Below are 57,671 nucleotides of genomic sequence, written 5' to 3'. Positions count from 1 at the left end.
TTTAGATTGCCACGCTTCGTTCGCAATAACAAATAGTAGATACCAGCATGGCCGGGGATTGCTTCTCCGCTAAGCGCGGATCGCAATGAGGTGTTAATTTAAGGGAATCAAAACTCCCTCTCCTTTTGGAGAGGGTTGGGGTGAGGCATAAATGCGTACGCTGATTTTTAAAGCGAAGTAAAGATTGCCACGCTTCGCTCGCAATGACAAATAAAAGCGTGGGTGAGGTTAACAAAAAAAGCCCTGTTGGTTACCAACAGGGCTTTGATATATTTTGATTGTAATAACCGATTATTGGTTTACAAACTTTTTAGCATTGATCTTTCTTTCGTTTTCGTTCAGATAGATTTTACGAATACGGATGCTTTGTGGAGTAACCTCGATGTACTCGTCAGCCTGGATGTATTCCATTGATTCTTCTAACGAAAATTTGATAGCAGGAGCAATACGTACGTTGGTATCACTACCTGATGCACGCATGTTGGTTAACTGCTTGCCTTTAGTTAAGTTAATCACCAAATCATTATCACGGATGTGCTCGCCTAATACCTGTCCTTCGTAAATATCAACTCCCGGATCGATAAAGAAACGGCCACGGTCCTGCAATTTATCAATAGCAAAAGCAGTAGTTTTACCAGTATCCATTGATACCAATACACCATTTAAGCGGCCAGGGATCTGACCTTTCCATGGTTCGTATGCTTTAAAACGGTGTGCCATAATGGCCTCGCCGCCAGTAGCAGTTAATACGTTATTACGTAAACCAATGATACCACGTGCAGGGATATCAAATTCTAAGTGTTGCAAGTCGCCTTTAGGCTCCATCACTAACAGGTCGCCTTTACGTTGTGTTACCAGCTCAATTACTTTACCGGCAACATCACCAGGTACGTCAACAATCAGCGTTTCGACCGGCTCACATTTAACACCGTCAATCTCTTTAACAATAACCTGCGGCTGGCCTACCTGTAATTCGTAACCTTCGCGGCGCATGGTTTCAATTAATACAGATAAGTGAAGGATACCACGGCCATAAACCAGGTATGCATCCGGCGATTCGGTTTCTACAACCCTTAACGCCAGGTTTTTCTCCATCTCTTTGTATAAACGATCGCGCAGGTGGCGTGAGGTAACAAATTTACCTTCTTTACCAAAGAACGGCGAGTTGTTGATCGTGAACAACATGTTCATGGTAGGCTCGTCAATTTTGATGACCTCCAGTTGTTCCGGTTTTTCGAAATCGGCAATAGTATCGCCAATATCAAAACCTTCTATACCTACAACAGCGCAAATATCACCAGATTGTACTTCGGTAGCTTTAACCTTACCTAAGCCTTCAAAAGTGTAAAGCTCTTTAATTCTTGTTTTTTGAATAGTACCGTCGCGTTTAACCAAAGATACCGGCTGGCCTTCTTTAATAGTACCACGGGCAACACGGCCAATAGCGATACGGCCAACAAATGATGAATAGTCAAGCGAGGTGATCTGCATTTGCAAAGTACCTTCGCTGATAGGAGCCGGTGGAATGTTTTCCAGAATGGCATCCATCAATGGAAAAATATTATCAGTCGGAACTTTCCAGTCGGTATTCATCCAACCTTGTTTTGACGAACCGTAAATTACCGGGAAGTCAAGCTGTTCTTCAGTAGCTTCAAGGTTAAAGAAAAGTTCAAATATCTGCTCATAAACCTCTTCAGGACGGCAGTTTTCTTTATCTACCTTATTTACAACCACAATAGGTTTAAGGCCTAAAGCCAATGCCTTTTGTGTTACGAAACGGGTTTGAGGCATAGCGCCTTCAAATGCATCGCAAAGCAGCAATACACCGTCAGCCATTTTAAGTACACGTTCAACCTCGCCACCAAAGTCGGCGTGGCCCGGAGTATCAATAATGTTAATTTTTACGTCTTTGTAACGAACAGAAACGTTTTTAGAAACGATGGTGATACCACGTTCGCGCTCAAGATCGTTGTTGTCCAGTATCAGCTCGCCTGTTTCCTGGTTGTCACGAAAAATGGCACAACTGTGCAGGATTTTGTCAACCAGCGTAGTTTTGCCGTGGTCAACGTGTGCTATGATAGCAATATTGCGGATTTTATTTTGCATGAAAATGCCTCTAAATTTTGCGCAAAGGTAAGCTTAATTTATTGAATTTTAAAGCAATTGCAAGTAATTGCAACGTCACATTACCAGCCTGTAAATATTGTGTTAAACAATTATCAATCAATTGCTTTTAATCCGTCAATTGCCTGTTTTAAAAATCCGGGTATTATAGTGTCGTATGTTGCTCCAAGTATTGATGGTTTATTCAAAAGGCGCAGCAGTTCATGGTAGTGCGCTTCGCCATGTGCTGTTATTACCTCATTTTTACGCGTAGCTGTAAGTAAATTATTTTTTAAAGCCGCAGGCTCCGCTTCGGGGTGAAATTGTGTACCTATAAAGTAAGGCGAAAAGCGGATAGCCATCATGGCTGGTTCTGCTTCAGAAATGGCCGTGCCCTGTTCAATGGCTAATAATTGTGCACCCATTTTTTCAAAAACTTTTTCATCCGGATTAATTACCTGCCAGCTTCGCGAGTCGAGTACGTAGAACGGGTCGTTCAGGCCGTTGAAAACGGTATCGGCATTTCCGTTATTAACAAAGGTTGCCGGCACAATGCCATAAACGGGTTTTTTACGCAGGCATACTGTTCCTAAATTATATTGCCTGCACATCAGTTGAAAAGAGTGACAAATAAAAAGCGCATACTTTTTACGGGTAGCAGATGAGCGGTTATGCCTATCCAGCGATTCTATAAGTTCAAAATAACGTTTGTCCCATTCCTCATGTGCCGTAAATGGGTTTCCCGGCCCGCCGCTGCATATATAAATATCGAACTTATCGCCGGGTAAAGCTGTGTTTTTCCTTACATCAAATACCTGCCAGTCCATATCTGCCCCATGCAGGCTTTTACAGTCTGTAAGCAGCTTTTCAAAAGCACTTATTGCGGTATTTGAAATACCGTTGTAAAGATCTAATACGGCAACCTTTATAGGCTGCTTTTTGTTAATCATATATTGCTTAATAAAGCGATCAGGAACCCTGATAGGGTTTCTAATTGCGAAAGATATTAAAACATTAATTAAGCTGAAATTATATTTTATATTTAGCGAACCAAAATAAACGCATATAACCTATTGATGAAAAAAGCAATCATCTCAACGCTTCAAAAACTATTAGGATTCGAAAATTACCTGTACTATTTTTCACGGTTTAAGGCCTTTATGCTCAAATATGATAAGTATGAGCGTGGTTTTCTGCAATTTTTAGATCTTATCCCACCCGGTACCACCTTGTTAGATATAGGCGCAAATATTGGCATTACCACGGTGCCTATGGCTAAAAAGTTTCCATCATTAACACTTCATTCTTTTGAGCCGGTGCCGCCCAATATCAATGCCCTTAAGCGTATTATTAAACACTACAAGCTTAAAAATGTAGTGTTGCACGAGATTGGTTTGGCTGATGCGCCCGGCGAATTAAAAATGGTGATACCGGTTATTAACGGTGTTAAAATGCAGGGGCTTTGTCATGTGTTTAATGAGGCAACCGATGACCCTAATGAGGGTGAGATAATCTCAGTGCCGGTAAAAAGGCTTGACGACCTTGCTGAACTGCAGGTAGTACAAAAAATTGCGGGTATTAAAATAGATGTAGAAAACTTTGAATACTATGTACTTAAGGGTGCGCAGCAGCTGTTAACCAAGCATAAGCCGGTAATTTATTGCGAGTTGTGGGCCAACGAAATGCGTCAGGTAGTAATGGACTATCTTAAAGAAATAGGTTATATTGCAAAAGTTTATGAAAACAACAAATTAGTTGATTTTATAAACCAGGAAGAATCAAACTTTATTTTTATAAACGAATGATTCGTCGGGAATGTTCCCAACGAATCATCCGTTTACATAAGAGAATATTTATTTAGATAAATTTATGGAGTAAGCAACCTGTAATGCAATCATACTTACATAATTACCTTGATGGTGCATATTCTCATACCTTAAGCTAACATCAAGTCCTGAATCCAGATCTTCATATCCTAAACCCGGCGCAATGGTTTTAGCGAAATGTGTATTATTACCTATATCTGGCGTGGCATAGCCTAAGCCAAATTCACCTGCAAGATACCATTTAGGGACGAAAAAACCTCTTACGCCAAGTTTTAATGGTACAAATTGAAAATTGGGCTGTTTAATTTCCGTACGATTTACGGTTCTTTTCTTACCCGGTAAATCAAAGTATCCGGTAGTTAAAGTTATTCCTACAAATTCATTAGGATAGTAAATCCCGGCTAATTGTGCACCAAAACCTGCTGTGTAATACTTTTTACCTGGGTTAAGATCGTATAATCCGTTTGCTCCTACCTCCAAATGCCAGGTATTTTCTTTTTTAGTTGCAACAGAAAATTGAGCTTTAGCCGTGTTAAGCTTAAAGCAGAACGCAATAATTGTTAATGAGAATAAATATTTTTTCATTGTAATGGGGTCTAATAGTTTTTTTTGCAAATTAGTTAATATTGGCCCCTTCTTTTTTGAATTATATCAACATAAAGCGTTGATTATTATCACTTTTTCTTAAATTCGTGCAATGAGTATTGCCGGAATTTTCCCCATTGATGAGTGGATCTTTGACAGCGGATCTGCACTTAATGCCTTGGCAGAAGAAGACTATAATCGCCTGATGATTAATAGTAGTTTGCACACTTATAAAAAGGGCGAAATAATATTTAGAGAAGGAACTGTGCCGTCCGGGATTTTTCTTGTACACGCTGGAAAAGTAAAAAAGTACAAGACCGATCATTTGGGCAAACAGCAAATCATATACATTGCTAAAGCAAAAGAACTGATAGGCTATCATGCTGTTCTGTCAGAGGAGCGGTACCCGGATTCGGCAGCTGCGATTGAAAACTGCATGATTTATTTTATACCTGCAGTTGATTTTATGTTCATCATAAAAAAATGCCCGCTTTTCGCCTTAAGACTAATTAAAATATTAAGCCACGATATTAAGGTATTATCAAACAGTATTTCGGTATTGGGCCAGCGAACAGCAACAGAACGATTGGCTATAGCTTTAATAGTACTGCGCGAAAAGTATAAAGAGGAGGATGAGGACTTTAAAAAAATCTATTTAACCATCTCCAGAAGCGACCTTGCCTATATAACAGGGATCGCTAAAGAAAATGTGGTAAGGATATTGAAGGACTTTAAACAAGAAGGGCTGATAGAAACAGACGGCCATAAAATTAAAATAACAGACATTAAATTATTAATCAAACGCGCTAATTACCGGTAGTCTTCCACATAAGGCACCATATAACCTTGTTCTCATTGCATCGCAGATACTACTTCGCTGATTAAGATAGTCAATCATCCAGGGCATAGCTTTATCCCCAACATTCATACAGAATGAGGTGGTAACTCGCTGACAGGTATATTATTTAATGCCTGTGTAATAATATATACCTGCCGTAAGCGTATTAAAATATAATCATACCTTTGTATCCATGATCCAGACAGTAATTATCGTTTTACTTTTTGCAGCAGCACTGTTTTATGTAGGCCGAATGATCTACAAAAGCTTTACGGCTAAAAAGGGTTGCGGTAGCAATTGTAAGTGCGGCGTGGATTTTTCTAATATAAAACCCAACTAATCAGCCTTTTACTTCTTTAATAATTTCCTTTTTTATAAGGTTTATCATAACTTCATTTCAAACTTTTTAAATTAGTTTAAAGTTTAACCAATTTAATGGCTAACAAACAGATATTTCAGGCAGATACACCAAAAAGATGGAACCGGTTTAAATGGTTAAGTCGTATACTTGTTATCATTTTAGCAAGTGCGGTGGTAGCTGCTGCCATAACAATTACTTCTAAACAATACCCAAGCCTTCCAAATTTAGATCCTGCCCCAAAAAAGTTAAGTAACCAGGAGATAGACCAGTTAAAAAAATCTAAGAAGTTTAAGGATTTCAAAATACAGAAAGCAGAAATTGAAGCGCTGGCCCGTGCCAGGAAATTGCATCAACTGAAACACCCCAACAATAAAGACCGGCTTAACGCTGCCTTTTACCGCGCATGGGAGCCACAGGCTTACACTTCACTGGTTGATTACATTGGCCGTGTAGATATGATCGTAAGCGAGGGCTTTTCTATCTCACCCAATGCCGATACCGTTAAAGCAGCTATGGATACAGGCTTGCTTAATCTTAATAAAAAGTACCACAAGCCGATAGTTGTCTCTATTACCAACTACATCAATTTTAACGCTACACAGGGTGCGTTTGACAGTAAAGATGTTGTACGAATTGTTAAGAACAAGGCTGCGCGAACCACCTTTATCAACAGCCTTATCGGGCAGCTGACCAAATATCAGTTCAAAGGCATTAACCTTGCTTTTGATGATATTCCAAACCGCAACACTAAAGAATATTTTGCCTTTCAGCAGGAACTTTATAATGCCCTTCATGCAAAAGGTTTTCTGGTAACGCAAAACGTTATACCGGATGATGAGCAATATGACCTGAAATCTTTGCAAAAAGTAAACGACTTCCTTTTTGTAATGGCCATTGACCAGCATAACGAAACCAGTAATGCCGGGGATGTATCGCACCAGCACTGGGTTGAAGAAATACTGGATAGAGTGTGCAGTATAGTGCCCAGCGAAAAGATTATCCTGACTATTGCGGGCGGGGGGTATGACTGGCCTGAGAACAGCATCGGAAAATCAATCGGCTATCAACAAGCGGTAAGTACGGCCAAAGAGCATAGTAAAGAAATTATCTATGATCCGGTTTCTGCCAACCTGCATTTCAACTATCTGGATAAGGACAGCCTTCAGCATACGGTGTATTTTACAGATGCCGCTGCTAATTTTAATATCGTTCGTATGGCCGACGACTGGGCTACAGGCGGCGTTGCTTTATGGCGTTTTGGCTCTGAAGATCCGCGTTTATGGACGTTCTTCCAGAAGAATTTATCTATTGATTCGTTACGTAAAACAGGTATAGATATTAAACATCTGGAAACTGTAGGCTTAAATAATAAGATTGATTACGACGGCACAGGTGAGGTGTTGGATCTGATCACCAGGCCAACCATAGGCCAGATCAAATTATCACTGGATACGAATAGTTATGTAATCACCAATCAAAAATATATTAAGCTGCCTACCAAATACGTGATCAGACGGTATGGTTACAAGCCTAAAAAAGTAGTGCTTACTTTTGATGATGGCCCCGATCCTGATTACACGCCGCGTATTCTGGATATATTAAAAAGAGAACATGTTCCGGCTGCGTTTTTTGTGGTGGGTTCAATGGCCGAAAAGAATATCCCTATTCTTCGCCGGGAGTTTGACGAAGGGTATGAAATTGGTAATCACACGTTTTTTCACCCCGATATTTCTACCATTAGCCTGCAAAGGGTAAGCCTTGAGCTGAATGCCACCCGTAAGCTTATCGAATCTGTTACCGGGAAAAGCACCATTCTGTTCCGGCCGCCATTCAATGCCGATGCCGAGCCAAGTACGCTTGCCGAAGTTATACCGGTAGAAGAAAGCCGTAAGCAGAGCTATATCAACATTGGGGAATCTATTGATCCTTGGGACTGGCAGCCCGGGGTTACTGCTGACAGTATTATTGCCCGTACCATTCGCGAATCAAAACGTGTGGAAGGGTCCATGATCCTGTTGCATGATGCCGGTGGCGATACACGCGAAGAAACGGTAAAAGCATTGCCTGCAATTATTCATTACTTTAAATCGCAGGGTTACACTTTTACCACCATTGCCGACCTGATCGATAAGAAAAAGGATGACCTGATGCCGCCTATTAAAGACGAAGCGAATAGCGGTATTACGGGCAGCCTTTACAATATGTTTATTGTTGGCTATTTCCTGGGCAACTGGTTTATCATGTATCTGTTTCTTACCGCTATTTTCCTGGCAATTGGCCGGATCGTACTTATTGGTATTTTAGCGGTACGCCAGCATATAGAAGATAAAAAGACAATGCAGAAACGGCTGGACAATGCCGTGTTAAGGCCGGTTAGTATTGTTGTGCCTGCTTATAATGAAGAAGTTACGGCAATAAAGACCATTGAAAGCCTGCTAAAGCTTGAATATCCTGAATTGGAGATCATTTTTGTTGATGACGGATCAAAGGACCGTACTTTTGAAGTGGTAGATAATGCTTATGGCAACCACCCGCTGGTACAGGTACTTACCAAGCCTAATGGGGGCAAGGCCTCGGCATTAAACTTTGGCATTACCTATGCCAAGAATGAGTACGTGGTATGTATAGACGCGGATACACAGCTGAAGAATGATGCGATTTATCACCTGATGACCTATTTTACAGATGATGAAATTGGTGCAGTGGCGGGTACGGTAAAGGTAGGTAACGAGACTAACCTGATCACCAGATGGCAGTCGATAGAATACACCACCGCTCAGAATATGGATCGCCGGGCTTTTGATTTACTCAACAGTATTACGGTAGTGCCGGGCGCGATAGGTGCATTCAGAAAATCGGCCATATTTAAAGCCGGTGGTTTTACTTCTGATACCTTAGCCGAAGATTGCGATCTTACCATGCGCATCCTGAAACAAGGTTACATTGTTAGAAACTGCGCCGAATCCATTGCTTACACAGAGGCGCCTGAGTCGTTAGGTATGTTGCTGAAGCAACGCTTCCGCTGGAGTTTTGGTGTGATACAAAGTTTCTGGAAAAACCGCGATGCGCTCTTCAATAAAAAGTATAAATTTTTTGGGATGGTAGGTATGCCTAATATCCTGATCTTCCAAATCATATTGCCATTATTTTCGCCGCTTGCCGACCTGCTAATGATCATTGGCTTATTCAGTGACAAGCCGTGGAAGATACTTACCTATTACCTGGTATTTATCCTGGTAGACTGTGTTGTATCCTTCATTGCATTCTGGATGGAACGAGAGGATTATAAGAAACTGGTTTACATTATTCCGCAGCGTTTTATCTGGCGACAGCTGATGTATTACGTTTTATTTAAATCTATTCGCAAGGCAGTAAAAGGCGAATTAAGCGGATGGGGAGTGTTGAAACGTACGGGTACTGTTAATGTAAAAGAGACCGAAGAGAAGCAGGATGCTGGTAGTTAGATCGTGATTTATTCGCCTCGCCGTTCCCTGGAAAGTGTTATTAAATAAGAGGGTTGCGCTGTGCTTTATAGCATATCCCGCAATTCTCTTAAATGTGAAATTTGCACAGGTACATCTTGGGGTTTGGGCAGGCTGTTAGGGTTAAAATAAATGGCATCCATGCCAAAATTAAGCGCACCATAAATGTCGGCTTCCAGGCTGTCGCCGATCATGACGCTTTCTTTTTTCTGCGCATCGGCCAATTGTAAGGCATGTTCAAAAATAGCTTTGTCAGGTTTATTTACACCAACCAGTTCTGAAATTACAACGTTATCAAAGTATTTAACCAGATCAGTATTGCTTACTTTTATAGTGGTTGCCTCTTTAAAACCGTTTGATATTAAATGCAGTCGGTACTTTCCGCTCAGGTACTGCAGGGTTTCATGCGCTTCGGGAAACAGGTTAAGCTTGGTAGGGCAAATGCGTACATAGTCATCTTCAAATCCGGCAGGTATTATATCAGGGTGCATGCCCAAATCCAGAAAGGTTTGCTTAAAACGCAGCTCACGTAAAGTAGCTTTGGTGATTTTTCCTAAATGGTATTCAGCCCACAGGCGGTGGTTGTTTTGTGTATATGTTTCAATGAAAAGCTCCGATTGCAACCCAAGTTCGCCCAAACCGTATTGCAAAAAAAGTTCTTGCAGGGTTTCTTCAGCGTTTTTATCAAAATCCCAGATGGTATGGTCAAGGTCGAAGAAAATGTGGCGGTATTTCATGTAGCTATATTAAGAAGCAAAGGTGGTCAAATTTTTCAAATCAAAGTCGACTCGCTTTGGTCAGGTGACCATGAATTGATCACAAGCAGAACTTTACCGAGCCTTTAACCGTTTATTAAGTTGATGTAATATTTGCTAAAACCGTTAGCTATTGCGTTCAACAAACCGTATTTTTGATATAATGGATTTCAAACTAAATTCGCATTATTTCCCAACCGGCGATCAGCCGGAAGCCATCAGGCAACTGGTTGAGGGCGTTAACACCGGTGAAAACTATCAAACATTATTAGGGGTAACCGGCTCTGGTAAAACGTTTACTGTGGCCAATGTAATTGCGCAAACGCAAAAACCTACGCTGGTACTTAGCCATAACAAAACACTGGCTGCACAGCTGTATGGCGAGTTTAAGCAGTTCTTCCCTGAAAATGCGGTTAACTACTTTGTATCCTATTACGATTATTACCAGCCCGAGGCATTTATCCCAACCACCAATACTTACATAGAGAAAGACCTACAGATAAATGAAGAGATAGAAAAGCTTCGTCTGCGCACTACTTCGTCTTTAATGTCGGGCCGCAGGGATGTTATCGTGGTGTCGTCTATCTCATGTATCTATGGTATGGGTAACCCCGAAGACTTTTCCAATTCGGTATTTAAATTTGCGGTAGGGACACGCATTAGCCGCAACGCCTTTCTGCACAGGCTGGTGGAGATACTTTATTCGCGCACAACAGCCGAATTTAAACGCGGTACATTCCGTGTTAAGGGCGATACAGTAGATATTTATCCGGCTTATTTGGATTACGCTTACCGTATATCTTTTTTCGGTGATGATATTGAAGAGTTGAGCAGCTTTGATCCGGGCACGGGTAAAACTATAGAGAAAATGACCCACATGGTGCTGTTCCCGGCTAACCTTTACGTTGCCCCACGCGACAGGTTCACGCAATCAATATGGGCCATACAGGAAGAACTGGAAATGCGCAAGCAGCAGTTTATAGATGAAAAACGTTTCCTGGAAGCCAAACGACTGGAAGAAAGGGTTAACTACGATTTGGAAATGATCCGTGAGTTGGGTTATTGCTCGGGTATCGAAAATTATTCACGTTTTTTCGATGGCCGCAAGCCTGGTGCAAGGCCGTTCTGTTTGCTGGATTATTTTCCGGACGATTACCTGATGGTGATCGATGAGAGCCACGTGACCGTTCCACAGATCCGCGCCATGTATGGCGGTGACCGTTCGCGTAAAATATCCCTGGTTGAATATGGTTTTCGCTTGCCTGCGGCTTTAGATAACCGTCCGCTTAACTTCCAGGAATTTGAAAGGCTGGCACCTCAAACCATTTACGTGAGTGCAACGCCCGGCGATTTTGAACTGGAGAAATCTGATGGTGTGGTGGTGGAACAGGTGATTCGCCCTACGGGTCTCCTTGATCCGGTAATTGAAATTCGCCCCGTAATTAACCAGGTGGACGATCTGCTGGACGAGGTGGACAAAACCATTAAAATGGGAGACCGTGTACTGGTAACCACCTTAACTAAACGTATGGCGGAAGAACTTGCCAAATACATGGACAGACTGGGTATCAAATGCCGTTACATTCACTCGGAAGTAAAAACCTTGCAGCGTGTGGAAATATTACGTGGCTTGCGATTAGGTGAGTTTGATGTATTGATCGGTATCAACTTATTACGGGAAGGCTTGGACTTACCCGAGGTATCGTTAGTGGCAATTTTAGATGCGGATAAAGAAGGTTTCCTGCGTTCGGAACGCTCATTGATACAAACCATTGGCCGTGCTGCGCGTAATGACCGCGGCCGTGTGATTATGTATGCTGATACGATTACAGATAGCATGCAGATCACGATTGAGGAAACTAACCGCCGCCGGGAAAAGCAGATTGCTTATAATGAGGAGCACGGCATTGTACCTAAAACGGTTGGTAAATCTAAAGAAGCGATCATTGAGCAAACTTCGGTTGTCGACTTTAAAGGAGGTGTACAGCGCCCTTATATTGAAGAGGAGGATGTGATAGCTAACATAGCGGCCGACCCTATTGTACAATACATGAGCAAAGCCGACCTGAAAAAAGCGATAGACAATACCAAGAAGGATATGCTTGCCGCAGCTAAAGACATGGACTTTTTACAGGCCGCCAAACTGCGCGACGAGATGTTCGCTTTGGAAAAAATGATGGCGGAGAAATAATTGCTTAGAAGCAAGAAACAAGAGTTGAGAGGCCAGAGATAAGAGACCAGAAACAATAATAGATAATTGTCATTGCGATCCGTCGATAGACAGAGAAGCAATCTCTTAGCTTTAATTTATTAGATTGCTTCGTCGAAACTCCTCGCAATGACAAATTTATAAGATTCTTCACTTGCGTTCAGAATGACGATTTTGCATTTACAAAATGAAACCGTTTAGAGCTATTCATATTTTCCGTATCGGCTTAGGCATCAACATGTTGATGCATGGGTTAGTTCGTATCCCAAACCTTAGCGGCTTCGTCAATAAGATGCTGCCCATGTTCGCTGATACCTTTATGCCCGCAGCTTTAACAAGTGCTTTTCTGCATGTGCTGCCTTTTATAGAAGCATTGGTGGGGGTAATGATTTTGATAGGAGGGCAGCTCAGTCGCATAGGTTATATAGTAGGTGGTGTGCTCATTGCTGTTCTTATTTTTGGTACAGATCTTCGGCAGGATTGGGCAACGGCCGGGCAGCAAATGATCTATATCATCGCTTTCGGATTAGCTTTGTATCTGCACGATAAAGAAAACACAGTACCAGTTGCCTGACGATTCAATAGTCACGTAATTGCCATTGCTTTGGCATTAAAAGCTATCGTTGTAACAACCAGACACTTTTTGCGTTTATTAGTATATTTGTAAACTAAAATTTATAAAATGCTTTTGATCCGTTTTCTGATCATTTCCATATGTGTGCTTTATATTGTGCGTAGTTTAGTGCGCATATTTTTGCCTATGCTGTTTCAGGGCATGGTAAATAAAGCGCAGCAGCAATATAATAACCAACAGCAGCAACAATACCGTCAGCAAAAGCCAACTGGCTCTATTAAGGTGGAGTACATGCCGCCTGCAAAAAAATCAAGCGTGCCCGACTCTGAAGGCGAGTTTGTAGACTACGAAGAAGTAAAATAATTAAATGATACCCGAAGAGGTTTTTAAACGCAGGCATTACGGTACCCCGCAGATATTTACACTTATTGTAACTAACAGCGTACTGATTTGCCTTATCGTTCCGTTTTTTGCTACCTGTGGTTACCCCAATATTTATTTCTGGATTTTTGTACTGGGCTTAACTATCTATAATATTTTTACAGTAAGACGCTTCCGCGACGAATTTAATAAAGTGACTATTATTGCCTATATAATTGGTATACTGGTTGATGTAGCCGGCATTTTATTGCTGATACATAAAAACTGTAATCCATCCTCATAAAAACTTATCGTTCCTATTCTCGCTCAAATTTCTATTTTTGGAAATTGAATTAAATTATTTTTTAAACACAGATGGGCAATTGGTTTAAGCGGAATGCTACGCACTTCGCTGTTATCGGAGTATTTATTGTTATATGTTTCCTGTATTTCACGCCGGCATTTCAGGGTAAAACACTGGGGCAAAATGACGTAACCCGCGCACAATCCACTCAGAAAGAGATTATGGATTACCGTGCAAAAGGTGAAACCATTTTATGGACTAACCAGATCCTTGGCGGGATGCCAGCATACCAGATATGGGCGCCTTATTCAAACAACATCACCACGCACATTATCTCTGGCTTAAAAGCCGTTTTTCCAAGCCCTATTGATACGGTATTGCTGCTCTTATTAGGCGCATATCTGCTTTTCTGTGTCTTAAAACTTAACCCGTGGTTGGCTGCTGCGGGTGCTGTAGCAATAACTTTTTCCACCTATAATTTTATATTGCTGGTTGCAGGCCACGCTAACCAGGCTTATGCAATCGCATTCTTTGCACCTATACTGGCAGGTATCATTCTTGCGCTAAGAGGGCGACTGTTTATTGGCACTACGTTAACGGCGCTTTTCCTGGCATTGGAGATCAGGGCTAACCACTTGCAGATGACGTATTACCTGATGATCGCCATTCTGCTTTTAGTGCTTTTTGAACTATACAATGCTTTCAAAAATAAAACGCTTCCGGCTTTTGCTAAATCAATAGCTTACCTGGCAGTAGGTGCTGTACTGGCGCTGGCTGTCAACGCATCTACCTTGTGGAGCACTGCCGAATATGCAAGCGAAAGTATCCGCGGTAAATCAAACCTGACTAAATCTTCTGTTAAAGAACCTGCTAACGGTTTGGACAGGGATTATGCCTACGAGTGGAGTGAAGGTATTGGCGAAACCATGACCATCTTGGTGCCTAACCTTTATGGCGGTAGTTCATCTGGTATTTATTCGCTGGATAAAAATTCAGAAACAGTAAAGGCTTTTACCACAAAAGGTATTCCCGAAGACCAGGCGGTAGGCTATGTACAGCAATTAGGCAGTATTGGCGTATCAACCTATTGGGGAGACAAAACATTCACCGAGGGCCCGTTCTATTTTGGCGCGGTTGTGTGCTTCCTGTTCCTGTTTGGCTTGCTCATCATCAAAAACCGGATTAAATGGTGGTTGCTGGCGGCCATTATTTTAAGCATGCTGCTGTCATACGGGCGCAACCTGCAGTGGTTCTCCGATATCTTCTTTAACTACTTCCCGCTGTACAATAAGTTCCGCGCGGTTGAATCCATCATGGTGATTGCTGCTTTATGCTTCCCGATTATGGCTTACTTAGCTATTAAGGAGATCATCGAAACAACTGACCGTACAGAGATTTTTAAAAAATTAAAGCTAAGCTTCTATATTGTTGGTGGTATTACCCTGGTTTTAGCTGTAATGCCCGATCTGTTCTTTAGCTTTAAATCAAAGCAACATCAACAACTAATTGATTACTTAACCCAGGCGCTTAAAGGCGACAGCGGATTTGCAAATTCAATCATCAATGGCCTGGTGCAAGACCGTATCAGTATGGCGCGGATGGATGCCATTCGTACGCTGATCTTTGTTGCAATTACGTTCGGCATAGTTTGGGCTTTCATTAAGCAAAAAATTAATGTTATGGTGCTTTCAGTGGCTTTGCTTGGCTTAACACTGATTGATATGTGGCAGATCGATAAGCGTTACCTGAAAGACGAAAGCTTTGCTAACAGGTCTGATGTACAAAAACCACAGCCGCGTGAAGTAGACACGTTCATTATGCGTGATACCGATCCTGATTTCCGTGTGATTGACTTAACCCAGCCACTTAAACAGGATGCTATTACACCATACTTCTATAAATCCATAGGTGGGTATTCTGCCGCGCGTATGAAACGCTATGATGAGTTGATTGATAACCAGCTGACCAAAAGCGTTAACCAGGATGTTTTAGACATGCTGAACACCAAATATGTGATCAATACAGATGCTAAAGGCCAAAGCCTGGGGATGCAGGTGAATAACACCGCTTGCGGACATGCATGGTTTGTAAAGAGCGTGAAGTATGTTAACAATGCCGATCAGGAAATGCAGGCCATCAGCAGCTTTGATCCTAAAAATGAGGCCATTGTTGATCAGAAGTTCCGTAAGATGATTGACGAAAAACAGATCAATCAGGACCCTAACGCCAGCATTACACTTACCAGCTACAATCCAGATCACCTGGTTTATCAAAGCGGTTCTACAGCAACAATGGTAGCTGTATTCTCAGAGATATATTATGATAAAGGCTGGAAAATGTTGATTGATGGTAAAGAGCAACCTTATTTCCGTGCCGATTACGTATTACGTGCGGCTCAGATCCCGGTAGGTAACCACAAAATCGAATTTATATTCCACCCGGCATCTTACTACACCGGTGAAGGCATTTCACTCGCAGGGTCAATTATCCTTGTGCTTGCCCTTGGTGGTGTGGTGTATGTAGAAAACAAGAAGAAACCGGTTAAAGCATAACAGCTATAACGCTATAAATAAGCGCTCTGTAAAGGGCGCTTTTTTGTTTTACGGCCATTTGCATATGCTGCAAAACTTGTCGACCTTAGTTCTGTTACGTATTCGTAAAATATTGTGAAGATCAATCATCAACGTAAGCTGTTAGAACTAACACTGGATAAGTACAGGCACGAGCTGGATCTTATTCCGGATGAAATGTTTGATGTTACTCCGCCCAAAGGCGGCTGGTCACTTGCCGAGCTATACTCACATATTTTGCAGGCTGATTATATGTCGCTGATAGCGGTTGAAAAATGTGCGCATAAAACATGCGAGCATACCCGTAAAGGATTAAACCTTATTGGTTATTACGTGTTTTTAACCGGCAAATTTCCACCGGTAAAAACAAAAGCGCCCGCCAGTATTATTGCCAAAAAAATCACCAAAGAAGAAGCCCGTAACTTTATTATTAAAGTGCGCAGCAAGTTAGATGAGTTGTCGGCTGTTTTAAACGCCGCACCTGCTGATTATAAGGTTAAGCACCCGAATTTAGGCATGCTCAATGCCGGCCAGTGGATAAAATTTATCCGTATCCATACAGCGCACCACTTAAAGCAATTGCAAAATATTAAAAGCCAGTTGGGGCTATAAAATATATTGCTCCTTTATTAAACTTTTATCGGCTTTCAATGTCTTACATTGTAGTTGTGGATTATCACTGCAATGTGGATAATTTTCTTTTCCAGAAGTTGTAACATATTGATAATTAATACTGTCTTAACAATCAGATAATTTAGTCAACTTAACTTTGTCATTAATCGATTTAAAATGAGTTTCAATATTGCTTATTTGGTCGTTACATGTTTGCTGCTGTTAGTGGCCCTGCTTTACTTCAGTCCGTATGAACTGAATGTGGAAGACGAAGCAGAGGAAGATTAACAACGATATAGCGAATATGAATTATTATAGCTGGTGAAAACCGGCCTTCTATGATACGCTATATTGAATGGCAAAGCGCGAAGTTGATATTGTGGTAATTTCTGATGTGCATTTGGGCACATACGGCTGCCACGCAAAAGAACTCCTTAAATACCTCAAAAGCATAAAACCCAAAAAACTGGTTTTAAATGGGGATATCATCGATATCTGGCAGTTCAGTAAATCTTACTGGCCCGAAAGCCACATGAAGGTGGTGAGGCGTATTCTTAAATTTGTTACCGATGGTGTGCCGGTATATTACCTTACCGGTAACCATGATGAAATGCTGCGTAAGTTTGCCGATTTCAATCTGGGCACGTTTCAGCTCATGAACAAGCTTGTTTTAGAGCTGGATAATAAAAAAGCGTGGATCTTTCATGGCGATGTATTTGATGTTACCATGCAGCATAGTAAGTGGCTGGCCAAGTTGGGTGCGGTAGGATATGACTCTCTGATTGTGATTAACAGCATGGTTAACTGGTTTTTAACTGCGATTGGGAAACAGAAAATGAGTTTCTCGCAAAAGATCAAAGGCAAGGTAAAAGAGGCCGTTAAGTTTATTAATCACTTTGAACAGACTGCTGCCGACCTGGCAGTAGATAAAAAATACGATTACGTGATCTGCGGGCACATCCACCATGCCGAAATACGCACTATAAAAGCTACAGATAACCCGGGCGAAGTATTATACCTTAACAGCGGCGATTGGGTAGAAAGCCTTACCGCATTAGAATATTACCAGGGTAAGTGGGAAATATTCAAATATCAGCCTGCCGATTTTATGGTTGAGCATGATGATGAAGATAAAACCGACGCTGAAGACCTGGATAATAAGCTGGACGTAAGAAATCTTTTAGAGAAGTTTAAACAAGAAGCCCATTAAAACGCTTTATGGGTAAAAGCATATATTTGCTATTACACTACCCGCGTTTATGAAGATATTGTTTGCAATTCAGGGAACCGGAAACGGCCATATCAGTCGCGCACGCGAAATTGTACCCCTTTTGCAGCAATACGGCGAACTTGATCTGCTGATTAGCGGTACACAGGCCGAAGTAGCATTAGCACAACCCGTAAAGTACCGTTATCATGGTTTTAGCTTTGTGTTTGGCACAAACGGCGGAGTGGATAAATGGGCAACCTATAAGATCATGAACCTGCCGCAGCTTTGGCGCGATATGCATAACCTGCCATTAGCACAATATGATCTTGTGGTAAATGATTTTGAACCTGTAAGCGCATGGGCCTGCCGCATACAAAAAGTGCCTTCTGTATCATTAAGCCATCAATGCTCATTTGTATCACCCAAAACACCAAGGCCTGCCAAATGGAATTATGCCGAATGGCTGTTTAAGTATTATTCGCCTACTACGCACCATATCGGGTTTCATTTTGAGCAGTATGATAGTTTTATACATACACCCGTTATCCGCAGCGAAATCCGCAGCCTGCAACCCCGAAATGACGGGCATTACACGGTTTACCTGCCTGCCTATGATGATAAAACGCTTGTTAAACATTTGAGCAGGGTAAAAGATGTGCAATGGCAGGTATTCTCAAAACGCCAGAAAAATATCCATAAGGAGGCTAATGTGACAATATTGCCGATTGATAATGCAGCCTTCAATAATAGTTTATCCGCATGTGAGGGGCTGCTTACCGGCGGCGGTTTCGAAGGCCCGGCCGAAGCGCTTTACTTAGGTAAGAAGGTAATGATGATACCCATGAAAAACCAGTATGAACAGCAATGCAATGCACTTGCGGCATCAAAACTGGGTGTGCCTGTTGTGCATCAAATCGATAATAAGTTTGAGCAGCACCTGCATAGCTGGATCACCGGCGGTAAAAAGATCGAAGTAAATTTTAAGGACGAAACTGCTGCCATAGTGGAGAACATGGTAAAAATGTATGCCAGGCCACAGGCAATTTTAGCATAAGCAGTTTTTGTAGTAATATTGCTGCGCAGCTGATGCATACATGATCAATATCCTCAGAACATATAATCCCCTTAACATCATATGGTTAGTGCTGTTGATTATTGTTATGCGTTTGGGCTACATCATTAAAGCGCCAGATCATGTTAACTTTATTTTTGTCGAGTCGTTCACACGCTCGCTGGTGCCGGTAAACTACGAGAACCTTTTTTCTACACCCGTAAACATATTTTTAGCGGCGCTGCTGGTTTTTGGGCAGGCCTTGTTAGTCAACTTTATGGTAAATGGCTACAACCTGATGGGGAAGCCAAGCTTTATGCCTGGTGCGCTGTTTATTGTGGCATCCAGCATGTTTACGCCGTTTTTGGTACTAAGCCCGCCGTTAATCTGTAATTTTCTGGTGATATGGATGTTATTCAGGTTGTTCGGGCTTTACAAAGCCGATAACTCAAAAACTATCGCTTATGATTTGGGTATTATGGTAGCCGTAGGCTCGCTCATCTACCTGCCTTTTGTATACATGGTATTGGTGGTCTGGATAGGACTGATGCTTTTTAAACCGTTTGATCTTCGCGATTTTATAGCAAGCATATTTGGTTACATTACTGTTTTTTTCTTTTTGGCTGTTTATTATTATCTGAACGATAAACTTGATCGTTTTTTTGAAATATGGCTGCCGTTAGGTACAAAGTTTCCGGTAAGTATACATATCAGCCAGTACAGTTATTCGGTACTAATTGTAGTACTCGTTATATTCATACTCTCTTTTTTCAAATTAAGGCAGGTTTTCTATAAAAGCTTTATACATGTCCGTAAGTCGTACCAGCTATTAGGGTTGTTGTTTGTTATAGGCGGACTGGCATTTTACGTTAAAGCCGATTTCAGGCTAAGCCACTTTTTGCTGTGCGCAGTACCTGCCAGTATCTTCATGGCTTACTATTTTTTGTATGCTACCAGGCGCTGGCTGTACGAAATTTTGTTTTTAATCCTCATTTCCAGCATTATTTACTTCCAGTTTAACACTTTTTAACTTTTACATTCGTTCAGGTTCAATACGTTGTATTAGTTTTGTAACATGAAGTTTGGTGTAGTCATATTTCCCGGTTCCAATTGCGACGAAGATATCATTTATGTGCTCGAGCATATTTTGGGCCAGCAGGTTGTAAGATTGTGGCACAAAGACCATGATCTGCAAGGTGCAGATTTTATTGTTTTACCAGGTGGTTTCTCCTTTGGTGATTACCTGCGTTCAGGTGCAATTGCGCGCTTTTCGCCTATCATGCAGGAAGTGATCAAATTTGCCGGTAATGGTGGTAAGGTAATGGGTATCTGCAACGGTTTCCAGATATTGGTTGAAGCCGGTTTGTTGCCAGGTGCTTTATTGCATAACAAAAACCGCAAATTTATTTGCCGTAATGTGCATTTAAAAGCAGAAACCACTAACTCGTTGCTAACATCAGGTGCAGATTTACAGCAGGCTTTAAAAATCCCTGTGGCGCACGGCGAAGGCAACTACTTTGCTGACGAAGCTACATTGCAGCGTTTAAATGAGAACGAGCAGATCCTGTTCCGCTATTGCGACGAGTTTGGCAATGTAACTGACGAAGCTAACCCTAACGGATCATTACAAAACATTGCAGGGATCTGTAACGAAGGCCGTAATGTGTTTGGCATGATGCCTCACCCTGAACGTGCAGCGGATACGCTGGTAGGTAACCAGGATGGCTTGGTTATCCTTGAATCTATCGTGTCATTGGCTAATGCCTGATGCCGAACCTGGTCATTGATATTGGTAACACCCAGGCCAAGCTTGCTGTATTTGATGGTGAGCAGTTGTTAAGATTTGAACAGGCTGTTAATGTTACTGATGCCATGGCGGATGAACTGATAAGCCAGTACAATGTAGATAAGGTGATTGTTTCATCTGTAAGAAAAGATGAAGAACTTAACCTTGGCCATATTGATAGTAAAAAGATTTATCGCTTTAACCGGCACATGGTAAAAAATATCAATAACCATTACCGCACTCCGGATACATTAGGTATAGACAGGCTTGCGGCAGTGGCCGGTGCGGCTGCCTGTTACGCCGGGCAAAACAGCCTGATCATAGATGCCGGTACCTGCATAACTTATGACGGTATTGATACGAACAACAATTATTACGGCGGCAGTATATCGCCGGGCTTGCGCATGCGGTTTAAGGCAATGCATGATTACACAGCCGGTTTACCGATGATTGAACCAGTGGTTGAGTTTGATAAAACATTTGGTGATGATACCGCCTCGGCCATGCGCTCGGGCGTTCAAAACGGAATAAAATATGAGGTAACAGGCTTTGTACAGCAATACTTTGCCAATAGCCCATCCCTTAACGTGTTATTAACTGGCGGCGATGCTAATTTTTTGGATACTGTGCTGAAAAGTAGCATCTTTGCGCCCTATATTAAAATTGAGCCATACCTTGTTTTAAAAGGTTTGAACGCAGTGATACAACAGCATAATGATTAAGTTTACCCGGTTTATAATGATATTGTTTTTCGCCCTATCTGTAAAAACAGTGATGGCGCAAAATACGGCTACTACAAGTTCACCTTACTCAAGATACGGACTGGGCCAGCTCAATGACGATCAAAATCCGCAGACCAGCGCCATGGGGGGGATAGGTACGGCCATCAACCGTATCAGCGGTTACAATACCGCAAATTCGCTTAACCCGGCATCATACGGTTTTATCAATCTTACCACAATTGATATCGGTATGTATATCAACAGTGTTAAGCTGAGCCAGGACGGGGTAGGCTCACAATCCAATCTTAATGCCAGGCTAAGCCATATCGCTTTTGCCATCCCGGTAACTTCGCGTTCGGCACTAAGCTTTGGTTTAAAACCATATTCAGAGCTGGGTTATAATTACCAGCAGTCCAAATCAAACTTCGGCACAGGTCTACCATCAGATACCAACCAGGTAAATTATATCTATAATGGTGATGGCGGCCTTTCAAAAGCTTACTTGGGTTACGGTTTTGGTTTAGGTAAGCACATCTATTTCGGTGGTAACGTTTCTTACATCTTCGGTAACCTGCAGGAGTATGCTTCAACAGAAATTCCTAACCTTTACGGTGTTTTAAACTCAAGGGTTGAAAGAAGCAACCAGGTAGGCGGCCTTAACTACGACGTAGGTACGCAAATCGCTTTTGATTTTTCTGAAAGCGAGCACCTTACCTTTGGTTACTCGGCATCGCTTTCAACAAATCTGAATACCAAAAACAAATATATCGTAAGCCAGTACCAGAAAAACTTCAGCACCAGTAATGAGTCTGTAGCTGCCGATACGGTTGTTAACCAGCAATCTGACAACAGCAAGATCAAACTTCCATTAATTAATCACTTTGGTGTAACTTACCAAAAGGATGGTGCTTACCTGATCGGTGCTGACTATACGACAGGAAAATGGTCAAACCTTACTATTGCAGGTGTTAACCAAAGCCTTCAAAATTCTCAAACATTTAATGTTGGTGGCCAGGTTACACCAAACAGTTTGTCTCTTAATAATTATCTGGCGAGGGTTGATTACCGATTAGGTTTTAAATACGAGAAAACTTACATTAATATTAACAGTACCGACATTAAGGCAAAGGCTGTAACCTTTGGTTTAGGCTTGCCGCTAAGCTCCAATTCTGGCAGCTTTTATAAGATCAATTTTTCTGCTGAGATTGGTACCAGGGGTACTTTACAGAACAGCCTGATCAAAGAAAACTATTACAACTTCCATCTTGGTTTCTTACTGAACGATAAATGGTTCAGAAAATACAGGTTCGATTAATTTTCTGACATATGTTTCACAGGCTGAAGTATACGGTTAACACTTTTTGGCCGGTAATGCTTGCCGCCTTGTTGTGCTGTGCTTGTGAAAACGATATGAAAAAGATTCAGGAAATTTCCGCAAAAGAAGTAAGCAGCCCGGTTGAACGTTCATTAGGAGTAGAGGTGCTTTACAGCGATTCTGCCAAGGTGAAGGCAAAACTCATTACACCTTTAATGCTGCATTACAAAGTGTCAAAGCCTTATATGGAAATGCCTAAAGGTGTTAAGATCATTTTTTATGATGTAAACCTGAATGTAACCAGTACAATTACATCAGATTATGCTATTTACCAGGAAGGCGATAAAAAAGTTGAACTGGATAAAAATGTGGTAGCTGTAAATGAAAAAGGCGATGTTTTTAAATCAGAGCAATTGAAATGGGATCAGGCAACCCGTAAGGTAGTATCAGATAAACCTGTTACTATTACTACAAAAGATGGTACGGTGATTAATGGTTCGTCGCTCGTAACTAACGAAAAATTCAGCCCCTGGGATATTCCGCAAACCACAGGAACCTTTCACGTAAACCAAAACATTTCCCAATAAAAATATGTTTTAGCGCACGCAAAAATTTGTGGTGCAGAATTTTAGTAAAAATTGTATCTTGCGCCCTCTTTTAACTAAATAGAAAATTTTAGATAGAATAACAGATATATGGGTATCATGAGTTTTTTGCGGAACCGGATGGGGCTTATCGTAGTCATCGTCATCGGTCTCGCACTTTTTGCATTTGTTGCGAGTGAAGCAGTGCAGTACGGAAGATCATTTTTTGCAGGTGACCGTACCACCGTTGGTGAAATTGCCGGAGAGAAGCTTCAGTATGACGATTTCAATACTAAACTTGATCAGAACACCAAACAGTATCAACAGCAGTTTGGTGGAACGCTGAACAGCCAGATGACCAGTTATGTTCAAAACTTTACCTGGAACCAGTACGTAAGCCAGATCATCTTCAAAAAAGAAGTTGACAAATTAGGTATTGTTGTAGGTGATGATGAAACCAACAAAATGATCCATGGCGGCGACCCTGAAATTGCCCGTAACTTTGCTAATCAGCAAACCGGCCAGTTAGACCGCAACCAGCTTAACCAGTTTTTAACTTCATTACAAAGCGCACCTGCTAATGACCCGATGAAGGCACAGTGGGCAAGCTATGTAGCTACCCGTATAGAAGCTAAAAAAGTAGAGAAATATCTTAACCTTGTACGCAACGGTTTATATGTAAACTCGCTTGAGGCAAAAGACGATTATGAAGCAAAAAACAAACTGGCAAACTTTAAATATGTTGGCCTTGACTATGCTTCTATCCCTGATAATAAGGTTACGTTAACCGATGCCGACTATCAGTCATATTATGACGAGCATAAGTCACAGTTTAAAAACCCTGAAGAAACCAGAAGCTTCCAGTATGTAGCTTTCAATGCTGCCCCTTCAAAAGAAGATAGCGCTGAAGTTAAAAAGCAGGCTGACAAATTAGCCGCTGACTTTAAAGCAAGCAATAATGATTCGCTTTTTGTACAGATCAACGCTGTTGATAATGCTAACAAAGCACCTCTTGTTTACCAGCATAAAGGCCAGCTTGATCCGAAACTTGATTCTGTAATGTTTACTGCACCTAAAGGTTTTGTTTACGGCCCATACCTGTCAAACGGAAGCTATAAGGTCTCTAAACTGATCGACGAGCGTGTTGGTCCGGATTCAGTGAAAGCACGCCATATCCTGATCAGCCCTCAAACCGAAGGATCAATGGCAAAAGCACAAGCTAAAGCTGATTCAATTAAAAAATTAATTGCTGGCGGCAAGTCATTTGCTGACCTTGCAAAAATGTATTCTATCGACAAAGGTTCTGCTGAAAAAGGTGGCGAGCTTGGTACTTTTGGCCGCGGAGCTATGGTGCCTGCATTTGAAGAAGCAGCATTCAATGGCAAAAAGGGCGACCTGTTAACTGTTGAAAGCCAGTATGGTGTTCACATCATCCAGGTAGAAGATCAAAAAGGTTCTTCAAAAGTAGTTAAAGTGGCAACCATTGATCGCCCGCTACAGGCCAGCAGCACAACACAATCTGCAGCTTTCAGCAAAGCACAAAGCTTCCTGTCGGGTGCTAACGGTAACAACTTTGCTGCTGAGGCCAAAAAAATGGGCCTTGAAGTAAAAACTGCTAACGATGTAAATGGCCTTGCTGCTGCATTGCCAGGATTAGATAACGCACGTGAATTAGTTAAATGGGCTTTCAATGCCGAAAAAGGCGACATTGCTGACAAAGCATTTACCGCTGGCGACGTTTATGTAGTTCCGCGTCTAACTGAAATTAAACCAAAAGGTGAATTATCACTTGAAGCCGTAAAAACGTTAATTACACCGGCAGTACGTAACCAGGTAAAAGCTAAACAACTTGCAGAAAAACTGCAAGGAAGCACTATTGATCAGGTTGCACAAAAAGCAGGTTCAAAAGTGGTTCCGGTACAAAACATTGTGTTTGCTAACCCGGTGTTGCCAGGCATTGCACAAGAGAACAAATTGATCGGTGCTATATTTGGTTCAAAACCTAATAAATTAAGCAAGCCAATAGATGGCGACCATGGCGTGTATGTTTACGTGGTTGACAGTTTTGTAAACCCTGCTCCATTGACTAATGCGGTTAGAGAGCGTGAACAAATTGGCCAGGCAATGTTACAGCGTGCTGATAACCAGATATTCGACGCGCTGAAAGATAAGGCGAATGTAAAAGATTACAGGGCTAAGTTCTTGTAATTTTAAATAACCGTACTTTTACATCCGGAACAGCGTTATATCACTGTTCCGGATTTTTTATTTTAGGGACTTATGGAAATTCAGGAAAATTTTGTGAATAAGGTTGCCCAAAGTGGCTTGGTTACTTTGGATCCGGCAGACTTTTATCCGGCAGGTGAGCGTGTGATCTATGATATAAAAGAGAACTTATTTCATGGATTGATACTACGCGAAAAGGATTTCCGTGAATTTGTGAAGGGGCATGATTGGTCGCAATACCAGGATAAGATAGTGGGTATAACCTGCACTGCCGATGCTATAGTGCCTGCATGGGCCTATATGCTTTTAGCTAACCGCCTGGCGCCTTATGCTAAAGAGGTTGTATTTGGCGATGCAGATGTAGTAGAAGCAAAGCTTTTTGAAAAACAGATAGATAAGTTTGACTTTGAGCAATACCGTGATCAGCGTATTGTGATCAAAGGCTGTGGCGATACACCGGTACCGGTTGATGCTTATGTAGCGCTTACCAGCAAACTTACACCTATAGCAAAAAGCCTGATGTTTGGTGAGCCATGCTCTACAGTGCCGATATATAAAAGAAAAGATTAACCTTTTTAATGAGAAGAACCCTGATAATTTTTAGCGTATTGGTAGCCGTTGGATTATATGCTTTTAAGCAACAACTGCCATTACCAGACAAAGTTGAAGATACTGTATTTAAATCTGGTGAAGAACTGAATTATCGCCTTAAGTACGGCTTATTTACCGCAGCAGAAGCGCATTTAAGGGTTGAAGACAGTGAGGTGAAGTTTGATGGCCGCCCGGCTTATCATATTATTGCTGATGGCAGTACTGCCGGCACTTTCGATGTGTTTTATAAGGTGCGGAACCGGTACGAAACTTATATTGACAAAAGCACTTTGTTGCCCTATTTATATACCGAAAATCGGCATGAAGGTAGCTGGCACCACACGGATAAGGTTGTTTTTAACAGGGAGGCAGATAAGATAACGGCTAACAAAGGTTCCTTCCCGTTGAAAGGAAAAGTGTTTGATTTCCCGTCTGCGTATTATTTTGCACGTAACCTTGATGTATCGAAACTAAAGGTTGGCGATACGTTTGATATGCAGTATTTTTTGGATGACGGCACCCAAACGCTTAGCATTACTTACATAGGCAAAGAAAAGGTAAGCTGCCCGCTTGGGAAGTTTAATTGCCTGAAATTTAATCCTACCATTATCCCGGGCCGCATATTCAGAAAGAACAGTAAATTGTATCTTTGGATCACCGATGACAAAAACCGCATACCTGTTAGGGCTCATGTGGAAGTTGTTGTCGGCAGTTTAACAATGGAACTTACCAATGCTAAAAATTTGAAGTTCCCGATGACCGCACAGACAAAATAAAATGATAGAGGTTGGAAGTACTTTGCTGCACGAGGATGTAGTGAAAGAGAATTTTGTGTGTAACCTGAACCGTTGCAAAGGAGCTTGCTGCGTTGAAGGTGATTCCGGCGCACCGCTTAATCATGATGAGCTGGGGATACTCAGGGATATTTATCCTAAAGTAAAGCCTTTTATGACAGCTAAAGGCATAAAAGCAGTGGAAGAGCAAGGTACCCATGTAACCGACTTTGAAGGAGATTACACCACCCCTTGTGTAGATACCAATAAAGAGTGTGCTTACGTAACCTGGGAAAACGGCATCACCAAATGTGCTATTGAAAAAGCCTATGAATTAGGTGTTGTCGACTGGAAGAAACCGATCTCATGTCATTTATATCCTATCCGTATAACAGCATACCCGGAGTTTGATGTGCTTCATTATGACAGGTGGAATATTTGCAGCCCGGCCTGTTCATTTGGAGATGAGCTTAAAGTAAAAGTACACCAGTTTTTGAAGGAACCATTGATCCGCAAGTATGGCGCCGAATGGTATGCAGAACTGGAAGACTTTTTAGAAGGAGCAGACCTTTAATCCATGCAAACTGAAGATATCTATAAAGCCATAGAAATGGTAGCCGCGGGTAAGCAACCATTTGTTGCCGTTACCGATTTAGAGCAGCCAGTTACTATGGAAGATGACGATGAACCTGAAACGTTAAGAGATTTTATCCGTTCGGCATTTTCTGATATTGGTGTCGAGATTGAATTTAGCGGTAAGCAGCAAAACGAGCGCGGCGTGGTAATTGATATCAATGAGGAAGTATTTGAAGGCTTAGGGTTTGATGTAAACACACTTCGTTTTGGGCAAACGGTAGTAAGGGTGGTATAAATCATCTTATATTTTGCAGTCATGCCGAACTTGTTTCGGCATCTCATCAGCAAATGCCGCACTTCGACGAAGCTCAGCGTGACAGTTGTTAAAACACATCGTTTTATAGTGTAGTCATTGCGATCCGTCGGTAGACGGAGAAGCAATCCCCAAAAAGATTTTCAATCTCATCCAATATACCCTGCATGTGAGATGCCGAAACAAGTTCGGCATGACGGGCAGTGCTATCAACAAAAAAAGCGGCTTTAAACCGCTTTTAAATATTTAGTACAACAAATGATCGTAAGGATACCTTGCGGTGTGCAATGCCAGCACATGGTCATACAATAACTTCCTGAACTCATCTACATTCTCTTTCTTCAAAGCGGAGATAAATATGGCAGGGCTGTTATGGTGTGCCATCCAGCTGTGTTTGAAATCTTCAAGCGTTAATTGGTGAGCCGGATCATCGGGGTGTGTTTGCACGGGCTGATAAGCATCAATTTTGTTGAACACAGTAATGATCTCCTTATCTATGGCTCCCAGATCTTTCAGCGTTTCGTTAACGGTATTTATCTGGTCTTCGAAGTTAGGGTGCGAAACGTCCACAACATGAATTAAAATATCAGCTTCGCGCACCTCGTCTAATGTCGACTTAAAGCACTCTACCAGGTGGTGAGGTAACTTGCGGATAAATCCTACCGTATCAGAAAGCAGGAAAGGCAGGTTTTCAATCACTACCTTACGTACAGTAGTGTCCAGCGTAGCAAACAACTTGTTCTCCGCAAATACTTCTGATTTGGAGATCATGTTCATGATGGTAGATTTACCAACGTTGGTATATCCCACCAATGCCACACGTATCAGTTGATGGCGGTTTTTGCGCTGTGTCTCGTTTTGGCGGTCGATGCTTTTAAGCCGCTCTTTTAACAATGAGATCTTGTTTAAAATCAAACGACGGTCAGTCTCAATCTGCGACTCACCTGGTCCACGCATACCGATACCACCTTTCTGGCGCTCTAAGTGGGTCCATAAGCGGGTTAATCGTGGTAGCAGGTATTGCAACTGTGCAAGCTCAACCTGCGTCTTTGCCTGTGCGGTTTGCGCCCTTCCGGCAAATATATCCAGGATCAGGTTGCTGCGGTCGAGGATCTTAACACCTAATTCATTCTCGATATTACGTAATTGTGATGGCGATAACTCATCATCGAAAACCACTATATCAATTTCTTCAGCAACAACATACTCTTTTATTTCTTCCAGCTTACCTGTACCTACAAAAGTAGCGCGGTCTGGCCTTTGCATTTTTTGGGTGAACCACTTAACCGTAGCTCCCCCGGCAGTCTCTACCAGAAACTGTAATTCCTCTAAATATTCTTTTTCCTGTTCTTCAGTTTCATTCGGTGTAATTACACCTACCAGAACAGCTTTCTCCTGCTTCACAGCAGTATCGTAAAACTTTTTTCTCATTAATTACTAATGTACAATTGAAATGCCAAGTTAGCAAACAGGCAAATTGGCAGATGTCTAAAAAGAGACAAGAAGCGAGAGACAAGAAACAATCACTAATAGATTTTCGAATAAACAGTCGGGGATCGCTTCTCCGCCAAAAGGCGGATCGCAATGACAAAGTTTTGTCTTATCTCTTGTTTCTCGCCTCTTGTCTCTTACTTCCCGTCTCTCACATCTGACCTCACGCCTCTGAACTATCAAAGTCCCTTTACAAATTCTGCCATTGATAAGCCGGGGTTTTCGTGTTTCATGAAGTTTTCGCCAATTAAAAAGCCTCTAAACCCGGCTTCCTTTAATTGTTTAATCACCTGGGTATTGCTTATCGCGCTTTCAGACACTTTTACGATCTCGTCAGGGATATATTCACCTAACGTGAAAGATGTCTCCACAGAGACGCTGAAATCGGCCAAGTTGCGGTTGTTAATGCCTATCGCATCAACATTGGCATCCAGGTTAGGGCGAAGCTCATCCAGGTTATGTACTTCAAGCAATACGCTTAGGTTTAAACTTTTGGCTAACGCTGCAAATTGCTTAATCTGTGCAGGTGTTAAAATTGCAGCAATTAAAAGGATCACATCTGCACCAATTGCTTTGGCTTCGATGATCTGGTATTCGTCAATGATAAATTCTTTTCTCAGAACCGGGATATCATTTACACGGCGTGCTTTAATCAGGTCATCATCGGCGCCCATAAAAAAGCCGCGGTCGGTTAAAACAGACAGTGCCGAAGCGCCCGCCGTGTTATAACCTGTTGTTACGTCCTCCACAGACGACCGGTCGTTTATTATTCCTTTTGATGGCGACTTACGCTTAAACTCAGCAATAATGCCGGTACGGGCAGGATCAAGCAAAAATTGTTTAAGTGAATAAGTATTGCGGTTAAAAAACTCCGACTGCTCCAGTTGGGCTACCGTTTTAAGCGCTTTTGCTGCAGCAACCTCGGTTGCTTTATGTTCCACAATTTTATCAAGTATCGTCATAAAAAATAAGAGTATTTAAGGGGTATCCCTGCTATTTAATTTATGTTCCTTTAAGATGTAAGCCAGTTTTTAAGCATTTCCTTGCCGTATTCTGTTAATACAGATTCGGGGTGAAACTGCACACCGCGCACATCATATGATTTATGGCGTAATGCCATTATCGATTGATCGTTCTCGTCAATTGCCGTAACTACCAGATCTTCCGGTAAGTCTTGCGGATTAACCACCCAAGAATGGTAGCGTCCAACATTAATTTGTTCGGGTAAATCATTGAAAAGGCGTTCCTCAGCATCGGTCACTTTTACTGGTGTAGCTATGCCATGCATAGGGCGGCTAAGGTTATGCAGGCTGCCGCCAAAAGCTTCGGCAATGGCCTGCTGCCCAAGGCACACACCTAATATGCTTTTTTCAGGAGCATATTTTTTGATCACATCAAGCAATAAGCCTGATTCTGAAGGGATGCCCGGACCGGGAGAAAGGATGATCTTATCGAATTGTGCTACATCCTCTAACTTAAACTGATCGTTTCTCCATACCTCACATTCCAGGCCAAGCTCATTAACCAAATGCACCAGGTTGTAGGTGAAAGAATCGTAGTTATCTATGATCAGTATTTTCATACTTTATATTGCTGTGCATATAACTTTTAGACGTTATATGCGGGGTTTAATTTTACGAGATTGAAATTTTAATAGTTTTTTAATATTCGGCTTACAGTTCTTCGGCCAGTTCTACCGCTCTGCGCAAGGCGCCGATCTTGTTATTTACCTCATTTAGCTCGTTCTGTGCAATAGAGTCGGCCACAATACCTGCACCCGCCTGGTAATGCAAAACATTGTTTTTGCTGAGGAAGGAACGGATCATGATAGCATGGTTAAAGTCGCCGTTAAAACCAAGGTAGCCGATAGCGCCGCTGTAAAAGCTGCGCTTGATGTTTTCATTCTCATCAATAATTTCCATAGCGCGGTATTTTGGCGCACCGCTTAAAGTACCTGCGGGGAAAGTATCGGCTACAATTTTAAATGAGGATACGCCTTCACGCAGTTTGCCGCTTACGTGCGATACCAGGTGAATCACATGCGAATAATACTGTACTTCTTTAAATGCCTTCACAGCAACGTTCTGGCAATGGCGGCTCAGGTCGTTACGGGCAAGGTCGACCAGCATTACGTGCTCTGCTGATTCTTTGGGGTCGTTTTCCAGTTCACGGGCAATGGCTGCATCTTTTTCATCATCACCGGTACGCTTAAATGTGCCTGCAATAGGATAGATGCTGGCAACGCGGTTTTTGATGGTGATCTGTGCCTCTGGCGATGAACCAAAGATGCGGAAGTTGCCATAATCAAAATAAAATAGGTAAGGCGATGGGTTTACAGAGCGCAAGGCGCGGTAAACGTTAAACTCGTCGCCTAAAAACTCACGTGAAAACGCACGAGATGGAACGATCTGAAATACATCGCCACGGAAAATATGCTGCTTTACTTTTTCAACCAGTTGCATAAAACCCTCGTCTGTCAGGTTTGATTGCTCTGCCTCTTTAGTCTGGAAGTGATACTCTGGGAAATTCTTGTTCTTGATCAGGTATTCGATCTTTTCCAGTCCGCCATTAGGGTCTGTACCTTCGGGCAGGTTTTGGAAGATATACAGTTCATTTTTAAAATGATCTATCGCAATGATGTACCTGTAAATGTGGTACTGCATTTCAGGTATGCGGCGCAAATCGTTTTCAACCTTCTTAAGTTTTATAGTTTCGTAGTGTTCAACCGCTTCATGGGTAAAGTAGCCGAACAAGCCATTTGATATAATTTTTAATGGAACCTGGTCAACCTCAAAATCAGCTAAAAAGCCATCAATTTCGTTCACCAGTTCAAACTCTCCGGCAGCAGCATTTTGTTGCGTACCGTCAGGATAAAACTTTTTCAGTTCGCCGTTGGTGAGGGTTAGCCCGGCTATGGGTTCGCAGCAAACATAGCTCATGCTGTTTTCGCGGCTATGGTAGTCTGAGCTTTCGAGCAGCAGCGAATTTGGGAAAACATCGCGCAATCTTAAAAAGATGCTCACGGGCGTGGTAGTATCAGCCAGTAGCTTTTTAAAGGTCGTTCGGATGGTGTGCTTTTTCATTTTTGTGTTGTTATCAGATAATCTTAAAATAAAAAACCCGGCAAAGGTTGTTGCCGGGTCTGTATGAGGTTTACAATTGTTTAGTAAAGTCCAATCAATAGTCGCTTCCGGCATTGGTATTACTACCTTGCCACCAATTTTTAGATATGAAGCTGATATTGATCATGTTGGTTAGCAAATATTAAAAAGTTATTTGAATAAGCAAATACTTTATGAAAATAAATGCAAAATAATTTCGTTGCTATAGGCTGCTTTAGTGCGTAATGCCCAACATTGGGCGGTGGCTTTGTGCAATGGCCACTAATACCACAATAACTGCCAGCGTATAAAAAATAGCAATAGCCCTGTGTTTTAAGACAGGAGTGGTTGCTCTTTTAGCACGTGCATGGCCCACCGTAATTAAAACGATAGCAAAGATCATCATGGTAAGGTGCTCAACCGTCCAGTAGCGGGTGGTAGCATCTTTCATGGTGTTTGCACCAAACTGTACCAGCGGGCTGATGAAATAAAGCACAATACCTATTAACAGTTGCGTGTGTGCCGAGATCATGGCAAACAGGTTAAGCTTGCGGTTACCCTCGCCGTATTGCTTATTGCCCAGCCAGCCTGCAAAAGCCTGTACAATGGCTAATACCAATAGTATGATGACAACGAAACGTAAACCCGAGTGCAGGTATCTGAAAATGCTATATGCGTTCATTTGTATGTGTTTTATGATTTACAAGTATATCGGTTTTCGGCCGGATTAAATAAAACGATGTAACAAATGTATGATGAAGTACTGATTATGAAATTTTAAGCTAAATGTTAAATAAATTAGAACGATTTAAACTTAATTAAACGCAGGATGAAAAAACTTTTACTTTTTTGTTTTGCCTTATTGGTCGTACAGATTACGCGTGCACAGGAAACTTATCCTGTTAATGGCGCGTGGGATGTAAGGCCGGGGCAATACGCTTTTACCAATGCAACAATTGTTGTAAGCCCTGAGCAAACTTTAACCAATGCTACCCTGCTGGTTAAAGACCGCACTATTGAAGCGGTAGGCCAGGGAGTAGCCGTGCCCAAAGGCTACGTTACAGTTGACCTTAAAGGCAAATACATTTATCCGGGACTTATTGATGCATTTACAACCTATGGTATGCCCGAGGCTCCGCGCCAGACTGCTGCATTCAGCTTTGGTGGTGCTCGTGTATCTGTACCGGTGTCAACCAAACCGGGTGCTTTCGGTTGGAACGAAGCCATTCGTCCGGATGTAACAGCTAAAACTATTTTCCATGTTAATGCTACCGCTGCCGAAGATTACAAGCGTAATGGCTTTACGGCGGTACAATCATTAGTGAGGGATGGTATTGCCCGTGGCACTTCTGCCGTGGTGTCATTAGGTGATGAGCGTGATAACCTGGTCATGATCAATGATCAGGCGGCGGCTAACTACTCTTTCAGCAAAGGTACTGCTGCTACCAACTACCCATCATCTTTAATGGGGACTATCGCATTGATCCGTCAGACTTATCTTGACGCTGCCTGGTACAAAAATCAAAAAGAGGAATACAACATCTCTTTAAATGAATTTAACCGCACACAGGCATTGCCGCAGATTTTTGAGGTAAGCGATATGCAAAGTGTTTTACGCGCCGACAGGATTGCGAAAGAATTTGGTAAGCAATACATCATCAAATCTGATGGTAAAGAATATCAAAATATTACAGCTATTAAAGCAACCGGTAGCAGCTTTATCATTCCGCTTACATTTCCTGCCGCTTATGATGTAGAAGATCCCATTGAAGCGCGTAATGTTAGCTATGAACAGTTGAAAGACTGGGAGCTTGCGCCGACAAACCCGGCCGCTTTGGAAAAAGCAGGGGTGAAGTTTGCCATTACTTCATACGGCTTAACTAACAGCCGCGATTTCTGGACAAACCTGCGTACCGCAATTACTAATGGCTTAACAGAAAAGCAGGCGCTTACTGCCTTAACCCAAACTCCTGCCGAATTATTAGGTGTTGCTGATAAGGTAGGTACACTTACCAAAGGCAAGCTGGCAAACTTTATCATCACGTCTGATAATCTTTTCAAAGCAGACAACATCATTTACGAAAGCTGGGTAGAAGGCCGCCCCTATGTTGCCAATAAGATGGACGTTGCCGACCTGCGTGGTACTTATAGCTTCAACAGCGATATTATTTCAAACGGCAGCTTGGCTATCAGCGGTACACCTGGTACATACAATGTTGCTATCGGCAATTCTGCTACAGACAGCACACGTATCAATGGTACCATTACCCGCACCGGCGACCTGGTAAATATCTATTTCAACTCTCGTCAGCAGCCTGCTGGTGTTATCCGCTTAAGCGGTTACATATCTTCCATGTCGCCTGTTACATTAAGCGGCACAGGTACTGCGCCAGATGGTTCTGTATTTAAATGGACGGCTGCTTATACAGGTCCTGCACCTGCAGGTAACGGTGGCGGTTTCGCGCGTAACGGACAGGGGCAGCCACGCCAACCAGCAACAGGCCCGGTAGGAGCAGTGGTTTATCCTTTTGCTGCTTTTGGCTATACCGAAGTGCCTAAAGCCGAAAACGTATTATTTAAAAATGCTACCGTTTGGACCAACGAAAAGGAAGGGATCCTGAAAAATGCTGACGTATTGGTTGAAAATGGTAAGATCAAAGCAGTTGGTAAAAACCTGGCTGCCGGTAACGCCAAAGTTATTGATGCTACAGGCAAGCACCTGGCTCCGGGCATTATTGACGAGCACTCACACATTGCCGCCACAGGTGGTATTAATGAGGGCACACAGGCAGTAACTTCAGAAGTACGTATCGGTGATGTTTTAGATGCAACCGACGTAAACCTTTACCGCCAGTTGGCAGGTGGGGTAACAATCTCTCACATTTTACATGGTTCTGCAAACCCTATCGGCGGACAAACATACATTATCAAGCACCGTTGGGGCGTTACGCCAGAGCAAATGAAATATGAGAACGCTCCACAATTCATCAAATTTGCATTGGGCGAAAACGTAAAGCAAAGTAACTCACCGCAGCAATTCGGTAATCCTAACCAACGCTTTCCGCAAACACGTATGGGGGTTGAGCAGGTTTATATCGATGCCTTTACCCGTGCCAAAGAATACAAAGCCGCACGTGCTGTAAAAGGCAACAATGTTCGCCGCGATCTTGAATTAGAAGCTTTAGCCGAAATTCTGGACGATACACGTCACATCACCTGTCACTCTTATGTACAATCAGAGATCAACATGCTAATGCATGTGGCCGATTCCATGAACTTTAAGATCAATACCTTCACACACATTCTGGAAGGTTATAAAGTGGCCGACAAAATGAAAGCACGTGGTATAGCTGCCTCTACTTTCTCTGACTGGTGGGCATACAAAATGGAAGTTCAGGATGCTATTCCTTACAACGCCAATATTATGCAGTCGGTGGGCTTAAATGTGGCTATCAATTCTGACGATGCTGAAATGGCACGTCGCCTTAACCAAGAAGCTGGTAAATCGGTAACCTATGGTAAAATGAGCGAAGAGGAAGCTTTAAAACTGGTTACGCTTAACCCCGCTAAAATGCTGCATATTGATAACCGTGTAGGCAGTATTAAAGTTGGTAAGGATGCCGACCTGGTGCTATGGTCTGCCGATCCGCTTTCTATATACGCCGTTGCAGAAAAAACTTATGTTGATGGTGTGCCTTATTGGGATTACGATAAAGATGCGCAACGCCGCAAAGAAATGGCTGCTGAAGAAGGTCGTATTATTCAGAAGATGCTGCAAACTAAAAATGCAGGCGCTGCTACACAACGTACAGGTGCACCGCGCCGCCGCCAGTTATATACTTGCGATGATGTGGAAGAAGGCGCATATGTAGTTGCCGATGCCTACAATGGCATGGTACAAGATCAGAGCATAACTCAGCAGTCAACTCAAAATAAAAAGTAATCCTTACACAGTTCAATCATGAAAAAGAAGATTTTATTAGGTTTTGGAGGATTGCTGCTTAGTTCGGTCCTCGCATTCGGACAGGAGACCATGTCGCCTGCAAAGCCACAAAACGCCCCTGTCGTAATTACAGGCGCTACCATACACATTGGCAATGGCCGCGTGATTAATAACGGTTATATCGCCTTTGATAAAGGAAAAATTACGGCCGTTGGCGAAGGCAGTGCACCTGCAATGGCTGGTGCAACTGTAATTGATGCCGCAGGCAAACAGGTATATCCGGGCTTTATCTGTCCTGTTACCACTTTAGGTTTGGTGGAGATTGAAGAAGGCGCACGTGGTACGGTAGATGATACCGAAACCGGCGACTTAAACCCGCATGTGCGCTCGCTTATTGCTTTTAATACCGATTCAAAGGTGATACCTACCGTGCGTTCAAACGGTATTTTGTTGGCGCAGCCAACTCCGGAAGGCGGAACTATTTCGGGCCAGTCATCAGTAATGATGCTCGACGGCTGGAACTGGGAAGATGCAGCCTATAAAAAAGATATCGGTATCCATTTAACATGGCCGGTGGCTCGTGCCCCAAGAGGCCGTCGTGGTTTTGGTGCAGCAGGCCAAAGCCAAGAGTCGCCTGCCGACCGTGCGCAAAAACAAATGGATGCTATTAACAGCCTGTTTGCACAAGCGCAGGCTTATGCTGCCGAAAACAAGCACGGCGTAAACAATGTGCGTTTTGCAGCAATGGCTGGTTTGTTTAACGGGACTAAAAAGCTTTTTGTTAATGCCGATGGCGCAAAAGAAATTGCACAGGCCGTATCATTTGCCAAAAAGTTCAATTTGCAGGAAGTAATTGTAGGTGGTAAAGAATCATACTTAGTTTTAGACCTGTTAAAGCAAAATAATGTTCCGGTGATTTTGAAAGAAACACAAGCTTTGCCTGATAAGGATGAAGACGATGTTTACCTGCCTTATAAACTGCCGCATATTTTACAGGATGCAGGTGTGCTTTATGGTTTAACAGGCATTGGTTTCTGGCGCCAGCGTAACCTGCCTTTCGAGGCTGGCCAGGCTGTAGGCTACGGTTTAACCAAAGAACAGGCTTTATCAATGATCACGCTTAACAACGCCAAAATTTTAGGTATCGATAACACTACAGGTACGCTTGAAGTAGGTAAAGATGCCAATCTGTTTGTTTCAACAGGCGATGCGCTGGACATGCTTACCCTTGATGTCACCAACGAATACATTAAAGGCCGTAACATAGACCTGAACAATAAGCATAAAATGCTTTATAAAAAGTTCAGCGATAAATACGGTACGGCTGTGAAGTTGTAAAAGAGAACCCAAGCCTCACCCCAACCCCTCTCCGAAAGAGAGGGGCTTTTAAGTCCTCCCTACTCCAAAGGAGTCCATTGGACCGGTGAGGATTTAGGAGGGGTTACACCGGAAAACTAAACTTCCCCATCAAAACTGCGGGGTTATTGCCTATTTTAATCGGTTCGCCGGCTACGGCTTCATTAGCTAACAACGCAAATAAAATCGCTTCCTTAGCGTCAGGATCTATGCCTAATGCGTTGGTATCATTAATAGTAATTCCGGGCAGACTGCTTTTAAGTTGATTAATAATAAATGGATTTCTTGCCCCGCCACCGCTTACAAAAAGCGCATCAACTTTTAAATCTTTTACTGTATTGATAATAACCCGGGCTGTAAACATGCTTAGCGTTGCAACAAGATCATTTAATGCAATGTCTGTTGTATTGCTTAGTTGTTGAGCCTTTAACACGTAGTCTAAATTGAAAAGTTCAGGGCCAGTTGTTTTCGGCGACTGTTCTTCAAAAAAAGGATGCCTTGATAATTCGTTCAGCAATTGCTCGTTTATGGTTCCGCTAAAGGCGATTTTAGCATCCTCGTCAAACGGAACGTTAAAATACTTGCGGCATGCGGCATCAATTATTGTATTTCCTGGGCCAATGTCAGTGCATAAGATCTCATCCCTTTGACCCGGTAAGTAAGTAATATTGGCAATGCCGCCAATGTTTAACAATAAGCGATTTTCTCCGGCTTTGCTGCCTAAAATTACATCACCATACAAGGCAAGCGGAGCACCCTCGCCTCCGGCTGCAATATGTTTTTGCCTGAAATCACTGATGGTAATAATTCCCGTCTTAACCGCTATATGGTCGCCATCACCTATCTGTAAAGTGGCATTGAGGTAATCGGGCAGTCCGTGCAATCTTTTAGGCGCATGGTAAATGGTTTGCCCGTGGCTGGCTATTAGGTCAACATCCTTTGGCTCAACCTCCCACTCGGTTAAAGTTTCAAGGATCATTTGCGCATGTAAATCGCCAATTTTTGCATTTAACAGAGTCAGTTTTTGCAGGTCAACCTGTTTTTTAGCAAAGATTTCCAGCACATCTTTTTTAAGATCAGAGGTATAAACAAAGGTTTTAAATTTTTTAAGTTTAAACTTTGTGTTAAAACCACTATATTTAAAGCTACACAAGGCAATGTCAAGTCCGTCTAAAGATGTGCCTGACATTAAACCAATTATTAGCCGTTCATTTTTTTCGGCAATGTGATGCAACCTTTTAATGTTATGAATCATACAGCTTAAAGTTATGATTTGTGATACATTATACGTGTGCATTACTTTTTAAAATATTTTAAAAAGTATTTTTTAGTTATTAAACGCAATTAGTAAGTTTGTATAAAATGGAATTTAAGACAAAGGTAGATAAGCAAGCAGATTTGAAAGACAGTGTCTTAAAGCAATTCTATTTTAATCATGAGCTTTCGTGTGCAGAAGTAAGCGAACAGCTTAAAAAAAGCATACCTATGGTGGCTAAGGCCATTAATGATCTGATAGCCGATGGCATGGTTACAGAGCAGGGCTATGCGCAATCGAGCGGTGGGCGTAGGCCATTAATGTATAGCATTAAAGCTAATGCCGTTTACATTTTGGCGATTGCAATGGATCAGCTGTCATTTCGCATTGCACTGCTTGATCTACAAAATAAACCGGTTCATAAAGTTAAAGAAGTTGAGTTAAGCTTGCAGGATAATGACGAGGCGCTAAGCAAGCTTATTAACTATATAAATAATTACATTGTAGAGACTGGTATCTCTAAAGATCATATCGCCGGAGTGGGTATAGGTATGCCGGGTTTCATTAATACCAAACAGGGCATTAATTATACGCACCTTAACTCGGGCGGCGAAGATTTGCGCACCTATATTGGCCGTGCGGTTGATCTGCCTGTATATATTGATAACGACTCGAGTCTGATTGCACTGGCTGAACAAAGGTTTGGCGCTGCCAAATCTCAAAAAGAAGCAATGGTGATTAACCTGGGTTGGGGTATAGGCCTGGGCATGATAGTACACGGCAAATTATATCGTGGTAATGATGGTTTTGCAGGTGAACTTAGCCATATCCCGCTTTCAGAAGATGGTGCTTTGTGCAGTTGCGGAAAACAAGGTTGCCTCGAGGCTGAAGCTTCGATGCTTACGGTTGCTAAAAAAGCAATGGCAGGTATAAAGGAGGGTAAAATTTCCAGCCTTAAACACATAGCCGAAGACAATTCAAAATTGCCTGGCGAAGCCATTATGGATGCGGCTAACAACGGCGATCATTTTGCCATTGACCTGCTGGCCGAAGCCGGATACAAAATTGGTAAGGCATTGGCAATACTGGCCCATATCATGAACCCGCAGAGTATCATTTTAAGTGGGCGTGGTGCAAAGGTTGGTAAGATACTGGAAGCGCCGATACAGCAAGCCATGACCAAATATTGTATACCGCGTTTGGTAAGCAACGTCGTATTGAAAATATCAGAACTTGGGTTCGATGCCGAATTAATTGGCGCGGCGGTTTTGGTAATGGAAAATTTTAATCAGGAAAAAAGTTTAAGCTCCGTTCAGTAACGGGGCTTTTTAGTAAAATAATAATATATGGCACGTTTAAATCTTCTTGAAGAAACACGGTACGAAAAATTGCCGGTAACCATTTATCCGGATCAGCAGACAGCCTCAAAACAGGTGGCTAAACGCATTGCCGATCTTATTAAATCCCGCCAGGAAAAAAATGAGCCTGCGGTGTTGGGTTTGGCAACCGGCGTAACCCCGATTGGCGTTTATGCCGAGTTGGTAAGGTTGCATAAAGAAGAAGGCCTTAGCTTTAAAAATGTGATCACCTTCAACCTGGACGAATATTATCCGATGAAGCCTGATGCCGTACAAAGCTATGTTACTTTTATGAACGAAAACCTGTTCGATCATATCGACATTGATAAAAGTAAGGTGCATATTCCAGACGGAACTTTAGCCGCGGAAGATGTAGCTGCGTTTTGCCTTGATTATGAAAAGAAAATTGAAGCACTTGGCGGCCTGGACCTGCAAATATTAGGTATTGGCCGTACCGGTCACATCGGGTTTAACGAGCCGGGTTCCGCACCAAACTCTGGTACCCGCCTGGTTACCCTTGACGACCTTACCCGCAGCGATGCTGCCCGTGATTTTGGTGGTAAAGCTAACGTGCCTACCAAAGCCATAACTATGGGTATCGGTACCATTTTCAAAGCGCGTGAAATTATATTGATGGCCTGGAACCAGAAAAAGGCATCCATCATTAAAAAGGCAGTAGAGGGCGAAATTTCAAGCGATGTTCCGGCAACATATCTTCAATTGTCAGAAAATGTAGAGTTTGTGCTTGACGAAGGCGCAGCCTCTATGCTTACCCGTATTGATACACCTTGGTTAGTAAAAGATTGTATCTGGACAAACGAGCTGAAGAAAAAGGCGATCATCTGGCTGGCTACCACGCTTAAAAAACCGGTGCTTAAACTTACCGATGATGATTACAACAACAACGGTATGGCGCAACTGGCTACAGAGCAAGGCCCGGTTTACAACCTTAACATTGATATCTTTAACCAGATACAGCATACCATTACCGGCTGGCCGGGAGGTAAACCAAACGCTGATGATTCGCAACGCCCTGAAAGAGCGAATCCTGCTAAAAAACGTTCTATTATATTCTCGCCACACCCTGACGATGACGTAATTTCAATGGGTGGTACTTTTATCCGCCTTGTTGATCAGGGGCATGATGTGCATGTAGCTTATCAAACTTCGGGCAATACAGCAGTATGGGACGATGATGTATTGCGCTACATGGAGTTTGCCATAGATTTTGAGGATAGCCGCGGTGGCGACAGTAAAAGCCTGAAAGCTATTTATGATGGCATGCGCAGTTTCCTGGCTTCAAAACAGCCTAACCAAATCGATACGCAGGAGATCAGGAATGTGAAAGGCTTCATCCGTAAAACCGAAGCTATTGCAGGTGCACGTTATGCCGGGTTGAAAGACGAGAACATTCATTTTATGGCCTTGCCTTTTTACGAAACCGGTAAAACCAAAAAGAACGCAGTAGGCGAGGAGGATGTTCAGCTTACAATTGACTTATTGCAAAAAGTAAAGCCACACCAGGTGTTTGTTGCCGGTGATTTTGCTGATCCGCATGGTACGCACGTTGTATGTTTCCACATTGTGTTAGAAGCTTTACAACGGCTTGCAAAAACCGAAGAATGGGTTAAAGATTGCTGGATGTGGTTATACCGTGGCGCATGGCACGAGTTTGATATTTACGAAATTGAAATGGCCGTTCCGCTTTCACCGCAGGAAGTTATCCGTAAACGTAACGCCATCTTCAAACACCAGTCGCAAAAAGACAGGCCGGTATTCCCTGGCGATGATGCACGCGAGTTTTGGGTTAGGGCCGAAGACCGTAACCGTGATACCGCCAATCGTTATGACGAACTTGGCCTTGCCGAGTACGAAGCAATGGAAGCATTTGTACGTTACAAATTCTAAAATATCAACAAAGCCCGGATGGTAAGCCTTCCGGGCTTTTTCGTAATGTATTATTTTTATTGGAAACCGAAAAGTACAGCCATTCGGCTTGCAAAGCTTTAACAATATAGCTACATTACAAATTAATATATCGCCGTTAGGCAAAACCAGTTAAACGCATAATGACCGCAGAACTTACCCCTAAAAAGCCCCGCCTGCTTTCGCTTGATTTTTTTCGTGGATTTACAATAGCTGCCATGATCCTGGTTAATGACCCGGGCAACGAGCATGCTTATGCACCATTAGAACACGCCGACTGGAACGGTTGTACACCAACCGACCTTATTTTCCCGTCGTTTTTATTTATGGTTGGCGTAGCCATTGTTTATGCCCTACAGGCTAAAAAGCATGAAAGTAACCATGGAAAGATCATTCTGAATGCATTTCGCAGGATGGTTACGCTGATACTGATCAGCTGGGCAATCGGGTTTTTCTATAATCACAGCTTTGCAACGCTGCGTATTCCTGGTGTATTACAGCGTATTGCAGTGGTATATTTTATTTGTACCATACTATATCTTAAAACTACCGAGAAAACACGTAACTGGATATTTGCGATTGCATTAATTGGCTACTGGTTGCTCATGACCTTTGTCCCGGTTCCCGACGGTCACCCGGCTAATCTTGAAAAGGAAACCAATTTAGGGGCATGGTTAGACAGGCTTGTTTTCGGAACCAACCACCTTTGGCGTCATTCTAAAACCTGGGACCCGGAAGGCTTATTGGGTGTCATCCCATCCATCGGAAGCTGTTTATTTGGTATCAGTGTTGGCCGCTGGATAAAAAGGACGGATGTTGACAGCGGCGTAAAAACATCATGGTTGTTTTTTTATGGTGTAATTGCCATTATCCTTGGCCTGATCTGGAACTTGTTTTTCCCGATCAATAAACAACTCTGGACAAGCTCATTTGTACTTTATGCAGGTGGTATATCAACTTTAGGGTTAACATTATCTTACTGGTTTATTGATGTGCAGGGTAATAAAAAATGGGTATGGCCTTTTGTGGTTTTTGGTATGAACTCTATCGGGGCTTATATACTTGCAGATTTTGTAGGCGAGCTTATTAACTATATTAAAATACCTTACAAAGGCAATCATATCGGCTTATTAAGTTATATAAACAGCACTGTATTTGAGCCGCATTTCTCTGCGCCTAATGCATCACTTGCATTTTCACTGATGTATGTACTGTTATGCTGGATTATTATGTATCCGTTCTATCGTAAAAAAATAATTATTAAGGTATAAATAATACGGAAGTTATTGATTTAGTTATAATTTTGGTCGACCTTATCAATTAGGTGCCTTAATTAATTATGCAAATCAATAAAAAACAGTTAGCTATTGCCGTAGCATTATTTGTTGCGGTTAATACTTCTTTTGGCCAGGTACGTAAAGCGCCTGTCTCGCCTAAAAGTAAACCCGTACCTGCCGCTCAGCAAATCAAAGGAGAAGTTATCCCGGTTGATCCCAATGTTATTATCGGGAAACTGCCTAACGGGTTAACTTATTACATCCGCAAAAATGCTGAGCCAAAAAATCGGGCTGAACTTTATTTGGTAAATAAAGCCGGTTCTGTATTGGAGACTGATGACCAGCAAGGCCTTGCACACTTTACCGAGCACATGGCATTTAACGGTACCCGCGATTTTCCTAAAAACGAACTGGTAAATTATCTGCAAAAATCAGGTGTGAAATTCGGCGCCGATTTAAATGCCTATACCTCATTTGATGAAACTGTATATCAGTTGCCTTTACCAACTGACAGCACCAAAATATTTGAAAAGGGATTCTCTATTTTAGCTAATTGGGCTGGTTATGTAAGCTTTGATACCGACCAGATCAACAGTGAGCGTGGTGTAGTACTTGAAGAAGAACGCCTGCGCGGTAAAAATGCACAACAGCGTTTACAACAGCAATGGATGCCTGTTGTGCTTAACAATTCGCGTTATGCACAGCGCCTGCCTATCGGTAAAATCGACATCTTAAAAAACTTTAAGCCAGAAACGATAAAAAGTTTTTACCATGATTGGTACCGCCCTGATCTGCAGGCTGTAGTTGCAGTAGGCGATTTTGATCCGAAAAAGGTAGAGCAGTTAATTAAGGATAACTTTTCCGCTTTAAAAAATCCTGCTAAAGAACGCCCTCGTACTAAATATTCGGTTCCTTATGCCGCTGGTACAAAAGTGAAAATTGCTACAGATAAAGAGTTTCCATATACAATGGCTCAAATCTTTATCAAGCACCCGGCAGATGATGACCACTCAACCGTTGGTTACCTGCGCGACGTTAAAACGCAACTGTTTAACCAGATGCTGAATAACCGTTTAGCAGAATTAACGCAGAAAGCCGATCCGCCGTTCTTGTTCGGACAGGTAAGTTATAGTGGCTTCTTAGGTCATCAGGATGCGCTGACAGAAGTAGCTGTTGCAAAATCTGCTCCGCAACTGAAATTAGCTATCGATGCTGTTTTGGCCGAGACCGAGCGTGCCGATAAATTCGGCTTTACTGAAAGCGAGTTTGCCCGCGCTAAACAAAGCACGCTTACTGCTATGGAAAATGCCTATAAAGAACGTGATAAAACACGTTCATCATCATTTGTGGGCGAGTACCAGCGTAACTTCTTGCAGGGTGAGCCCATCCCGGGTATCGAATGGGAGTATAATTTCTATAAGGATAACCTTGATAAAATTAAGCTGAGTGATATCAATGCTCTGGCTTCAAAGTTTATCAGCGACCAAAACCGCGATGTAATTATTCTTGCTCCTGAAAAAGAGAAAGCGAACCTGCCAAGCGAGGCGACTTTATTAAGCTGGATCAGTTCGGCAGGTAAAGGTGTTACTGCTTATGTAGATAATGTAAGCAATAAACCATTGCTTGCCAAAGAACCTGCACCGGGTAAGGTAACAGCAGAGCAAAAAGATGCAGCCATAGGTGTTACTAACCTTACACTATCAAACGGTGTAAAAGTTATTCTAAAACCAACCGATTTCAAGAATGATCAGATATTGATCCGTGCTTATGCCAAGGGTGGTACATCACTGTCAAGCGATGCTGATTTTGTATCGGCTAACATGGCTGATGGTATTATTGGTAGTAGCGGTATTGCTGATTTTAACCAGATACAGTTGGGCAAAATGCTTGCAGGTAAAATTGTTAATGTATCGCCATACATTAACGAAACAACTCAGGGCATATCTGCCAGCACATCGCCAAAAGATTTGGAAACGGCATTGCAACTGGTTTATCTATACTTTACAGAGCCGCGTAAAGATGCAGACATCTGGCAGTCGAACATTACGCAAACCAAATCTGTATTGGCCAACCGTAGTTTAGACCCACAGGCTGTTTTTGCAGATACGGTTACCGCTACGTTGAGTAATCATAGTTTCCGCCGCATGACAACCACTGCAGCGCAGTTAGATAAAGCCAGCCTTGATAAAGCGTATTCATTTTATAAAGACCGCTTTGCTGATGCCAGTGGATTTACCTTCACTTTTGTAGGAGCGTTTGATGCAGATAAGATCAAGCCTTTGCTTGAAAAATACTTAGGCAGCTTACCGGCAACCAATAGCAATGAAACTTATAAGGATTTAGGTATACGTACCCCTGAAGGCCAGATCACTAAAACTGTATACAAAGGCATTGGCGATAAAAGCGTGGTTGACCTGGTATTTACAGGCGATTATGATTACAGCGAAGCCAATAATGTGCAGTTAGATGCATTGGAAGAAGTAATCAACATTAAATTGATTGAGCGTTTGCGCGAAAAAGAAGGTGGAGTTTACTCACCTCAGATTCGTGCGTCTTACAGTAAGATTCCGGTTGGCCGTTACAATATTACCATCAGCTTTAGCTGTGCCCCTTCTAACGTAGATAAGCTGATCGCAGCCACTATGGAAGAAATTGGTAAAGTGAAGCAAAATGGTGCAGAGGCAGTGGATATTCAAAAATTTGTTGCCGAAGAGAAACGATCTTCAGAATTGCAGCTAAAGGAAAATAGCTTCTGGGCTTCGTATTTAACCGGCAGCTCTGAAATACAAGCTAATCCCGACCGCATCCTTAATCATGTAAAAGACCTTGACCAGGTAACAGTGCAAAGTACAAAAGAAGCCGCTAACAAATATTTAAGCGGTAAAAATCTGGTTAAATTGATATTGATGCCTGAAAAGAACAGCCAGGCGAAGTAATCTATAAACGATTTATAAAATAAAAAGGGGCGCAAATTTGCGCCCCTTTTTATTTAGGCCTGTTAAACTGCATTTTCGGATGCATGGATATGTAGCTTGCCGAACTATCCTTTGGGATATGTACCAATATAGCGGCGCACTTATTCTGTTTAACCTCAAAGGCAATACCTTGCGGTATATCATCATAGATCTGTAGTGTATCAGTACCATTAGCATAGTTGGCGGTATACCTGGCTTGGTAGTATTTGGTGATACTGTCTAATAAAGAACCATTATGTATACGTTCTACGGTTTTAAACCAGGGCGATGTTACGCGGATGATTTTTACGCGGCTGGTACTTTCATCTTTGCCCCCAAAATTACGATGCGAATAAATATCTGTTTGGTAAGTGGCCGTATCGGTTTTGTGCATCCAGGTGTTCATAGCAGCTCCCATTGCAGCGTCTGATTGCTGCGGCTTGCCTAACTGATCCATTACAGAATCCACATTTTCGTTAATATAAGTTTTACCGATACTTTTACCCGGCACAATAAGCTGGTTAGCGCCTATAAGCGTGTCTTTACTTACGTTTGAAGTATCTGCATGCAGGTATTTCTTATTTTCGTGATGGCAACTGGCCATGGTTGCCATTGCAGCTAAGGCAATAAAAGATCTCTTAAACATAGGATGTTGTAAACAAGTATCATACCGTTAATGTATTAGTAATTGACATGACGCAGGGACAGCAAATTATACGCGAATGGTTTAAGCATAAAGACTGGAAACAGTTTCCGTTTCAATTAGAAATGGAAGATGCTTACCTGTCTGGTTGTTCTGGTTTGCTAAATGCGCCAACAGGCAGCGGTAAAACATTTGCCTTATTTCTTCCCTTTCTTGCAGCTTATATCAACCGTTATCCGGATAGCTACCAGCGCCGGGAAAACAACGGTCTACTAATGCTATGGATTACACCCCTCCGCGCACTTACCAATGATATACGTAAAGCCATGCAGGAGGTGTGCGATGATCTGGACATTCCATGGCGCATTGCTACCCGGACAGGGGATACTCCGCTTGCCGAAAAACAGGCATTAAAGAAAAAGCTTCCGGAGGTTTTGTTAACCACGCCCGAAAGTTTACACTTAATGCTGGCGCAGAAAGATTATCCCAAGATGTTTCAGCACCTGGAAGTGGTCGTAATTGATGAATGGCACGAACTGCTGGGAACCAAACGCGGTGTACAGGTGGAGTTGGGATTATCGAGGTTGAAGAACCTCTCAGTTGCCGGTAATCAGTTGCCTGAAACTAATCAGCTAAATAGAAACCCGCACCTCACACCTCGCACCACACAACTCAGAGTGTGGGGCATCAGCGCAACCATCGGAAATCTGGAACAGGCGGCTGAGGTATTGCTTGGTAATAGTTTTCCGCAGGATCAGATTAAAATGGTAAGGGCTAATCTCGGAAAAAAGATCGTTATCAAATCTGTTATCCCTAAGAGCATCGAAAACTATTCTTGGACGGGCCACATTGGTTTGGCTTTGCTGCCTGAAGTGATGGGCATTGTAGCTAAAAGCACTACCACGTTGCTGTTTACCAATACAAGGGCACAGTCAGAAATATGGTACCATGCTATTTTAGATAAGTACCCCGAATACGCAGGTATTATTGCCATGCACCATGGTTCGCTGGACAACGAGTTGCGTAACTGGGTAGAGCAGGCACTGCATAGCCAGGCTTTAAAGCTGGTGGTCTGTACGTCCAGTTTGGATTTAGGGGTAGATTTTCGCCCGGTTGATACTGTTATACAGGTAGGCAGCCCAAAAGGTGTTGCACGCTTTATGCAGCGTGCCGGGCGAAGCGGTCACCATCCGGGAGCAACCTCACGTATTTGGTTTATCCCTACACATTCCATGGAATTATTGGAGGGTGCAGCCTTAAAGCAGGCCATGATCAATGGCAACTTTGAAAGCCGCGACCCTATTCTGCTAGCTATAGATGTACTGATACAGTATATGGTAACGCTGGCTGTTTCAGAAGGCTTTAGGGCCGACCAGCTTTTTAATGAAGTTAAAAGCACCTATGCTTTTGCTGATCTGCGCCGTAGCGAATTTGGGCAATTGCTGGACTTTATAACCACCGGCGGAAGCACGCTTTCGCAGTATGATGAGTTTTTAAAAGTAGAGGTGGAGAATGGATTATATAAGGTAAACAGCCGCCGGGTAGCTATGCGGCACAGGTTAAGCATTGGCACCATAACCAGTGAAGTTAGTTTGCGTGTTAAACTGCTGCACGGCGGTACATTAGGTACAGTAGAAGAATATTTTATATCTAAGTTAAAACCTGGAGATGTGTTTTGGTTTGCCGGCTGTAGCCTTGAGTTTGTGAATGTAAAAGAGATGACGGCTTTCGTTCGCAAGTCGAACGCAAAGAAAGGGCTGATCGCGAGTTACCTCGGTGGGCGTATGCCGCTATCGTCGCAATTGTCGGCAGTATTTCGGGATAAGCTTGACGAGGTTGCCCGTGGGTTGGAAACGGATGAAGAAATTATAGCCTTAAAACCATTGTTTAATCTTCAATCGCAATTATCACATTTACCGCATAGTAGCGAGTTCTTGATAGAATCATTCCAGTCGCGTGATGGGCACCACCTGTTATTTTATCCTTTCGAGGGCAGGCTGGTTCATGAAGGTATGGCATCTTTGTTTGCTTACAGGCTATCTAAACTTAAACCTGCTACGTTTTCCATTGCCATGAATGACTATGGCTTTGAGTTACTGACAGATGATGAAGTATTGTTGCAGCAAGCTTTGGATAATGACCTATTCACGATCAATAACCTGATAGACGATATACAGCATAGCCTTAACGCTAACGAAATGGCAAGGCGCAGGTTCAGGGATATTGCGCACATTGGCGGGCTCGTGTTTACAGGCTATCCTGGTCAGCCGGTAAAAAACAAGCACTTGCAGGCTTCCACTTCATTGCTCTTCGAGGTATTTAGCGAGTATGAACCTGATAATTTACTGGTACGGCAGGCATATAATGAGGCGCTGGCTTTCCAGTTAGAAGAATTTCGTTTACGGGCTGCCCTGCAGCGCATAAGCCAGCAGAAAGTAATTGTTAAACAAATAGAAAGGCCTACACCCTTTGCCTTCCCGATAATGGTGGATAGCCTTCGCGAAAAACTGACTACTGAAAGCCTTGAAGACCGTGTTAATAAAATGGCACGCGAGTATAATGTTGAGGTAAAAACAAAAAAAGAAGTTAAAGAAGAGAACAACAAACCTGCTGAACCCCGCCGTCAAGGATTTTTTATCGGACCGCCAAGGGGTAGGGGCAGAAGAAAGTGATCCTTTTGTTTTGCGAGGACACCCCTCCCAACCCTCCCAAGGGAGGGAATAAGATTATAAATGTCATTGCGAGCGTTAGCGTGGCAATCTAATAATACATGTTGGTATATTTGAGATTGCTTCGTCGTACCTCCTCGCAATGACAAATCTTTTGTAACTCCCTCTCCATTTGGAGAGGGTTGGGATGAGGCTCGCTATCTCTCTTCCAGGGCAGCCATGCGGCTGTTTTGTCCAAGTTGCTGTTGAAAGTAAGCGTTCCAGCTGTTTTGCTGCTTACGGTCCTGCATGTGGGCAGTATCCTCATCATAGTCCAAATTCAGCTGGGTATATTTCTTCTTTATAGCAGCAAATATATTATGTACCTGCTGTTCATAATTGCTGCCGAAACGTGTGCGGTTAAATACGCTTATCATTTCCTGCTGCATCATGTAAGCCAGGTTATAATGCCCTTGTTCATGTTGTAAAACATCGGCCAGCATAGCTTCAGATATGATGCGCGAACGGTCTAGCCACGATTGATCTTTGTTCATGCGCAGGTTAACATTAAAAGTAAGCTGGTAATTACCCCTGTTGTAAACCGGCTGATAGCTGAAGTCGACCGTACAATTGGTATAAGCTATCTCATTGCCTGCTCTGGGTTTAGCCTGGAAATCACTTGTATGAAGTTGGTGGTATGCCTGTGCATTAACGGCGCACATGCCGATGAAACAAAAGGCGATCGCACAAATCCCCCGCACAACTTTTGGACTCATAAATTAATCAGGCGTATTAAATGTCAATAGTTTAATGGCTTATTTACCATCAGACTTCGGCATATGTAAATGGTTTAACGCCATCATTTCTTTCATGGTGCGTTCCATTGCTTCTGATGATCCGTCTAAGAAAATAACGTTGCCTTTCGAGTTTTCAGAAAAGTGTTTGATGGCCTCTGTCCACATCGTAAATAGGATAACCGAGGTATCCATGTTGGCATGCTGCATTTCTTTGGCAGCAACAGTCATACCCTTTGCAACCTCTTCGCGGAATAAGGCTACACCTTGTCCGCGTAACTGCGATGCCTGGCGCTCAGCTTCGGCAGCAATTTTAATCGCGTTACCTTCAGCTTCGGCAGCTTTGGTTTTAGTGATCAATAAAGCCTGGCCTTCGTTTTCGGCAGCTGCTTTCAGGTTGCTTGATGCTACTACCTGGCTCATCGATTTCATAATCACTTCGTCAAAAGTAATATCATTCAGCTGCAGGTCTTGCAGGTGGTAACCCCATCCTTCTAATATCTGGTCAATTTGTTCTTTTACGTGCTCAACTATATCCTTACGTAAAATCAACACGTCCGACTGTCTTTTGGTGGCCACAAACGCGCGGATAGAGCCCTCAATAGTACGCACCAGCGCCTGCATCAGGTTACGGTCGTCAACAAACTTAAAAGCTACGTTCTTTATAGTTTCTTCGCTCTGATCCAGTACCGAGTACAGTAACATGGCTTTGAAATAAACATTGGCCTGGTCTATGGTCACTGCCTGAAATTCAAGCTCAACAGACCTGTTCTGGATAGAAATACGCGTATAAAGCTGTTCTATAAAAGGGATTTTAAAGTTTAATCCCGGCAACATTATGCGGCGATATTTGCCGAAGACGGTTACAACCCCTATGGTACCCTGGCGAATAGTTACGGCGGTTGATAGAACGGCGATGATTAAAATTATGATAATTACATAAAACAATATGGCTCCGGTTGTCATTATAAGCTTTTAAAAGTGATTAATATATTTTGTTAAGTTACTCATTTGAATACAATTACCTAAAAACATTTACCATGAATTTAAAACGTACTTTCGGTGCAATACTTACTATTTTAGGCATAGTTGGTTTAATTTATACCGGCATCGGTATTATTCAGCACAGCTCGCAAATTACTACCCTTGTAGTTGTTGGTGTTATTGCTATCATCTTCTTTTTCTCGGGCATGAGCCTTGTAAGAAACACGGCAGATAATGCTAAATAGTATCAGGAAATTAATTGTCAAAAAAAAATCCTTTCGGCTGAAAGGATTTTTTAGTTTAATCAGGGTTTATAATTGGTAATTATTGTACATCTCCTGTTTTTTCCAATTCCTCTTTAAACACATCCAGCATGCGACCGCCGCGATAAAAATAACGGCTGTAATATGGATCGTCTAAATTGCTTACTGCAACACCTTTCATTGAGGCGTGGGCAAAGCGGCCATCACCTAAATAAATACCTACGTGCGATATGCTGCGGCTGTGGATTTTAAAAAATACCAGGTCGCCTTCTTTCAGTTCGTCCTTTGCAACCGGACTAACCATGCTGAATATATCGCGTGAATTTCTTTTTATCGTTAAGTTGAAAACCTTTGTATAAAGCTCTTTTGTAAAGCCAGAGCAATCAATGCCTCTTTTAGAGCTGCCGCCGAAATGGTAAGGAGTACCAATCCAGTCATACACAAATTGAAAAAGCTTTACGTTTGAAGTAGCATTAAGGGCAACACCCATTACTTGTGAAAAGTAATCTTTTGCTAATGACTGTTCTTCATCAGATGGTTTGTCGGCAGTCTGAGTTGGAACGTTTTTTGTTTGCGCCTGCGATGCTAAAATACTAAGGCACAACGCAATAGCCAGGATAATTTTCTTCATTTAATCAGTAGTTCGTTGGTTTTTTCAACAACAAATCGTTTATTAAATCAGACACTTATGTCTATTGTTGAATACAAAGATATAGTTTTCCCAAAACATACCAAATCGGAAAGAAAATATATTTTTAATTAATTATCCACAAACAATAGTTAATTGCAAGTGTCTTGTAATGCGGTTGTAATTATTCTTTATAACAAATGTGATGCAGTTTCCTTTTTTAATGTGATATGTTTAGATTTGCGCATTCTCAAAAAATAGAAAAGATTGTTTAACAGATGAGTTCAATCGAAATAAATAAAGATACCTACCTTAAATGGTACGAGTCGATGCTGTTAATGCGTAAGTTCGAAGAAAAAACCGGGCAAGTATACGGACAGCAAAAAATCAGAGGTTTTTGTCACCTGTATATTGGCCAGGAAGCTGTATTAGCCGGAGCAATGTCTGTACTTAGACATGAGGACAGCATGATTACAGCTTACCGCGACCACGCGCATGCTATTGCAAAAGGTACACACCCTAATGCAGTAATGGCCGAAATGTATGGCAAAGTAACTGGCTGCTCTAAAGGTAAAGGTGGTTCAATGCACATGTTCGACAAAGAAAACCGTTTCTTTGGTGGTCATGGTATCGTTGGTGGCCAAATCCCGCTGGGTGCCGGTATTGCATTTGCCGAAAAATATAACGGTACAGACAATGTATGCGTTACCTACATGGGCGATGGTGCTGTACGTCAGGGTGCGTTAAACGAAACCTTTAACATGGCAAGCCTTTGGAAACTGCCTGTAATTTTCGTTTGCGAAAACAACGGTTATGCAATGGGTACATCTGTTGAGCGTACTACTATTGAAACTGATATCTATAAATTAGGCTTACCATATGGTATTCCGTCATCAGCAGTTGATGGTATGGACCCGGTTGCGGTTCACACTGCCATGAACGAGGCTGTTGACCGTGCACGTGCAGGCGAAGGCCCAACCTTCCTTGAAATGCGCACTTACCGTTACAAAGGCCACTCTATGTCTGATCCTCAGAAATACCGTACTAAAGAAGAGGTAGAAAGCTATAAGGCAAAAGATCCGATTGAAATTGTTAAGCAAACCATCGAAAAGGAAGGTTATGCCGACGAGAAATGGTTTGAAGAGATCGAAGCTAAAATTAAAGGACAGGTTGACGAGGCAATTAAATTCGCTGAAGAATCACCATGGCCAGATGCTTCTGAACTTTATACTGATGTATATGTTCAGCAGGATTATCCATTTATCAGAGAAAACGTTTAAAACAAAAAAATTTCATCTATAAGCTATGGCCGAAGTAGTTAAAATGCCTAAAATGAGTGACACCATGACCGAAGGTGTTATTGCAAAATGGCATAAAAAAGTTGGCGATAAAGTAAAATCAGGTGACCTGTTAGCCGAAGTGGAAACAGACAAAGCCACCATGGATTTTGAATCGTACCAGGATGGCACCTTATTATATATAGGTATTGAAGAAGGCAAGGCCGCACCTGTTGATAGCGTTATTGCCGTTTTAGGTAATGAAGGCGAAGACTACAAAGCTGCGCTTGACGCAGAAGGTGGTTCTGCTCCTGTAGCTGATACTGCTGCTGCACCAGCTCCGCAGCCTTCGGCAGCTCCTGAACAAAAAACTGAAAGTGCACCGGCACCTGCTGCTGTTGACACCTCAAATATCCCTGCCGCTGTTATCCGTATGCCGCTGTTAAGCGACACCATGACCGAAGGCGTTATCCAGAAATGGAACTTTAAAGTAGGTGATAAAATAAAATCAGACGATTCACTTGCTGACGTTGAAACCGACAAAGCAACAATGGAAGTAGTAGGTTACGAAGAAGGTACCCTGCTTTACATTGGTGTTAAAGAAGGTGAAGCCGCTAAAGTGAACGATATTATTGCCATTGTTGGTAAAGAAGGCACAGACATTACTCCGTTATTAAGTGCTCCAGTAGCAGGATCGAGTAGCAGTAGCAGCGCAAATGCACCTACCGCTACACAAGAAACTGCTCCTGCAACCGCCGCTGCTACCGAGTCTGATTCAACCGGTTCAACCGGGGATGATAGCCGCGTAAAAGCATCTCCATTGGCACGCAAAATCGCTAAAGATAAAGGCATTAACCTTAATGACGTTAAAGGCAGCGCCGAAGGCGGCCGTGTCGTTAAAAAGGATGTTGAAGGCTTTACGCCATCTGCTAAACCGGCTGCTGCCACTGCTTCTGCACCTGCAGAACAAGCTGCTCCGGCTAAAGATGCAAAACCAGCACAAACTATTTCATTGCCAACTGTATTAGGCGAAGAAAAATATACTGAGAAACCGGTTACCCAAATGCGTAAAGCAATTGGCCGCCGTTTATCAGAAAGCTTGTTTACTGCTCCGCATTTCTATGTAACTGTTAAAATTGATATGGACGCTGCTATTGCTGCACGTACCAAGATCAATGAAGTTGCGCCGGTTAAGATATCATTTAACGACTTTGTTGTTAAAGCTTGTGCTGTTGCCTTAAAACAACATCCGGCTGTTAACTCATCATGGCAGGGCGATACCATCCGTGTTAACGAGCACGTAAACATTGGTGTAGCTGTTGCGGTTGACGAAGGTTTGCTTGTACCGGTTATTAAATATGCCGATAGCAAAACTTTAAGCCACCTGTCTGTTGAAGTGAAAGACTTTGCCGGAAAAGCAAAAGCTAAAAAGCTACAGCCAAACGAAATGGAAGGCTCAACCTTCACTATTTCTAACTTAGGTATGTTTGGTGTTGACGAGTTTACTGCCATCATTAATACACCTAATGCATGTATCCTTGCGGTTAGCGGTATACAACAAGTGCCTGTTGTTAAAAACGGTGCTGTAGTACCAGGTAACGTAATGAAAGTAACCTTAAGCAGTGACCACCGCGTGGTTGACGGCGCTTCTGCAGCCGCTTTCTTAGGTACACTTAAATCATTGCTTGAAGAGCCGGTACGTTTACTGATCTGATAAGATTTAAAATCTGAATAGCAAAGCCTGTTGGTTGATACCGACAGGCTTTTTTTGTTTCCCATCAATTTCTGTAAGCCGTACAAAACCACTATTTTACTGCACCGAATGAACTGGCTTAAACGGAAACACAATATTGATGATACCGATGACGAAAGCTTATTGAAAAGCTATCGTGATGGCGGTGATATTGATATTCTCGGCCGTTTGTTTGAAAGGTACATGGCGTTGGTATATGGCGTGTGCCTGAAATACCTGCATGATGAGGAGCAAAGTAAAGATGCCGTAATGCAGATCTTTGAGGAACTGATTATCAAAGCCAGGCAGCATGAGGTAAAGCAATTTCACAGTTGGTTGTATGTGCTTAGCCGTAATTACTGCCTAATGCAATTGCGTTCTGCTGGCAAGCACCAGGCAATTAATATTGATGATGTTATGGAATCGGCCTTCGTTTTGCATCCTGAAGATGGAAACAAGGAAGAGCATTTGAAACGGCTGCATCATTGCATGGAAAAGTTAGTGGCGTCGCAAAGGCAAAGCATCGACCTTTTTTATTTGCAGGAGAAGTGTTATAAGGAAGTAGCCGAGCAAACAGGCTTTACCCTTAACGAGGTAAAAAGCTTTATACAAAACGGTAAAAGGAACCTTAAAATTTGCATGGATAAGCAAAGTGAGTAAGCAAAGGCACGACATATCGCAGATTAAGAAGTATCTCAACGGAGAGCTTGATGCCCGCGCCATGCATAAACTGGAACGCGAAGCCCTTGATGATCCTTTTTTAATGGATGCCTTGCAAGGTTATGAGCAGCTTAATTCTGATCCTGAAAATGATCTTGCCAACCTGCATCAGCGTTTAAGTAACAGGGTGCAGCAGCAACAGAGAAAAATTGTGCGTTTATGGCCGCTGATATCTGTTGCTGCTTCTGTGTTAGTATTTGTAATGGTGGGTGCATGGTGGCTGCTACGTAATCAGAAAAAAGGTCAACTGCCTGTACCAGTTAATCAGGTAGTAGTAAATCCTTCAATAATAGAGCCTCCAGTAGAAAAGAAGCCTTCGCCAATACCAATAGTTAAACAACCGGTAATAGCACAGGCAAAGCCACGTTACAATAAGCCGGCAATTGTTGCTGAGGTTGCGCCGGCAATACAAAGTAGCGCTACAGATAGTAGTGCGCTTGACTTTAGAACTAATTTAGTTGCAGCAGCCAAAGCGCCAAACAGGGTAGCACTTCGCGGAGGTAATCGCATCAATATTCGTGGCATATCCTCCATAGATACTTCAAAACATCCGCTTTATATAGTGGATGGCATCCCGGCAAATAATATCGATAAAATAAATCCGAACGAAATTGCTTCTATTAATATCCTTAAAAAGGATAGTGCTTCAACGGCTTTATATGGCTATAGGGCGGCTAACGGTGTTGTGCTGATTACCACAAAACATGGTCAGCAGGCGTATGCCAGAATTGGAACAAAGGCTGATAGCAGCAAAATGCTGAATGAAGTTGTAGTGACGGGATATTTACCACAAAAAAAGCAAGAGGTAAGTATGGCAGCTGCAACGGTAATCGGCCAGTCATCAAATTATGCATTACAGGGCAAGCTTGCCGGTGTTGAAGTGAATAGCAAACGACTTACTAAAAAAGATTCGTTGATTACGGTAACGGGGCGAGTAATAGACAGTGATGATAAACAACCGCTACCAGGCGTAAGTATCAGCGTTGCAGGAAAAGATAAGCACGCAGTTACCGATGCCCAGGGCAGGTTTACGTTACAGGTAAATAAAAAGGACGTGTTGAATACCGGCTATGTAGGTTATGAAACACAACAGGTAAAAGTAAGAGGGGATAGCTTAAACATAGTGCTTAATCACCAATCAATGGCTTTAAATGAAGTTGTAGTTGGCTATGGCGAACAAAAACAGCAAATCATAACCGCCCATCCGGTAAATGGCTGGAAAGCGTTTAAAAACTATCTTAAAGCAAATGCTGCTGCTCAAACAAAAGGCGGGGTTGTAAAAGTTAAGTTTACTGTCAATATCGATGGCTCACTAAGCGATTTCATAATTGTTAAAAGCCTGAATGAAGTTGCCGACATTACCGCAATAGCTTTAATAAAGAATGGGCCTAAGTGGCAGCCTAACGCAAATAATAAAGCTGAAAGCATTAAAGTAAAGATACGCTTCCCACAAAAGGACTAACCTATTTCAGCCCAATTTTTACTTTGCCGGTGCCATCGTCCTTAGCTTTAAGGTGCAACACTATGCCTTTATATCTTTTCTTTTCTAATTCCGCTTTATCTGTAATGGAGGTGTCTTTCTTCGGGTTCCTGAG

Annotated in this window: 49 protein-coding genes (1 of these 49 running past the window's edge); 34 read left to right on the top strand and 15 right to left on the bottom strand. The window is 42.4% G+C overall.

The features are described from left to right. Positions 1–291: 291 nt before the first annotated feature. Both typA and PQ461_RS19410 read right to left on the bottom strand, forming a co-directional pair. Positions 292–2,106, bottom strand: a complete 1,815-nt coding sequence (gene typA, locus PQ461_RS19415; RefSeq protein WP_274207216.1) for a translational GTPase TypA — start codon at positions 2,104–2,106, stop codon at positions 292–294. Positions 2,107–2,219: 113 nt separating this feature from the next. Continuing rightward, positions 2,220–3,053: a type 1 glutamine amidotransferase gene (locus PQ461_RS19410; RefSeq protein WP_274207215.1), complete on the bottom strand. Its 834-nt coding sequence runs from the start codon at positions 3,051–3,053 to the stop codon at positions 2,220–2,222. A 126-nt stretch (positions 3,054–3,179) separates the two neighbouring features. Between PQ461_RS19410 and PQ461_RS19405 the strand changes: the two genes are divergently transcribed. Then, on the top strand, positions 3,180–3,908 hold the full coding sequence (locus PQ461_RS19405; protein ID WP_274207214.1) for an FkbM family methyltransferase: 729 nt from the start codon (positions 3,180–3,182) through the stop codon (positions 3,906–3,908). A 48-nt stretch (positions 3,909–3,956) separates the two neighbouring features. On the opposite strand, the gene PQ461_RS19400 is transcribed toward PQ461_RS19405, so the two are convergent. After that, positions 3,957–4,514, bottom strand: a complete 558-nt coding sequence (locus PQ461_RS19400) for a hypothetical protein (RefSeq protein ID WP_274207213.1) — start codon at positions 4,512–4,514, stop codon at positions 3,957–3,959. A gap of 112 nt (positions 4,515–4,626) precedes the next feature. Here PQ461_RS19400 and PQ461_RS19395 point away from each other — a divergent pair, with 112 nt between their 5' ends. The 3 genes from PQ461_RS19395 (at position 4,627) to PQ461_RS19385 (ending at position 9,177) form a co-directional block, all read left to right on the top strand. Then, positions 4,627–5,334: a Crp/Fnr family transcriptional regulator gene (locus PQ461_RS19395; protein WP_274207212.1), complete on the top strand. Its 708-nt coding sequence runs from the start codon at positions 4,627–4,629 to the stop codon at positions 5,332–5,334. A gap of 211 nt (positions 5,335–5,545) precedes the next feature. Beyond that, positions 5,546–5,692, top strand: a complete 147-nt coding sequence (locus PQ461_RS21260; protein WP_274207211.1) for a FeoB-associated Cys-rich membrane protein — start codon at positions 5,546–5,548, stop codon at positions 5,690–5,692. A 95-nt stretch (positions 5,693–5,787) separates the two neighbouring features. Continuing rightward, a complete protein-coding gene (locus tag PQ461_RS19385) occupies positions 5,788–9,177 on the top strand; it encodes a trifunctional glycoside hydrolase family 18/polysaccharide deacetylase/glycosyltransferase family 2 protein (protein WP_274207210.1) in 3,390 nt (1,129 codons plus the stop codon). 65 nt (positions 9,178–9,242) lie between these two features. Here the strand turns inward: PQ461_RS19385 and PQ461_RS19380 are convergent, their stop codons facing one another. Next, complete coding sequence (locus PQ461_RS19380; RefSeq protein ID WP_274207209.1) at positions 9,243–9,932, bottom strand: YjjG family noncanonical pyrimidine nucleotidase; 690 nt, start codon at positions 9,930–9,932, stop codon at positions 9,243–9,245. Positions 9,933–10,113: 181 nt separating this feature from the next. On the opposite strand from PQ461_RS19380, the gene uvrB reads away from it, so the two are divergent. The 18 genes from uvrB (at position 10,114) to PQ461_RS19290 (ending at position 27,708) form a co-directional block, all read left to right on the top strand. Further along, a complete protein-coding gene (gene uvrB / locus PQ461_RS19375; protein WP_274207208.1) occupies positions 10,114–12,141 on the top strand; it encodes an excinuclease ABC subunit UvrB in 2,028 nt (675 codons plus the stop codon). 205 nt (positions 12,142–12,346) lie between these two features. Beyond that, positions 12,347–12,733 carry a hypothetical protein gene (locus tag PQ461_RS19370; RefSeq protein WP_274207207.1) on the top strand — a complete coding sequence of 129 codons (387 nt, stop codon included), beginning with the start codon at positions 12,347–12,349 and terminating at the stop codon, positions 12,731–12,733. A gap of 108 nt (positions 12,734–12,841) precedes the next feature. Then, entirely contained in the window at positions 12,842–13,096 is a 255-nt protein-coding gene (locus PQ461_RS19365; RefSeq protein WP_274207206.1) for a DUF4834 family protein, read from the top strand. A gap of 4 nt (positions 13,097–13,100) precedes the next feature. After that, a complete protein-coding gene (locus PQ461_RS19360; RefSeq protein ID WP_274207205.1) occupies positions 13,101–13,397 on the top strand; it encodes a hypothetical protein in 297 nt (98 codons plus the stop codon). A gap of 71 nt (positions 13,398–13,468) precedes the next feature. Then, positions 13,469–15,949 carry a YfhO family protein gene (locus PQ461_RS19355; RefSeq protein WP_274207204.1) on the top strand — a complete coding sequence of 827 codons (2,481 nt, stop codon included), beginning with the start codon at positions 13,469–13,471 and terminating at the stop codon, positions 15,947–15,949. A gap of 114 nt (positions 15,950–16,063) precedes the next feature. Further along, positions 16,064–16,579 (top strand): DinB family protein, encoded by a 516-nt coding sequence (locus tag PQ461_RS19350; protein ID WP_274207203.1) that lies wholly within the window; start codon positions 16,064–16,066, stop codon positions 16,577–16,579. 355 nt (positions 16,580–16,934) lie between these two features. Beyond that, complete coding sequence (locus tag PQ461_RS19345) at positions 16,935–17,789, top strand: UDP-2,3-diacylglucosamine diphosphatase (RefSeq protein ID WP_274207202.1); 855 nt, start codon at positions 16,935–16,937, stop codon at positions 17,787–17,789. 49 nt (positions 17,790–17,838) lie between these two features. After that, positions 17,839–18,843 carry a glycosyltransferase family protein gene (locus tag PQ461_RS19340; RefSeq protein WP_274207201.1) on the top strand — a complete coding sequence of 335 codons (1,005 nt, stop codon included), beginning with the start codon at positions 17,839–17,841 and terminating at the stop codon, positions 18,841–18,843. 40 nt (positions 18,844–18,883) lie between these two features. Further along, positions 18,884–19,870, top strand: coding sequence for a DUF6427 family protein (locus tag PQ461_RS19335; protein ID WP_274207200.1), 987 nt, complete (start codon positions 18,884–18,886; stop codon positions 19,868–19,870). 45 nt (positions 19,871–19,915) lie between these two features. After that, positions 19,916–20,608 carry a phosphoribosylformylglycinamidine synthase subunit PurQ gene (gene purQ, locus PQ461_RS19330; RefSeq protein WP_274207199.1) on the top strand — a complete coding sequence of 231 codons (693 nt, stop codon included), beginning with the start codon at positions 19,916–19,918 and terminating at the stop codon, positions 20,606–20,608. Then, positions 20,608–21,348 (top strand): type III pantothenate kinase, encoded by a 741-nt coding sequence (locus PQ461_RS19325; RefSeq protein ID WP_274207198.1) that lies wholly within the window; start codon positions 20,608–20,610, stop codon positions 21,346–21,348. The genes purQ and PQ461_RS19325 overlap by 1 nt, the downstream gene beginning before the upstream one ends. Positions 21,349–21,364: 16 nt before the next feature. Next, positions 21,365–22,663 carry a BamG family beta-barrel-assembly machinery protein gene (bamG, locus tag PQ461_RS19320; protein ID WP_274207197.1) on the top strand — a complete coding sequence of 433 codons (1,299 nt, stop codon included), beginning with the start codon at positions 21,365–21,367 and terminating at the stop codon, positions 22,661–22,663. 95 nt (positions 22,664–22,758) lie between these two features. Beyond that, positions 22,759–23,250 (top strand): LPS export ABC transporter periplasmic protein LptC, encoded by a 492-nt coding sequence (gene lptC, locus PQ461_RS19315; protein WP_274207196.1) that lies wholly within the window; start codon positions 22,759–22,761, stop codon positions 23,248–23,250. A gap of 117 nt (positions 23,251–23,367) precedes the next feature. Then, positions 23,368–25,455: a peptidylprolyl isomerase gene (locus PQ461_RS19310; RefSeq protein WP_337993482.1), complete on the top strand. Its 2,088-nt coding sequence runs from the start codon at positions 23,368–23,370 to the stop codon at positions 25,453–25,455. 72 nt (positions 25,456–25,527) lie between these two features. Continuing rightward, positions 25,528–26,043, top strand: a complete 516-nt coding sequence (locus PQ461_RS19305; RefSeq protein ID WP_274207194.1) for a DUF2480 family protein — start codon at positions 25,528–25,530, stop codon at positions 26,041–26,043. A gap of 8 nt (positions 26,044–26,051) precedes the next feature. Then, positions 26,052–26,840, top strand: coding sequence for a DUF3108 domain-containing protein (locus tag PQ461_RS19300; RefSeq protein WP_274207193.1), 789 nt, complete (start codon positions 26,052–26,054; stop codon positions 26,838–26,840). A 1-nt stretch (position 26,841) separates the two neighbouring features. After that, positions 26,842–27,411, top strand: a complete 570-nt coding sequence (locus PQ461_RS19295) for a DUF3109 family protein (RefSeq protein ID WP_274207192.1) — start codon at positions 26,842–26,844, stop codon at positions 27,409–27,411. Positions 27,412–27,414: 3 nt separating this feature from the next. After that, complete coding sequence (locus PQ461_RS19290; protein WP_274207191.1) at positions 27,415–27,708, top strand: hypothetical protein; 294 nt, start codon at positions 27,415–27,417, stop codon at positions 27,706–27,708. Between the two features lie 264 nt (positions 27,709–27,972). Here the strand turns inward: PQ461_RS19290 and hflX are convergent, their stop codons facing one another. The 5 genes from hflX to PQ461_RS19265 all read right to left on the bottom strand — a co-directional run bounded on the left by hflX (position 27,973) and on the right by PQ461_RS19265 (position 33,000). Continuing rightward, positions 27,973–29,157, bottom strand: coding sequence for a GTPase HflX (gene hflX / locus PQ461_RS19285; protein WP_274207190.1), 1,185 nt, complete (start codon positions 29,155–29,157; stop codon positions 27,973–27,975). A 239-nt stretch (positions 29,158–29,396) separates the two neighbouring features. Beyond that, positions 29,397–30,179: an indole-3-glycerol phosphate synthase TrpC gene (gene trpC, locus PQ461_RS19280; RefSeq protein WP_274207189.1), complete on the bottom strand. Its 783-nt coding sequence runs from the start codon at positions 30,177–30,179 to the stop codon at positions 29,397–29,399. Between the two features lie 50 nt (positions 30,180–30,229). After that, a complete protein-coding gene (locus PQ461_RS19275) occupies positions 30,230–30,799 on the bottom strand; it encodes an anthranilate synthase component II (RefSeq protein ID WP_274207188.1) in 570 nt (189 codons plus the stop codon). Positions 30,800–30,890: 91 nt separating this feature from the next. Then, complete coding sequence (locus PQ461_RS19270) at positions 30,891–32,300, bottom strand: anthranilate synthase component I family protein (RefSeq protein WP_274207187.1); 1,410 nt, start codon at positions 32,298–32,300, stop codon at positions 30,891–30,893. Positions 32,301–32,553: 253 nt separating this feature from the next. Then, complete coding sequence (locus PQ461_RS19265; protein WP_274207186.1) at positions 32,554–33,000, bottom strand: cytochrome B; 447 nt, start codon at positions 32,998–33,000, stop codon at positions 32,554–32,556. Positions 33,001–33,147: 147 nt separating this feature from the next. Here PQ461_RS19265 and PQ461_RS19260 point away from each other — a divergent pair, with 147 nt between their 5' ends. Both PQ461_RS19260 and PQ461_RS19255 read left to right on the top strand, forming a co-directional pair. Further along, entirely contained in the window at positions 33,148–36,261 is a 3,114-nt protein-coding gene (locus tag PQ461_RS19260) for an amidohydrolase family protein (protein WP_274207185.1), read from the top strand. Positions 36,262–36,279: 18 nt separating this feature from the next. Next, positions 36,280–37,599 carry an amidohydrolase family protein gene (locus PQ461_RS19255; RefSeq protein ID WP_274207184.1) on the top strand — a complete coding sequence of 440 codons (1,320 nt, stop codon included), beginning with the start codon at positions 36,280–36,282 and terminating at the stop codon, positions 37,597–37,599. 103 nt (positions 37,600–37,702) lie between these two features. On the opposite strand, the gene PQ461_RS19250 is transcribed toward PQ461_RS19255, so the two are convergent. After that, on the bottom strand, positions 37,703–38,872 hold the full coding sequence (locus PQ461_RS19250; protein WP_274207183.1) for an anhydro-N-acetylmuramic acid kinase: 1,170 nt from the start codon (positions 38,870–38,872) through the stop codon (positions 37,703–37,705). Between the two features lie 107 nt (positions 38,873–38,979). Between PQ461_RS19250 and PQ461_RS19245 the strand changes: the two genes are divergently transcribed. The 4 genes from PQ461_RS19245 (at position 38,980) to PQ461_RS19230 (ending at position 46,369) form a co-directional block, all read left to right on the top strand. Further along, positions 38,980–40,191: an ROK family protein gene (locus tag PQ461_RS19245; RefSeq protein ID WP_274207182.1), complete on the top strand. Its 1,212-nt coding sequence runs from the start codon at positions 38,980–38,982 to the stop codon at positions 40,189–40,191. A gap of 27 nt (positions 40,192–40,218) precedes the next feature. Beyond that, entirely contained in the window at positions 40,219–42,138 is a 1,920-nt protein-coding gene (gene nagB, locus PQ461_RS19240) for a glucosamine-6-phosphate deaminase (protein WP_274207181.1), read from the top strand. 161 nt (positions 42,139–42,299) lie between these two features. Continuing rightward, positions 42,300–43,427, top strand: a complete 1,128-nt coding sequence (locus PQ461_RS19235; RefSeq protein ID WP_274207180.1) for an acyltransferase family protein — start codon at positions 42,300–42,302, stop codon at positions 43,425–43,427. Positions 43,428–43,495: 68 nt separating this feature from the next. Beyond that, on the top strand, positions 43,496–46,369 hold the full coding sequence (locus tag PQ461_RS19230) for a M16 family metallopeptidase (protein ID WP_274207179.1): 2,874 nt from the start codon (positions 43,496–43,498) through the stop codon (positions 46,367–46,369). 49 nt (positions 46,370–46,418) lie between these two features. Here PQ461_RS19230 and PQ461_RS19225 read toward each other — a convergent pair whose 3' ends face one another. Beyond that, positions 46,419–47,033 carry a hypothetical protein gene (locus tag PQ461_RS19225; protein ID WP_274207178.1) on the bottom strand — a complete coding sequence of 205 codons (615 nt, stop codon included), beginning with the start codon at positions 47,031–47,033 and terminating at the stop codon, positions 46,419–46,421. A 47-nt stretch (positions 47,034–47,080) separates the two neighbouring features. Between PQ461_RS19225 and PQ461_RS19220 the strand changes: the two genes are divergently transcribed. Next, on the top strand, positions 47,081–49,702 hold the full coding sequence (locus PQ461_RS19220) for a ligase-associated DNA damage response DEXH box helicase (protein WP_274207177.1): 2,622 nt from the start codon (positions 47,081–47,083) through the stop codon (positions 49,700–49,702). A gap of 194 nt (positions 49,703–49,896) precedes the next feature. Here the strand turns inward: PQ461_RS19220 and PQ461_RS19215 are convergent, their stop codons facing one another. Then, entirely contained in the window at positions 49,897–50,454 is a 558-nt protein-coding gene (locus PQ461_RS19215; RefSeq protein WP_274207176.1) for a DUF922 domain-containing protein, read from the bottom strand. Positions 50,455–50,493: 39 nt separating this feature from the next. After that, positions 50,494–51,438 carry an SPFH domain-containing protein gene (locus PQ461_RS19210; RefSeq protein WP_274207175.1) on the bottom strand — a complete coding sequence of 315 codons (945 nt, stop codon included), beginning with the start codon at positions 51,436–51,438 and terminating at the stop codon, positions 50,494–50,496. Between the two features lie 74 nt (positions 51,439–51,512). On the opposite strand from PQ461_RS19210, the gene PQ461_RS19205 reads away from it, so the two are divergent. After that, positions 51,513–51,701 carry a hypothetical protein gene (locus tag PQ461_RS19205; RefSeq protein WP_274207174.1) on the top strand — a complete coding sequence of 63 codons (189 nt, stop codon included), beginning with the start codon at positions 51,513–51,515 and terminating at the stop codon, positions 51,699–51,701. Positions 51,702–51,780: 79 nt separating this feature from the next. Here PQ461_RS19205 and PQ461_RS19200 read toward each other — a convergent pair whose 3' ends face one another. Then, complete coding sequence (locus PQ461_RS19200; protein ID WP_274207173.1) at positions 51,781–52,350, bottom strand: C40 family peptidase; 570 nt, start codon at positions 52,348–52,350, stop codon at positions 51,781–51,783. Between the two features lie 275 nt (positions 52,351–52,625). Between PQ461_RS19200 and pdhA the strand changes: the two genes are divergently transcribed. The 4 genes from pdhA (at position 52,626) to PQ461_RS19180 (ending at position 57,538) form a co-directional block, all read left to right on the top strand. Next, positions 52,626–53,627: a pyruvate dehydrogenase (acetyl-transferring) E1 component subunit alpha gene (gene pdhA, locus PQ461_RS19195; protein WP_274207172.1), complete on the top strand. Its 1,002-nt coding sequence runs from the start codon at positions 52,626–52,628 to the stop codon at positions 53,625–53,627. Between the two features lie 25 nt (positions 53,628–53,652). Beyond that, complete coding sequence (locus tag PQ461_RS19190; RefSeq protein WP_274207171.1) at positions 53,653–55,338, top strand: dihydrolipoyl dehydrogenase family protein; 1,686 nt, start codon at positions 53,653–53,655, stop codon at positions 55,336–55,338. Between the two features lie 108 nt (positions 55,339–55,446). Further along, positions 55,447–56,016 (top strand): RNA polymerase sigma factor, encoded by a 570-nt coding sequence (locus tag PQ461_RS19185; RefSeq protein ID WP_274207170.1) that lies wholly within the window; start codon positions 55,447–55,449, stop codon positions 56,014–56,016. Next, complete coding sequence (locus tag PQ461_RS19180; protein WP_274207168.1) at positions 56,009–57,538, top strand: TonB family protein; 1,530 nt, start codon at positions 56,009–56,011, stop codon at positions 57,536–57,538. Before PQ461_RS19185 ends, PQ461_RS19180 begins: the two co-directional genes overlap by 8 nt. Position 57,539: 1 nt before the next feature. On the opposite strand, the gene PQ461_RS19175 is transcribed toward PQ461_RS19180, so the two are convergent. After that, positions 57,540–57,671 carry the final stretch of an AsmA family protein gene (locus PQ461_RS19175; protein ID WP_274207167.1) on the bottom strand. It continues 2,292 nt past the right edge of the window, so 132 of the gene's 2,424 nt are visible here — the last part of the coding sequence; its start codon lies beyond the right edge, outside the window — the gene reads right to left on this strand; its stop codon occupies positions 57,540–57,542.

This window comes from Mucilaginibacter sp. KACC 22063 (genome assembly GCF_028736115.1).
Classification (GTDB): Bacteria; Bacteroidota; Bacteroidia; order Sphingobacteriales; family Sphingobacteriaceae; genus Mucilaginibacter.
Note: the sequence above shows the minus strand (reverse complement) of the source record. Positions and strands in the feature narration are given on the sequence as shown.

Excerpts from the sequence above, each read along its gene's own strand:
- PQ461_RS19340 (WP_274207201.1), top strand. The coding sequence starts at position 17,839 with ATGAAGATATTGTTTGCAATTCAGGGAACCGGAAACGGCCATATCAGT.
- PQ461_RS19395 (WP_274207212.1), top strand. The coding sequence starts at position 4,627 with ATGAGTATTGCCGGAATTTTCCCCATTGATGAGTGGATCTTTGACAGC.
- PQ461_RS21260 (WP_274207211.1), top strand. The coding sequence starts at position 5,546 with ATGATCCAGACAGTAATTATCGTTTTACTTTTTGCAGCAGCACTGTTT.
- PQ461_RS19215 (WP_274207176.1), bottom strand. The coding sequence starts at position 50,454 with ATGAGTCCAAAAGTTGTGCGGGGGATTTGTGCGATCGCCTTTTGTTTC.
- PQ461_RS19235 (WP_274207180.1), top strand. The coding sequence starts at position 42,300 with ATGACCGCAGAACTTACCCCTAAAAAGCCCCGCCTGCTTTCGCTTGAT.
- trpC (WP_274207189.1), bottom strand. The coding sequence starts at position 30,179 with ATGACGATACTTGATAAAATTGTGGAACATAAAGCAACCGAGGTTGCT.
- typA (WP_274207216.1), bottom strand. The coding sequence starts at position 2,106 with ATGCAAAATAAAATCCGCAATATTGCTATCATAGCACACGTTGACCAC.
- PQ461_RS19185 (WP_274207170.1), top strand. The coding sequence starts at position 55,447 with ATGAACTGGCTTAAACGGAAACACAATATTGATGATACCGATGACGAA.
- PQ461_RS19360 (WP_274207205.1), top strand. The coding sequence starts at position 13,101 with ATGATACCCGAAGAGGTTTTTAAACGCAGGCATTACGGTACCCCGCAG.
- hflX (WP_274207190.1), bottom strand. The coding sequence starts at position 29,157 with ATGAGAAAAAAGTTTTACGATACTGCTGTGAAGCAGGAGAAAGCTGTT.
- PQ461_RS19410 (WP_274207215.1), bottom strand. The coding sequence starts at position 3,053 with ATGATTAACAAAAAGCAGCCTATAAAGGTTGCCGTATTAGATCTTTAC.
- PQ461_RS19300 (WP_274207193.1), top strand. The coding sequence starts at position 26,052 with ATGAGAAGAACCCTGATAATTTTTAGCGTATTGGTAGCCGTTGGATTA.
- uvrB (WP_274207208.1), top strand. The coding sequence starts at position 10,114 with ATGGATTTCAAACTAAATTCGCATTATTTCCCAACCGGCGATCAGCCG.
- PQ461_RS19270 (WP_274207187.1), bottom strand. The coding sequence starts at position 32,300 with ATGAAAAAGCACACCATCCGAACGACCTTTAAAAAGCTACTGGCTGAT.
- PQ461_RS19290 (WP_274207191.1), top strand. The coding sequence starts at position 27,415 with ATGCAAACTGAAGATATCTATAAAGCCATAGAAATGGTAGCCGCGGGT.
- PQ461_RS19230 (WP_274207179.1), top strand. The coding sequence starts at position 43,496 with ATGCAAATCAATAAAAAACAGTTAGCTATTGCCGTAGCATTATTTGTT.
- PQ461_RS19385 (WP_274207210.1), top strand. The coding sequence starts at position 5,788 with ATGGCTAACAAACAGATATTTCAGGCAGATACACCAAAAAGATGGAAC.
- PQ461_RS19295 (WP_274207192.1), top strand. The coding sequence starts at position 26,842 with ATGATAGAGGTTGGAAGTACTTTGCTGCACGAGGATGTAGTGAAAGAG.
- PQ461_RS19400 (WP_274207213.1), bottom strand. The coding sequence starts at position 4,514 with ATGAAAAAATATTTATTCTCATTAACAATTATTGCGTTCTGCTTTAAG.
- PQ461_RS19220 (WP_274207177.1), top strand. The coding sequence starts at position 47,081 with ATGACGCAGGGACAGCAAATTATACGCGAATGGTTTAAGCATAAAGAC.
- PQ461_RS19205 (WP_274207174.1), top strand. The coding sequence starts at position 51,513 with ATGAATTTAAAACGTACTTTCGGTGCAATACTTACTATTTTAGGCATA.
- pdhA (WP_274207172.1), top strand. The coding sequence starts at position 52,626 with ATGAGTTCAATCGAAATAAATAAAGATACCTACCTTAAATGGTACGAG.
- PQ461_RS19335 (WP_274207200.1), top strand. The coding sequence starts at position 18,884 with ATGATCAATATCCTCAGAACATATAATCCCCTTAACATCATATGGTTA.
- PQ461_RS19245 (WP_274207182.1), top strand. The coding sequence starts at position 38,980 with ATGGAATTTAAGACAAAGGTAGATAAGCAAGCAGATTTGAAAGACAGT.
- PQ461_RS19275 (WP_274207188.1), bottom strand. The coding sequence starts at position 30,799 with ATGAAAATACTGATCATAGATAACTACGATTCTTTCACCTACAACCTG.
- PQ461_RS19405 (WP_274207214.1), top strand. The coding sequence starts at position 3,180 with ATGAAAAAAGCAATCATCTCAACGCTTCAAAAACTATTAGGATTCGAA.
- purQ (WP_274207199.1), top strand. The coding sequence starts at position 19,916 with ATGAAGTTTGGTGTAGTCATATTTCCCGGTTCCAATTGCGACGAAGAT.
- PQ461_RS19225 (WP_274207178.1), bottom strand. The coding sequence starts at position 47,033 with ATGTTTAAGAGATCTTTTATTGCCTTAGCTGCAATGGCAACCATGGCC.
- PQ461_RS19200 (WP_274207173.1), bottom strand. The coding sequence starts at position 52,350 with ATGAAGAAAATTATCCTGGCTATTGCGTTGTGCCTTAGTATTTTAGCA.
- PQ461_RS19325 (WP_274207198.1), top strand. The coding sequence starts at position 20,608 with ATGCCGAACCTGGTCATTGATATTGGTAACACCCAGGCCAAGCTTGCT.
- PQ461_RS19310 (WP_337993482.1), top strand. The coding sequence starts at position 23,368 with ATGAGTTTTTTGCGGAACCGGATGGGGCTTATCGTAGTCATCGTCATC.
- PQ461_RS19210 (WP_274207175.1), bottom strand. The coding sequence starts at position 51,438 with ATGACAACCGGAGCCATATTGTTTTATGTAATTATCATAATTTTAATC.
- PQ461_RS19370 (WP_274207207.1), top strand. The coding sequence starts at position 12,347 with ATGAAACCGTTTAGAGCTATTCATATTTTCCGTATCGGCTTAGGCATC.
- bamG (WP_274207197.1), top strand. The coding sequence starts at position 21,365 with ATGATATTGTTTTTCGCCCTATCTGTAAAAACAGTGATGGCGCAAAAT.
- nagB (WP_274207181.1), top strand. The coding sequence starts at position 40,219 with ATGGCACGTTTAAATCTTCTTGAAGAAACACGGTACGAAAAATTGCCG.
- PQ461_RS19305 (WP_274207194.1), top strand. The coding sequence starts at position 25,528 with ATGGAAATTCAGGAAAATTTTGTGAATAAGGTTGCCCAAAGTGGCTTG.
- PQ461_RS19255 (WP_274207184.1), top strand. The coding sequence starts at position 36,280 with ATGAAAAAGAAGATTTTATTAGGTTTTGGAGGATTGCTGCTTAGTTCG.
- PQ461_RS19190 (WP_274207171.1), top strand. The coding sequence starts at position 53,653 with ATGGCCGAAGTAGTTAAAATGCCTAAAATGAGTGACACCATGACCGAA.
- PQ461_RS19380 (WP_274207209.1), bottom strand. The coding sequence starts at position 9,932 with ATGAAATACCGCCACATTTTCTTCGACCTTGACCATACCATCTGGGAT.
- PQ461_RS19355 (WP_274207204.1), top strand. The coding sequence starts at position 13,469 with ATGGGCAATTGGTTTAAGCGGAATGCTACGCACTTCGCTGTTATCGGA.
- PQ461_RS19250 (WP_274207183.1), bottom strand. The coding sequence starts at position 38,872 with ATGATTCATAACATTAAAAGGTTGCATCACATTGCCGAAAAAAATGAA.
- PQ461_RS19365 (WP_274207206.1), top strand. The coding sequence starts at position 12,842 with ATGCTTTTGATCCGTTTTCTGATCATTTCCATATGTGTGCTTTATATT.
- PQ461_RS19265 (WP_274207186.1), bottom strand. The coding sequence starts at position 33,000 with ATGAACGCATATAGCATTTTCAGATACCTGCACTCGGGTTTACGTTTC.
- PQ461_RS19345 (WP_274207202.1), top strand. The coding sequence starts at position 16,935 with ATGGCAAAGCGCGAAGTTGATATTGTGGTAATTTCTGATGTGCATTTG.
- lptC (WP_274207196.1), top strand. The coding sequence starts at position 22,759 with ATGAAAAAGATTCAGGAAATTTCCGCAAAAGAAGTAAGCAGCCCGGTT.
- PQ461_RS19260 (WP_274207185.1), top strand. The coding sequence starts at position 33,148 with ATGAAAAAACTTTTACTTTTTTGTTTTGCCTTATTGGTCGTACAGATT.